The following is a 55,493-nucleotide window of genomic DNA, read 5'->3' as shown; positions in this document are numbered from 1 at the left end:
CCGCCGGCCGCCGTAGGTCAGGCGGGCCCCCCGCCCCACACGCCCGCCGTCGGCACGCCGCCGACCGTGAAGCCGATCGCCGACCCGCCCCCGGACCGCCGGTAGGCGAACGGGGCGCCGCCGTGGGACAGGGCCACCTCCCGCACGATGGACAGGCCGAGGCCGGAGCCGGGCAGGGAGCGGGCGTCGGCGGCGCGGTAGAAGCGGTCGAAGATGCGCATCAGGTCGGCGTCGGCGACGCCGGGGCCGCGGTCGAGGACCTCGATGCGGACGGGACCGACGGGGTCCTCCCCGCCGTAGCGGGGCCCGGTGCGCGGGAGAGCCGGGCCGGTGACGTCGATCTCGATGGGCCCGGCGCACTCGGGGTCGAACTTGGCCGCGTTCTCGACGAGGTTGGAGATCGCCCGGGTCAGCATGCCCGGCCGCCCGTCCGTGCCGGTGTCGCCGGCCGCCCGCACGACGATCTCCCGTCCGGTGCGCCGCCGGGCGAGCCCCGCGACGTCCTCGGCGAGGTCGGCCAGGTCGACGCGCTGCGGCGGCTCGGTGTCGGACTGGCCGGCCGCGAGGTCGACCAGCTCATTGACCAGGTCGGTCAGTTCGCGGGCCTCCTGGGACAGGTCGGCGACCAGGTCCTCGCGGGTGGCGGGCGGGAGTTCGTCGATCCGCCGGAGCAGCGAGATGTTCGTCCGCAGCGAGGTCAGCGGCGTGCGCAGCTCGTGCCCGGCGTCCTGGACCAGGCGCCGCTGGTCCTCCTCGGACTGGGCGAGCCGCCCCAGCATCCGGTCGAAGGCCCGGCCCAGGCGGCCGACCTCGTCGTACCCGGTGACCGGCACCTGGACGTCGAGCTGCCGGGTCCGCGCGACGTCCTCCGCGGCGGAGGTGAGCACGACGAGCCGGCGGGTGATGCGCCGGGCCAGCCACCAGCCGAACAGGCCCGCGGCCGTCACGATCGCGGCCATCAGGGTCAGCGTGCGCTGCTGCAGTGCCCGCAGCAGGTCCTCGGTGTCGCTGAACTCCTGCGCCACCTGCACCGCGCCCCGCCCCTGGCCGAGCGCGACGGTGGCGACGCGGTAGACGTCCGCGCCGACGTCGACGTCCCGGTGCTCGGCCAGCGCACCGGCGCGCGCCGCCGCGGCCACGTCGCGGTCCGCGGCGGTCACGGGCAGTCCCGGCCGGCCCGGGTCGACGACCGAGCCGTCCGGCCCGAGCACCTGCACGTCCGTGCGGGCGGGCCGTACCACGTCGTGGCCCGGCGCCGAGGAGAAGAAGTCCTCGGTGGTCAGCCGGTGCCTGCGCACCTCGTCCCGTACGTCCTGCACGACCTGGTCGAACACGGACTCCTGGTCGACGCGCACCAGCCGGGCGGCGGCGCTGTACGACAGGACGCCGACGAGGACGGTGACGGCGGCGGTGACGGCGGCGAACGACACCGCGAACGTGGTCCGCAGGGACACCAGCCCGGGCCGTCTGATCGCGGGCAGCCGCCCGAGGCGGCCCACTCAGTCCTCCCGCAGCACGTAACCCACGCCGCGCACCGTGTGGATCAGGGCGGGCGCGCCGGGCTCGTCGAGCTTGCGGCGCAGGTAGCCGACGTACACGGCGAGGTTCTTGGAGCCGGGCCCGAAGTCGTAGCCCCAGATGCGGTCGTAGATGGTGGAGTGGTCGAGGACGATCCCGGCGTTGCGCACCAGCAGTTCCAGCAGCTCGAACTCGGTGCGGGTGAGCTCCAGCTCGCGCTCGCCGCGCCAGGCGCGCCGGGCCTGTACGTCCATGCGCAGTCCGGCCGCCTCGATCTGCCGGTCGGGGACCGCCGGCTCCTTCGGCGCGCCGGACACAGCCGGGCCGGCCGTCGCGGAGCCGGCCGGACCGGGCCCGGGATCAGGGCTGGTGCGGCGCAGCAGCGCGCGCAGCCGGGCGAAGACCTCCTCCACGTCGAACGGCTTGACGACGTAGTCGTCGGCGCCCGCGTCCAGGCCCGCGATGCGGTCGGCGGTCTCGACGAGAGCGGTCAGCATCAGGATCGGCGTGCGGTCGCCCTCGGCGCGCAGCACCCGGCACACCTGGAGTCCGTCGATGCCGGGCATCATCACGTCCAGGACGAGCACGTCCGGTGGCGTCCTGTGGGCCTGGGCCAGTGCCTCGACGCCGTCGGCGACCGCGGTGACCCGGTAGCCCTCCAGGGTCAGGGCGCGCTCCAGGGCATGGCGGATGGCGCGGTCGTCTTCGGCGAGCAGCACGGTGTGGGACACGGCTTCAGTGTGCCAAGGCCCGCGGCGCCGCAGCGTGGGCGGGCCTGCCCGGGACCACCCTTTTACCGGTCTCTCACCGTTCCTGAAGACTGAGCGGGAGTGGGTCCTGTCGCCAGAACTCATGCTCAGCCGGATGCCCCGAGCGGTGTTGGGTGTCCTGGTCGCCCGCGTTCGCTCCGTGTCCGGCGCGTACGGATCGTGTCCGTGGTCCGGGGACGCGGGGGCGGGGTCCCTCACGCTCCGGGATGCCCGGTCGGGCCTGGACGGTCAGGCGGGGTCGACGGCGACGATGGTGATGCCGAGTTCGGCGGCCATGCTGACGAGCCGGGTGCGCAGCCTGGCGACGGGCATGCCGGAGACGAGGTTGCGGAATTTCCTGCGGCGGCCGTGTTTCTCGCGGGTCTTCTCCGCCTGGAAGTCGAGGTCTTCGACCGCGATCGCGAGGTGGTGCCGTGCGGCCCAGTGCAGCAGCCAGATCAGCGCGTGGCGGACCTGGGCCTCGCGGCGGCTGCTGGTGCCGGTCAGGTCGTAGCCGAAGCGGAGGGGTTCGCCGACGGGGTTGCCGTGGGTGTCCAGGCGCCAGGCGGCCAGGTGATCGGCGTTGGTGTCGACGCCGACCAGTCCGTTCGTGCGGGCCGCGGCCAGGGGCACGGTCTTGACCGGGGCAATCGTCCACGAGGCGGTGAGGTACCAGCGCCCGCGGGCGGTGTCTTCGTGGATGCGGTAGGCGACGGCCCGGTTCGCCTGGATACGGTCGGCCCACTGCTCGCCCCGGTGCGCGAACGCCACCCGGGAGGCGAGCACGTACCGGCCGTGCGGCGCGTTCGCCAGATACGCCAAAGGCGCGGGGAGCTTGAGGGAGACCTCGCCACCGGGAGTGACGCGGACGGTCTCGTTGCCGAACCGCTTCCCGGACTCGCCGTCGGCCTGGAGGAACCGGCGCCCGGCCTGCCACCGCATGCGCCACTGCTCCTCGGTGAGCTGCGCGGCATCCAGGTGGTGGCGGGTGTTCAGCAGCCGCTTCCCGCCCCGCACCACGTGCACGACTCCGGCCTCCCAGTCCGCCCGGACCGCTTTCAGCCGGCCGGCGAGCACGTGCAGACGGCGCGCCTTGGCATGCCACTCCCGCCTGCTGCGGTATCCGCCCGGAACCCGCCCGGCTCCCTTCTCCCCCACCGGCAGCGACAGCCGGTGCGCGATCATGGCCACACCGGCTTCCAGGCTCTGGAGGTGCGCGAGCTGCCCGCGCCGGGCCAGCGCCCACTGATCGTGGGTGGCCTTGGTGATTGACCCGGCCCAGCGGGAGGAAGACGCCTCCGTCACAGCCCGCTTGCGCGCGGCCCACTGCTCGCTGTCATGGTCCAGCCCGGCCGCGCACCGCGCCTTCAGGTCCCGCGAGGCGAGCGTGCCCAGATGGTCACCGACCAGACGAAGAACCCGCTCGTCCTCGGCGCTCAGGTGCTTGAGCCGGTCACGGACCGCCACACCCGACGGACCGGGGACGACGAACGGCGCCGCCAACTCCCGCAACCAACCCACCCCCGATCACCCCCATCCCCCCGCCGGCCAAAAGTCCGTCACCACGCTCAACGACCACCACCGGCAAAGGTCACACATGCGACCAGGGAACCCTCGTTCCCGTCCATGAGGTGCACGTGCCACAGCCCGGACACTCACTCATGCACGCCCGAGCACACCTGTGCGCAGTCAGCCACCAGCAGTCCACAACCCTCACGCCCGTGTCGTTCCCGGGTCGGGCGCGCCGGCGGGCGACAGCGCCGCGAGCTGCTGCTCGAACGGCACCACCCGCAGGCCGTCCCCGTTCGGCCGGGCTGCCGTCCGGGCGGCCGGCAGCCCGCGCGTCAGGGCCGCCAGTTCCCCGGCCGCCCGCTCGATCCGCCCCTCCAGGCCCTCCGCGCCCCAGTCCTCGGAGGCGGCGTACACGCCGGTCGGGACGACCACGGCGTGCAGGTAGGCGAAGAGGGGACGCAGGGCGTGTTCGAGGACCAGGGAGTGGCGGGCCGAGCCGCCGGTCGCCGCGATCAGCACCGGCGTGCCCGCGAGCGCGTCCCGGTCGAGGACGTCGAAGAAGGACTTGAACAGCCCGCTGTACGACGCCGAGAACACCGGCGTGACGGCGATCAGCGCGTCGGCCTCCGCGACCGCCTCCAGCGCGGCGGCCAGGTTCCGGCCGGGGAACCCGTTGGTGAGGTTGTGCGCGATCTCCACGGCGAGGTCGCGCAGTTCGACGAACCGGACCTCGGCCGGGGCCTGCCGGCCCACCGCGGCGGCCAGCCGGTCGGCCAGCAGCCGGGTGGACGAGGGCACGCTCAGCCCCGCCGAGACGACGACGAGCTTCATGCGAGGGACTCCTCCTTCTCCTGCTTCTCCTGAACCTGGTCCTTGCGGGCGGCGGCGAGCAGGGAGGCGTGGGTCGGCGCCTCGGGCACGTCGGCCGGGCGCCCCTTGGCGAACTCCTCGCGCAGCACCGGCACGACCTCCTCGCCCAGCAGGTCGAGCTGCTCCAGCACGGTCTTCAGCGGCAGCCCGGCGTGGTCCATCAGGAACAGCTGGCGCTGGTAGTCGCCGGCGTACTCGCGGAAGGCGAGCGTCTTCTCGATCACCTGCTGCGGGGATCCGACGGTCAGCGGGGTCTGCTCGGCGAAGTCCTCCAGCGACGGCCCGTGCCCGTACACCGGCGCGTTGTCGAAGTACGGCCGGAACTCGCGGACCGCGTCCTGGGAGTTGCGGCGCATGAACACCTGGCCGCCGAGTCCGACGATCGCCTGCTCGGGCGTGCCGTGCCCGTAGTGGGCGTAGCGCTCCCGGTACAGCTCGATCATCTGCTTGGTGTGGTCGGCGGGCCAGAAGATGTTGTTGTGGAAGAAGCCGTCGCCGTAGAAGGCGGCCTGCTCGGCGATCTCCGGGGAGCGGATGGAGCCGTGCCAGACGAACGGCGGTACGCCGTCCAGCGGGCGGGGCGTGGAGGTGAAGCCCTGCAGCGGCGTACGGAACTTCCCCTCCCAGTTGACGACGTCCTCGCGCCACAGGCGGCGCAGCAGGGCGTAGTTCTCGATGGCGAGGTTGATGCCCTGGCGGATGTCCTGCCCGAACCAGGGGTAGACCGGGCCGGTGTTGCCGCGGCCCATCATCAGGTCCACCCGCCCGTCGGCCAGGTGCTGGAGCATCGCGTAGTCCTCGGCGATCTTCACCGGGTCGTTGGTGGTGATCAGCGTGGTGGACGTGGAGAGGATCAGACGCTCCGTCTTCGCCGCGATGTAGCCGAGCATCGTGGTCGGGGAGGACGGCACGAACGGCGGGTTGTGGTGCTCGCCGGTCGCGAAGACGTCCAGGCCGACCTCCTCGGCCTTCAGCGCGATGGCGACCATGGCCTTGACGCGCTCGCGCTCGGTCGGCGTACGGCCCGTGGTCGGGTCCGGGGTGACGTCGCCGACGCTGAAGATGCCGAACTGCATGGTCGCTCAACCTCCAAGTTGTTGACCGTTCAACTATAACGCTCAACGACCGCCCGTCACCCCCTATTCCCTTCCTGAGAACCGGCGTCGATGTCAGTGCCCCGCCCTACCATCCCCGCATGGCCGCACCACGCCGTGACACCCGGGGCATCGTCGACGCCGCGGAACTCTTCGCGCGCGTGGACTTCCGCCGCCGTGAGCCCGCCGAACCGCTGCGCCCCTACCTGGAGCACTACTGGCTGATCGACTTCGACCTCGCCCAGCCGTACGCCTCGCACGTGGTCCCGCACCCGTCGGTCAACATCGTCTTCCAGCGCCTGGCGGGCCAGGAGCCGTTCGCCGAGGTGGCCGGCATCGGGCTGGACCTGTTCACGCAGAAGCTGGAGGGCAGCGGGCGGGTGTGCGGGATCCAGTTCCGGCCGGGCGGCTTCCGGCCGTTCTTCCCCGACCGGCCGGTGAGCGCGTGGACGGGCCGGCGCGTCCCGCTCCCGCACGCCGACACCGCGGCCGTCCTGGACCCGGACGACGAGGACGCCCGGGTCGCCGCCCTCGACGCCTTCCTGCTCGGCCTCGGCCCCCGCCCCGACCCCCAGGCCGACCTCGCGACGGCGCTCGCCGACCGCATCCGCACCGACCGCGCCATCCGCCGCGTCGGCGAATTCGCCCGCGCCGAGGGCCTGTCCGTACGGCTCCTGCAGCGCCTGTTCGCCGCGTACGTCGGCGTCGGCCCCAAGTGGGTCGTCCTGCGCTACCGCATCCACGAGGCCCTGGAACGCGCCGAGACCGACCGGGACGTGGACTGGGCCCGCCTGGCCGCCGACCTCGGCTACGCCGACCAGGCCCACCTGATCCGCGACTTCACGGCGACGGTGGGCGTGCCGCCGACGGTGTACGCGACACAGCGCGTGCGCTGACGGGCTCGCACCCGGCGCGTGCGCACCCGGATACCCCCCCTGTCCGCCGCCGCGCACACTGCCACCCCCTGTCCGCCCGCCGCGCGCTGCGGGCCCGGTCCGCGACGCCTGCGCCGACGGCCCCGTACCGCCCGCGGCGTCAGGGGATCAGCACCAGCCGCCCGCGGAGCCCGCCCTCCGCGAGCCGGGCGTGGGCCTCGGCGGCGTCCTCCAGGGCGTACGTCTCGGCCACCCGCAGCGTCAGCACGCCCCGGTCCACCAGCCCCGCCAGCTCCGCCAGCCGGGCTCCGTCGGCGCTCACCTCCACCGCGGCGGTCCGCACCCCGCGCACCGGGGCCGGGTGGGCCTGCGGGATGACGCCGACGTACGCGCCCCCGTCCCGCACCCACTCCAGGGCCGTCTCCCCCAGGACCGCCGCGTCCAGCACGGCGTCGAAGCCGGCCGGTTCGACAGCGCCGCTCACCACGTGCGCCGCCCCCAGGGACCGCAGCAGTTCCGCGTCGGACTCCCTGGCCAGCGCGGTCACCGACATCCCGCGGTGGGCGGCGAGCTGCACCGCGAACCCGCCGACCGCGCCCGCCGCGCCGGTCACCAGCAGCGACTGCCCGGGGGCCGGCCGCAGCAGGTCCAGGGCCTGTGCGGCGGTCAGCGCGTTCAGCGGGAGGGTCGCCGCGCGCACCGCGTCCACCGTGGCCGGCGCCAGCGCCACCGCGTCCGCGTCCACGACGACGTACTCGGCGTGCGCGGCCAGCGGCTTCACCATGCCGTAGTCCAGCGCCACCACCTCGTCGCCCGCCTCCCACGCGGTGGCCACCCCCGTCGCGTCCACCGTCCCGGCGATGTCCCAGCCGAGCCCGATCTGCTTGCCCGCGCCGCCGAAGCCGCCGGCCCGCACCCCCGCGTCCACCGGGTTCAGCGCGGTCGCGGCCACCTTGATCCGCACCTGCCGCGCGGCCGGCTCGGGCACCTCGGCGTCCACGATCCGCACGGCCTCGGGCCCGCCGAACTCGGTCACCACTGCAGCTCGCATGTCAACTCTCCCCGGTCGCCTGCCCCGCGGGCGGATCTTCCGCCCGCTGACGACAACAACCCTAGGAAGAGTTACTATCCATCAGGAAGTAGTTACCCGAAGGTGCCTACCTACCCGGGAGGGAAGCATGGCGACCATGACCGCGGCCCAGCGGCGCGAGCGGGCGCGTGTCGAGTACGACGCGTTCATCCGGGCCTGCCCCACCAACCAGCTCCTCGGCCGGCTCAGCGACAAGTGGGTCAGCCTGGTCGTCGCCGCGCTGTCCGCCGGACCCATGCGCTACAGCGACCTCAGCCGCAAGATCGCGGGCGTCAGCCCCAAGATGCTGACGCAGACGCTACGCACCCTGGAACGCGACGGCATCGTCTCGCGCGCCGTCACCCCGTCCGTCCCGGTCCGCGTCGACTACGCCCTCACCCCGCTCGGCGGCAGCCTGGCACTGCTGCTGACCGCGGTGAAGGACTGGGCGGAAACCCACATCGAGGAGGTCCACGAGGCCCGCGAGCGCTACGACGCCGAGAACGGCGCCGACGGGTAGCCCCCGGCCACCCCTCGGCGGGGCAGCCACCGGCCCCCTCGGCGGGATGGCCCCGGCTACGCCCCGCCCGCCCGCAGCCGGGCGACCTGCCGTGCGCTGAAGTCCGCGGTGCGCCTCATGTGCCCGACGATCACGGCGAGTTCCGCGTCGTCCAGCCCGGCGAACAGGGCGTACCAGCCGCCGCCCAGCCGGTCCCACATGCGGCGCCGTCCCCGCGCAGGCCCCAGGACCCGGCAGCGGACGTACGGATGTATCCCACGCCGGGCGGGCGGCAGGCGCCGTCCGACAGGTGACACCGCCTGTGGCACGCTGCGCGTCATGTCCGGCATGTCGATCCTCCGCTCCGCCGCCCTGTTCGTCGCCGCCGCCGTCCTCGAGATCGGGGGCGCCTGGCTGGTCTGGCAGGGCCTGCGGGAACACCGCGGCTGGCCGTGGATCACCGGCGGCGTCCTCGCCCTCGGCGCGTACGGCTTCGTCGCCACCTTCCAGACCGACGCCCACTTCGGCCGCGTCCTCGCCGCGTACGGCGGTGTCTTCGTCGCCGGCTCGATCCTGTGGGGCATGGCCGCCGACGGCTACCGCCCCGACCGCTGGGACGTCACCGGCGCGCTGGTCTGCCTGGCCGGCATGGCGGTGATCATGTGGGCGCCGCGGAACTGAGAGCCGGGCTCTATACCCTGTAGTCACCTGTAGTCAGCAACGATCGTCCGAAATGGCGCGTCCCGAGGAGCAGCCCATGGCCCCCGCCGTACCGTCCGCCGCCTCCCGCATCGCCGTCGTCACCGGCGCGAGCAGCGGTATCGGCGCCGCCACGGCCCGGCAGCTCGCCGCGGCCGGCTACCGGGTCGTGCTGACCGCCCGCCGCAAGGACCGCATCGAGGCGATCGCCGAGGAGATCGAGGCGGCCGGGCACGCGGCGACGGCGTACCCGCTGGACGTGACGGACCGCGCGGCGGTGGACGAGTTCGCCACCGCCTTCCGCACGGTCGGCGTGCTGGTCAACAACGCGGGCGGCGCGCTCGGCGCCGACCCCGTCGCCACCGGCGACCCGGCCCACTGGCGCACCATGTACGAGACGAACGTCCTCGGCACGCTGAACGTCACCCAGGCGCTGCTGCCGAAGCTGATCGCCGGCGGCGACGGCACCGTGGTGGTCGTCTCCTCCACCGCCGGCCACGGCACCTACGAGGGCGGCGCGGGCTACGTCGCCGCCAAGCACGGCGAGCACGTCCTCGCCGAGACCCTGCGCCTGGAGATCGTCGGGCAGCCGGTCCGGGTCATCGAGATCGCGCCCGGCATGGTCAAGACGGACGAGTTCGCGCTGACCCGCTTCGGCGGCGACGCGGCGAAGGCCGCCAGGGTCTACGAGGGCGTCGCCGAACCCCTGACGGCGGACGACGTCGCCGAGACCATCACGTGGGCGGTCACCCGCCCCAGCCACGTCAACGTCGACCTCCTGGTCCTGCGCCCGCGCGCCCAGGCGTCGAACACCAAAGTGCACCGGGAGCTGTGATGCCGACCGCCCACGACGCCGAGCAACGCCGCCTCGCCCTGGAGAAGAAGCGCGAGCGCTACGTCTGGTACTACCTCGGCTACTTCCTCTTCGGCATCCACGTCGTCGCCTTCGTCATGATCTTCGCGGTGATGCACGCGAAGTAGGCGCGCGGAGCAGTCGCGCGGCACAGGCGCGCGAAGCGGGCGCGCCGAGCAGACGGGGGCCGGCCGGGGCGGGCCGGGGCCGGCGGAGGGACGCGGTCCCGCCGCCGGTGGGCATGCGCCTCAGCCCTTGACGCAGACGACCTGCTTCAGCTTCGCCACGACCTCCACCAGGTCCCGCTGCTGGTCGATGACCTGCTCGATCGGCTTGTAGGCGGCCGGGATCTCGTCGACGACACCGGAGTCCTTGCGGCACTCCACACCCCGCGTCTGCTCCTCCAGGTCCTTCGCCGAGAAGCGGCGCTTGGCCGCGTTGCGGCTCATGCGCCGGCCGGCGCCGTGGGACGCCGAGTTGAACGCCTTCTCGTTGCCGAGTCCCTTCACGATGTAGGAACCCGTGCCCATCGAGCCGGGGATGATCCCGTACTCGCCGGAGCCCGCGCGGATCGCGCCCTTGCGGGTCACCAGCAGGTCCATGCCGTCGTAGCGCTCCTCGGCCACGTAGTTGTGGTGGGCGCTGATCTCGGGCTCGAAGACCGGCTTCGCCTTCCGGAACTCCTTGCGGATCACGTCCTTCAGGAGCGCCATCATGATCGAGCGGTTGTACTTCGCGTACTCCTGCGCCCAGAACAGATCGTTGCGGTAGGCCGCCATCTGCGGGGTGTCCGCGATGAAGACGGCGAGGTCGCGGTCGACCAGGCCCTGGTTGTGCGGGAGCTGCTGGGCCACGCCGATGTGGTGATCGGCGAGTTCCTTGCCGATGTTGCGCGAACCGGAGTGCAGCATCAACCAGACAGAACCGGTCGTATCGGTGCAAACCTCGACGAAATGATTGCCCGATCCGAGCGTCCCCATCTGCTTCCCGGCGCGTTCGTGACGGAACTTGACCGCCTCCGCCACCCCGCCGAACCGGTTCCAGAAGTCGTCCCATCCGGACGTCGCGAAGCCGTGCAGGCGGCTCGGGTCGACCGGGTCGTCGTGCATGCCGCGCCCGACCGGGATGGCGGCCTCGATCTTCGAGCGCAGCCGCGACAGGTCGCCGGGCAGGTCGTTCGCCGTCAGGGACGTCTTCACCGCGGACATGCCGCACCCGATGTCCACGCCCACCGCCGCGGGGCAGACGGCGCCCCGCATGGCGATGACGGAGCCGACCGTCGCGCCCTTGCCGTAGTGCACGTCCGGCATGACCGCCAGGCCCTTGATCCACGGCAGGGTCGCGACGTTGCGCAGCTGCTGCAGCGCCCCGTCCTCGACCGTCGCCGGGTCGGTCCACATGCGGATGGGAACCTTGGCCCCGGGTATCTCCACGTATGACATGACGCCCTCATTCCCCCGAAAATGAACAGAAGCCCGAAATCGCAAAACCGGTGCCAAGGTCGACGAAAGGGATGACGGACCGGCGTCCACGGCCATGCGTGCGATAGACATTGTGTTCTGCGAGCGCCCCCGTGCGGCAAGCGAATAACCAGCGGGGACACTGTGATCACCGGACACCACCCACCGTCGAGAGGGGCCTGACCGTGCAGCGGAAGGCGTACGTAACCGGCGTCGCCGCGCTCCTCGCGGCGCTGCTGACCGGCTGCACCGGCGGCTCGGGCGGCGACAGCCCGACCGACGACGCCAACCCCGGCGACGCGGGCACGGCGACGGCCGTGGCCCAGCCGGGCCGGTACCGCACGCTCCCGGAGCCGTGCGGCGCGGTCGGCCACGGCACCCTCGACTCGCTGCTGCCCGGGATCAAGGAGATCACGGACGAGGACCAGCGGGAGAAGGCGTACGCGGGCGAGGCGACGCTGACGTACGACACCGACCGCAAGGTCGGCTGCCGCTGGAAGGTGCAGTCGGCGTCCGCGACCGACCATCTCCTCGTCGACTTCGAGCGGGTGGTGTCGTACGACAACTCCGTGAGCGACGACAGCCAGGCACAGGACCTGTTCGCGGCCCTGCGGGCGGCGGCCGACCTCCCCGAGCCGACGGGTTCCGCCACCGCCGGCACACCGAAGGCCTCGCCGACCGGCACCTCCGAGGACACCTCCGACGGCGCTTCCAAGGGGAACTCGAAGGGCGCGTCCAAGGGCGCGTCCGCCGGGAGCGCCGGCGCCTCCGCCGCCCCGAGCGCCTCCTCCTCCGTCACCCCGGCCGACCTCCAGCCCCGGGTGCTGGACGGCCTGGGCGACGAGGCGTTCCTGGACGACGAACTGAACAGCTCCGGTTCGACGGCCCAGCAGCGCACGGTGACTGTGGCGTTCCGCACGTCGAACGTCATCGTCACCATCGAGTACGAGGAGCAGCCGGCGGCCGTCGGCGTCGTCCCGGACAGCAAGGAAATGCAGGACAAGGCCAGGAAACTGGCCGCCCAACTGGCCGACGCGCTGGCCGGTTAGCACCCTTCGCCCTCCCCCGCCCGCCCGTCCGCGAAGCGCGCGAAGCGGAAACGCACACCTGTCCCACCGCGTACCGTGGCCCCTCGGACCCGATCCGACCGCAGGAACCACGAGTGTCATGAGTGAAGGAACCATGCAGCGACCAGCACAGCGAGACCGGCGGAACGAGCGAGACCAGCGAGCGAGGGGCAGGGGCCGCATCCTGGTCTGCGCGGCGGCGGTGCCGGTGATGCTGATCGTCGCCGGCTGCTCCTCGGACTCCGGCTCCGACGACGGCGGCGGCAAGAACTCCGGCGGCGCGACGGCGTCCGCGTCCGCGAGCGCGTCGCCGACGGTGCCGGCGGCGGCGTACTCCAAGCTGCCGCAGTCGTGCGACGTGCTGTCGAAGAAGACGCTGACCTCGCTGGTGCCCAAGGGCGCGAAGTCGGGCAAGGAGGGCACGTCGGACGACACGGCGACGCGGGCCAGCTGCTCCTGGAACAGCCTGGACAACAACGGCGTGAAGGGTTCGCAGTTCCGCTGGCTCAACGTCTCGCTGCTGCGCTTCGACTCGGACGTCTCGCGCGGCGAGGGCGACAAGCAGGCGCACGCGTACTACGAGAAGCAGATACAGGACGCCCAGTCGGTGGCGGGCGCGAAGAACGCGAAGTCGCAGCCGGTCTCCGGGACGGGCGACGAGGCGACGTCGGTGCGCTACGACCTGAAGAAGAAGGAAGGGTCCTTCAAGCAGCAGACGGTCGTGACCCGGGTGGAGAACGTCGTCGTCACCGTCGACTACAACGGCGCGGGCCTGGCCGGCGACAAGACCCCGGACGCCGACACGCTGATGAAGCTCGCGGAGAAGGCGGCCAAGGAGACGGTGGCCGCGGTGGCGGCGGCCAACGGCGACGGCGGCGCGGGCTCCGGCGGCACGGATTCGGGCACGACGAGTCCCTCGCCCACGAAGTCGGCGTCGAAATCGGCGTCCGCGTCGCCGTCCAAGTCGGCGTCCGCGTCGGCGTCGAAGGCCGTGAAGGCGTCCTCGTCCGCTACAGCGTCGAAGAAGAGCTGACTGTCACACCCAGGTGCCCATGCCCAGCTCAGCCCCGCTTTCCGACGGAGCCCGGCCCCCCTCGCGGGCCGGGCTCCCGGCGTACCGGCACCATGTCCGCCGTACACATGTGCCACTCTGTTGCGCGCAACAACACGCAAGGGGAGGGGAGTACGGGTGGCCGCGCCACTGCAGCTGACTCGGATGCACCGCGTTCTCATCGGCGTGGTCGTGACCGGCGCCGTGATCATCGCCGGCATCGGCTTCGCCGGTTCCTACGCCGCCGTCCGCGAGTTGGCGCTGAAGAAGGGCTTCGGGAACTTCTCCTACGTCTTCCCGATCGGTATCGACGCGGGCATCTGCGTACTGCTCTCCCTCGACCTCCTGCTGACCTGGATCCGCATCCCGTTCCCGCTGCTGCGCCAGACGGCGTGGCTGCTGACGGCGGCGACGATCGCCTTCAACGGCGCGGCCGCCTGGCCGGACCCGCTGGGCGTCGGCATGCACGCGGTGATCCCGGTTCTGTTCGTGGTCTCGGTCGAAGCGGCCAGGCACGCCATCGGACGCATGGCCGACATCACGGCCGACAAGCACATGGAGGGCGTCCGCCTCACCCGGTGGCTGCTCTCGCCCGTCCCCACGTTCCTGCTGTGGCGCCGGATGAAGCTGTGGGAGCTGCGCTCCTACGAGCAGGTCATCAAGCTGGAGCAGGAACGGCTGGTGTACCAGGCGCGGCTGCGGTCGCGGTTCGGCCGGGCGTGGCGCAGGAAGGCCCCGGTGGAGTCGCTGATGCCGCTGCGGCTGGCCCGGTACGGGGTCCCGCTGGCCGAGACGGCCCCGTCGGGGCTGGCGGCGGCGGGCATCGAACCGGCGGTGCTGCCCCCGGCTCCCGCACCGGTGCAGGCGTCGGTGCCGGTGCCGGCAGCGGGGCCGCAGGCCGTCGCGCCCGTCGGCGTCCGCTCGGTGGAGGCGGCGCCCGCGCCGCAGCCGGAGCCCGACCCGGACGAGAGCCCCTGGCTGCACGCCCGGCACCCGCAGGAGATCGAGTACCACGGCGACTACGACCCCACGTACGACCCCGAGCAGTACGCCCAGTGGATCGCGGAGCAGCAGCAGGCCGAGCAGTACCAGGAGCAGTACGCCGAGGAGCCGTACGCGGAGGAGCCGTCCCCGGAGGAGACCGGCAGCTTCCCCATCCCGGTGAGCCCGGGCCGCACCCGGGAGCTGGGCGAGGGCGGCGGCCCCCCGGAGCCGAGCGAGGACGCGTACTACCAGGTCTTCCGTGAGTCGATAAAGAGCGGGAACGGAGCGCCCACTCCCCGCGGGTTCATCGCGGACGTGGAGGCGACGTACGGCATCGCGCTCCCCGAGGCGGACGCCAAGCGCATGGTGAACCGCTTCTCCAACCGCCTCAACGCGGAACTGACGGACGAGCACATCGCCTGACACCCATGAGGTGAGAGCGCCCGGGCGTACGGGCGCACGGAAAAGGGGCCCTCGCAGCGAGGGCCCCTTCCGTTTGCCGTCGGATTGCCGTCCGGCCGCCGGCTATTCGCCGAGCAGGCGCCGCACCCGCTCCTGGCCGACCGCCAGCAGCAGCGTGGGCAGCCGCGGGCCGGTGTCCCGGCCCACCAGCAGGTGGTACAGCAGCGCGAAGAACGACCGCTGGGCGGTCTTGATCTCCGGCGGCAGCTCCTTGGGCGTGGCGTCGGCGGCGAACCCGGCCTGCACCTTGGGCACGCCGTAGACCAGGTGCGTCAGGCCGTCCAGCGACCAGTGCGACTCCAGGCCGTCGAGCAGCAGACGCACGGACTGCTGGGAGGCCTCGTCGAGGGACTTCAGCAGCTCGGCGTCGGGCTCGTCGCGCACGATGGTCCGCTGGTCGGCGGGCACGTGCGTGTTGATCCAGGCCTCGGCCTTGTCGTAGCGCGGCCGTGCCTCGTCCAGGGAGGTGAGCGGGTTGTCCGGGTCGAGCTCGGACAGGATCCGCAGCGCCTGGTCCTGGTGGCCGGCGGTGATGTCGGCGACCGACGCCAGCGTCCGGTACGGCAACGGCCTCGGCGTCCTCGGCAGCTCACCGCTCGCCGTGCCGACCGCGCGGGCGTGCGCGGCCAGGTCCCCCGGCAGCGCGGAGCCGTCGGCGACCTTGGCGTCGAGCTTGTCCCACTCGTCGTAGAGGCGCTGGATCTCCTGGTCGAAGGCGATCTTGAAGGACTGGTTGGGGCGGCGCCGGGCGTACAGCCAGCGCAGCAGCTGCGGTTCCATGATCTTCAGGGCGTCGGCCGGGGTGGGCACCCCGCCGCGCGACGACGACATCTTGGCCATGCCGCTGATGCCGACGAAGGCGTACATGGGCCCGATGGGCTGCTTGCCGCCGAAGATGCCGACGATCTGGCCGCCCACCTGGAAGCTGGAGCCCGGGGAGGAGTGGTCGACGCCGCTCGGCTCGAAGATCACGCCCTCGTACGCCCACCGCATGGGCCAGTCGACCTTCCAGACCAGCTTGCCGCGGTTGAACTCATTGAGCCGGACGGTCTCGGAGAAGGCGCAGACGGTGCAGCTGTACGTCAGCTCGGTCGTTTCGTCGTCGTAGGACGTGACCGTCGTCAGGTCCTTCTCGCAGTTGCCGCAGAACGGCTTGTACGGGAAGTACCCGGCGGAGCCGGAGGAGCCGTCGTCCTCGGACGCGGCGCCCGAGCCCTCCTCGGCCTGCAGCTCGGCCTCGTCGACGGGCTTCTGCGTCTTCTTCGCGGGGGCCTTCTTGGTCCGGTACTGGTCCAGGATGGCGTCGATGTCCTGCCGGTGCCGCATGGCGTGCAGGATCTGCTCGCGGTAGGCGCCGGAGGTGTACTGCTCGGTCTGGCTGATGGCGTCGAACTCCACGCCCAGCTCGGCGAGCGAGTCGACCATGGCGGCCTTGAAGTGCTCGGCCCAGCTCGGGTGCGGCGAGCCCTTCGGCGCGGGCACGGACGTCAGCGGCTTGCCGATGTGCTCCGCCCAGGTCTCGTCGACGCCCGCGATCCCGGCCGGCACCTTGCGGAACCGGTCGTAGTCGTCCCAGGAGATCAGGTGCCGGACCTGGCGGCCGCGGCGGCGGATCTCGTCGGCGACCAGGTGCGGGGTCATGACCTCCCGGAGGTTGCCCAGGTGGATGGGGCCGGAGGGGGAGAGACCGGACGCGACGACGACCGGTTTGCCCGGGGCCCGACGCTCCGACTCCTCGATGACCTCATCCGCGAAACGGGAGACCCAGTCGGTGGTCTCGGTGCTCTGAGCCACGATCGGCACGTCCTTCTTTCTGAACGGGGTGACACCCCATTCTCACAGACCGGATCGCGCTCGGGAAAACCGCTTTACCCCCCATGGGATACTGGGTGTGTCTATCCATCCCCACGAGGAGAACGGCACCCCTTCCTATGGCCTCGGTCACGTCCCTCAGCGATTCCGTCCAGCAGCGCCTCGCGTCCGCCCTCTCGGCCACCCTGCCGGAGGCCGCCGACGCCGACCCGCTGCTGCGACGTAGCGACCGGGCGGACTTCCAGGCGAACGGCATCCTGGCGCTCGCCAAGAAGGCCAAGGCCAACCCGCGGGAGCTGGCGGCGCGGGTGGTGGAGCGGGTGGAGACCGGCGGCCTGTTCAAGGACGTCGAGGTCTCCGGGCCCGGCTTCCTCAACATCACGGTCACCGACGAGGCGATCACCCGGAACCTCGCCGCCCGGGCCGCCGACCCCGAGGGCCGGCTCGGCGTGCCGTACGCCGACGCCCCGGGCACCACGGTCATCGACTACGCCCAGCCGAACGTGGCGAAGGAGATGCACGTCGGCCACCTGCGTTCCGCGGTGATCGGCGACTCCGTCGTCAAGCTGCTGGAGTTCACCGGCGAGACGGTGGTCCGGCGTCACCACATCGGCGACTGGGGCACCCAGTTCGGCATGCTCATCCAGTACCTGGACGAGCACCCGCACGAGCTGGACCACAAGGCGTCCGAGGTCACCGGCGAGGAGGCGATGTCGAACCTCGACCGCCTCTACAAGGCCGCGCGGCAACTGTTCGACTCCGACGAGGAGTTCAAGACGCGCTCGCGGCGCCGGGTGGTGGACCTCCAGGCCGGCGACCCGCACACGCTCGCGGTGTGGCAGAAGTTCGTGGACGAGTCGAAGATCTACTTCTTCTCGGTCTTCGAGAAGCTGGACATGGAGATCCACGACGCGGACATCGTCGGCGAGTCGGGCTACAACGACATGCTCGCCGAGACCTGCCGCCTGCTGGAGGAGTCCGGCGTCGCGGTCCGCTCCGAGGGCGCGCTGTGCGTGTTCTTCGACGACATCAAGGGCCCGGACGGCAACCCGGTCCCGCTGATCGTGCAGAAGTCCGACGGCGGCTACGGCTACGCGGCCACGGACCTCTCCGCGATCCGCGACCGCGTCTTCAACCTGAAGGCGCACTCCCTGCTGTACGTGGTCGACGCCCGCCAGGCGCTGCACTTCCGGATGGTCTTCGAGACCGCCCGCCGGGCCGGCTGGCTGAACGACGACGTGGCGGCGGCGCAGCTCGCGTTCGGCACGGTCCTCGGCAAGGACGGCAAGCCGTTCAAGACCCGTGAGGGCGAGACGGTGCGGCTGGTCGACCTGCTCGACGAGGCGATCGAGCGGGCCAGCGCGGTGGTCCGGGAGAAGGCGCAGGACCTGTTGGAGGAGGAGATCGCCGAGCGCGGCGCCCAGGTGGGCATCGGCGCGGTGAAGTACGCGGACCTGTCGACGTCGGCGAGCCGTGACTACAAGTTCGACCTGGACCAGATGGTGTCGCTGAACGGCGACACGTCCGTGTACCTGCAGTACGCCTTCGCCCGGATCCGGTCGATCCTCCGCAAGGCCGGCGAGGCACGCCCGGCGGCCCACCCGGAGCTGGAACTGACCGCGCCGGAGCGGGCGTTGGGCCTGCACGTGGACCAGTTCGCGGACACGGTCGCGGAGGCCGCGCGGGAGTACGCCCCGCACAAGCTGACGGCGTACCTCTACCAGCTCGCGTCGCTGTACACGTCGTTCTACGACAAGTGCCCGGTCCTGAAGGCCGAGACGCCCGAGCAGGTCGAGAACCGCCTCTTCCTGTGCGACATCACGGCCCGCACCCTGCACGAGGGCATGGCCCTGCTGGGCATCAGGACACCCGAGCGCCTCTGACCGGGGCGCCTCCGACCGGGGCGCCTCCGACCGGGGCTCCGTCGCCGGGGCCGCATGCGTGGAGAAGCCCCCCGGGCCGCCGTGGATCCAACGGCGCCGGGGGGCTTCGTCAACGGTCAGGGGGCCTGCACGATCCGGTTCTGCGGCGGTGGCGAGAGAGGCGTGTGCGCGCCGAGGTAGTCGACCAGGGCGCTCAGGTCTTTGCCGTCGAGGGCGACCCGCGTGCCCTCGGTGAACACGGAGAATCCGTCCCGGCCGGCGGCGAGGAAGTCGCCCACGGTCACGCGCCACCACCGCCGGGACCCGGTACCGGGATGAATGTCAGTGGCTGCGCCTACAGTCACTGGCATGGCTACCCTTCCCAACCCGTTGCCCAGGCTGGCGACCGATCCGAGCGGGCGTGCGCTCGGGCTGGAGCTCCCGCCCGGGAGACTGATCGACGCCACGAGCGAGGGCGCGTGGCACGAGCCGTTGCTGTGGCACGCCGGGCGCTCGGCGTCCTCCGGCAACTGGGCGCGGCTCGCCGGGCCCGCCTCCCGGCTCGGGCTGCTGCCGGTGCTCGTGGACGTCGGCGACGGGGTGGGCGGCCCGGACCGGTGGGAGTTGCAGCCCTGGAAGATGTCCTACCCCGGTGACCATGACGCCGACGAGGTGCTGGCCGGCTTCTGGGAGGACTACGTGGCGGACATGTCCGGCGTCGAGGAGGACGACCCGGACCCGGAGGGGACCGTCGAGGCCCTCGACGAGACGCTCGCCCCCTTCGGCCCGGACTGGCCCGGCCTCGCCCCCGAGCGGACCCTGTCCGCCGACCCCGACGTCCGGGCGGCCGAGACGGCCGACCGCCTCCTGGAGGACGGCTCCTGGTTCGAGGACCCCCGCCTCGCGCTGGTCCCGGCCCGCCGCTCCGCCGACATACCGGCGGCCCTCGGCTGGCCCGGCCCGCTGAACCACGAGAACGACACGGCCGTGCTCTGCGCGGTCCTGCGCTCCTGGGAGGACCGTTTCGGCGTCCGCGTCGTCGCGCTCACCTACGACCAGCTGGTCCTGTCGGTCGCGGCGCCGCCCACCACCCGGGCCGAGGCCGAGGCGGTGGCCGCCGAGCACTTCGCGTTCTGCCCGGACAACATCGTCCAGGGACACCACGAGACGGTGCGCGCGTACGCCGAGCACGCGGTCCAGGACCAGCGGATGTGGTCGTTCTGGTGGGACTGAGGCTCTGAACCGAGCCACCCGGACTCAGCCCCGGCCGGGCTCAGCCCCGGCCGGGCTCAGCTCCGCCGACTCAGCTCTCGGACTCAGCACCCGGCCGGGCTGAGCTCTTGGACTCAGCCGGGCCGGGCTCAGCGCAGGGCCCTGCCCAGTCTGCGCAGCCCCTCCGTGATCTCCGCCGGCGTGTGCGTGACGAAGCACAGGCGCATCGTCGAGGTGTCCGGCGTGCCCGCGTGGAAGGGCGCGCCGGGCACGTACGCCACGTCGTGCCGCACCACGTCCGGCAGCAGGGCCGTGGTGTCGTACCCCTCCGGCAGTCGGGCCCACAGGAACATGCCGCCGGCGGGCCGGTTCCAGGCGGAGCCGTCGGGAAGGGCGTCGGCGAGCCCGGCGAGCATCGCGTCGCGGCGCTCGCGGTACGCCCCGGCCACCCGGGCGACGTGCCCGTCCAGGTCGCGGTCGGCCAGGTACCGTGCCGCGGCGAGCTGGTTGACGGTCGGGGTGTGCAGGTCCGCGGCCTGCTTGGCGATCGCGCAGGCCCGGCGCAGCGCGGCGGGCGCCCGCAGCCAGCCCAGCCGCAGGCCGGGCGCCATCACCTTGGAGAAGGAGCCGAGCAGGACGGTCCGGTCGCGGGCGTCGTCGAGTGAGGCGATCCAGGGCGCCCGCTCGCCCTCGAAGCGGAGTTCGCCGTAGGGGTCGTCCTCGACGATCCACAGCCCCCGGCGGGCGGCCACCGCGGCGACGGCGGCCCGGCGCCCGGCGGGCATGGTGCGGCCGGTCGGGTTCTGGAAGGTGGGCACGGTGTAGAGGAGCTTCGGCCGCTCGCTCACCACCAGCGCCTCCAGCGCCTCGGGGTCGATGCCGTCCGCGTCCGCCGGCACGGCCACGACGCGCGCGCCCGCGAGGCCGAAGGCCTGGAGGGCCGCCAGATAACAGGGGTCCTCGACGAGGACGGTGTCGCCGGGTTCGAGCAGGGCGGTGGCGAGGAGGGACAGCGCCTGCTGGGAGCCGGTGGTGACCAGGATGTCGTCGGCGTCGGTGGCGAGGCCGCGGGCGCTCGCGCGGGCGGCGAGCGCGGCGCGCAGCGTGGGCTCGCCCTCCGTCGTGGAGTACTGCAGCGCCCGTTCCGGCACCTCGGTGAGCACGGCGTGGAAGGTGGCGGCGACCCCGTCGGCGTCGAACAGCTCCGGAGCCGGCAGCCCGCCCGCGAAGTTGACGACCTCGGGGCGGGCGGTGACGGCGAGAATGTCCCGCACCGGCGACCCGCCGACCGTACGGGCCCGCGCCGCGAGCGGCGGCACGGGAGCGGAGACAGGGGCGGGCTCGGTGACGGTCATGACACGGCTCCTTCGGCTGCGGCGACGTCGTCTCCTGCCGCAGCCTAGGGAAGTACGTGCAACCTACAAGCGGCTTTCCGGGATGCGGACGGCCGTGCGCCACTGCCCGCCCGGGCGGTCACAGCTTGTTGCCGACGGCCGCGTAGACGTTGATGTCGGCGTCCGTGACGTCGTTGATGTCGGCGTACCGGACCCGGTCGATGGGGTCGAGGGCCGCCAGGTAGGCGGCGTCCGGCTGTTCGGGCACCGGGGCCGCGCCGTCGGGGCGCCAGCGGTGGACCGGGACCACACCGGGGTCGGCGGGCACCAGGGAGCTGTCGGTGAGGAAGCGCTCGACCTCCGCCCCGGTGCGCAGGACGAAGGTGAAGCCCCGCTCGGTGTAGGCGCGTTGGACGGCGCGGATGTTCTCCGGGTTGAGGTCCTCGGTGAGGTGGCTGAGGACCAGGCGGCTGCCGGACGGCAGCGCGTCGAGGAGGTCGCGCACGATCGGGTACGCATCCTCGTCCTCGACGAAGTGCAGGACGGCGATCAGGCACAGCGCGACCGGCTCGTCGAAGTCCAGCGTCCTGGCGGCCTGTTCGAGGATCTGCGCGGCGTTCCTGAAGTCGGCGTCGAGGTAGTCGGTGCGCCCCTCGGGCCGGGAGGTGAGCAGGGCGCGCGCGTGCGCCAGCACCACCGGGTCGTTGTCGACGTAGACCACGCGCGAGTCGGGGTTGATCCGCTGGGTGATCTGGTGGACGTTCTCCGCGGTGGGCAGGCCGGTGCCGATGTCGAGGAACTGGCGGATGCCGTCCTCCCTGGCCAGCGCGGTGACGGCACGGCGCATGAAGTCGCGGTTGTGCCGTACGTCGAGGTAGCCGCGCGGGTTGGCGGCGAGCGCGGCGGCGGCCGCGGCCCGGTCGGCGGGGTAGTTGTCCTTGCCGCCGAGGAAGACGTCGTAGACGCGGGCGGGGTGCGCCCTGGTGGTGTCGATCCTCCTTCTCAGCTCGGCGGGATCCTGGCTGAGGGCGTCACCGGGCACGGAAGTCTCCCTGGCGGATCGGGGCGGCGGTTCGACAGCAGACGACAGGTCGTCAACAACCTAGCCTTGAAAGCGACTTGCTGGTGCCCAAAGTCCACCTGAGACATGCGTGGGAGTGCTCAGGAACTTCGTTCAGCGGATGCCCCGGTCGGCTCGGCCCGGGTGTGTCGCTCGGCGGCGTCGAACGCGGGCGCGAGCGGGGCCAGCGCCGTGCGGAGCCGGTCGGGCAGTGACCCGGCGGGCACGACCAAGGCTCCGGCGGCGAGACTCTCGGCGGCCTCCGCGTTCCCGGCCGGCCGGAGCCAGCCTTCCAGCGCGATACGAACCGCCGCGGTCACGCTTGCCGCGAGGACGCGGGCTGTGGGCGCCTCGGCGTCGTCCAGGCGCTCGGCGATCACCGCCGTGAGGGGGCGCTCGATGCCGGCGGTGGTGTCGAGGAACGCGTCGCGCAGCGCGGTGCGGGTGGTGATCAGCAGCAGCACCTCGTGTTCGCGCTCGCCGGTGTTCATGTACTGCTCGACCACTGCCTCGGTGACGGCGTCAGCCAGCCGCACTCCTGCGGGCCGGGCCGCGACCGCCGCCGCGATCCGCGCCTCCCGGTCCGCGGTGACAGCAGAGACGATCGCCTGCTCGCGGCTGGCGAAGTAGTTGTTGTAGGTGCGCGGCGAGACCCCGGCCGCCTCGGCGATGTCCTCGACCCGCACCTGGTCCGGTCCGCGCTCCACGGCCAAGCGCAGGGCCGCCTCGCGCAGCGCCTCGCGCGTGGCCTGTTTCTTCCGCTCCCGCAGCCCTGGTGGTGTCGTCACGGTGTCAGCGTTCCACACAGGACTGCGCGCGCGCAAAATTGCGTGAGCGCAAACTTGCGCGCACGCACTTTTTCTGTCAGCCTCGGCCCGACCGAGACCGACCGAGGGGACCTCACCATGCGAGCAAGAGGAATGACGTACGACACCGGATTCGTCGTGCACGGCCAGATATCCCGTGAGCACCTCGCCCCCGCGGTGGTCCGGCGCGAGCTCGGCATCATCCGCGACGACCTGCACTGCAACGCGGTCCAGATCATCGGCGGCGACCCGGACCGACTGGAGCTGGCCGCCGGTGCCGCCGCCGAGCTCGGCCTGGAGGTGTGGTTCTCGCCCTACCCGCTGGAGCTGGATCCGGAGCAGATCCTCACCCTCTTCCGCGACTGCGCCGAGCGAGCGGAACGGCTCCGGCAGCAGGGGGCCACAGTCGTGTTCGTCGCAGGGGTCGAGCTGAGCGTGATGAACCGCGGTTTCCTGTCCGGGGAGAGCCCCGAGGAGCGGGTCGAGCAGCTGATGAGCCGACCCGAGCGGCGGGCCGAAGCGATGCGCGAACTCGGCGTGCGCATCAACCGGTTCCTCCGCGAGGCCGCGGCCACGGTCCGCGCATGCTTCCAGGGCAAGCTCACCTACGCGTCCATCCAGTTCGAGCAGGTCGACTGGAATCCCTTCGACATCGTGACGTACGAGCTGATCCGCTCCGCCGAGGTCGCCGACCGGTTCCGGGATGCGGTGCGCACCCTGGCCCGAGGCCCGAAGCCGCTCGCTGTCACCGGCTTCGGCACCGCGGCCTACCACGGCGCGGGAGACCGCGGCGGGCGGGTGCTGGACGTGGTCGATCACGACCCGGTGACCAAGGCCCCGGTACGACTGAACGGCATATACGAGCGTGACGAGGCCGGCCAGGCCGCGTATCTGAGCGAACTGCTGGAGATCTTCGAGACCGAGGGCGTGGACAGCGCGTTCGTGTTCCTGTTCGCCCTGCCCGGCTACCCGCATCGCCCGGACGGCGACCCCAGGGACGACTTGGACCGGGCCGGCCTGGGCATCGTCAAGCTGCTCGAAGGGCGCCGGGGCCAGACCTATCCCGACATGGACTGGGAACCCAAGGCCGCCTTCACGGCAGTGGCGCAGCGGTATCGAAGGTGACAGGCCCTACTGGGAAACGTCCGTCGTCCCCTCCGCGACCCACTGCGAGCCGCCGAGCGGGAACTCGTACGCCGGGCGGCCGTTGTTGCCGCTGGTGTGGAACGGGCGGCCGTGGTCGTCCAGGACCAGCGTCCCGTGCCGCGAACCGCTGGACCAGTCCAGCTCCAGGTACCAGCGCACGTCGTACGCCGAGGCGTCGGCCTTGACGTAGAAGACCTCCGGGTCGGACTCGCTCACCTTGAACGGGAAGTCCCGGTGCCCCGCCTCGGGCACCACGGCGGGCCGCGCGGCGTCGAGGGCCACCGTGAAGGACCGGGTCGGCACGTCGCCGCCGCAGCCGACGCCGGGATAGCCCATCGCGTAGTCGTTCCAGGCGAGCGGCGACCGCTTGCCGGCCGTGCGGACGGTCATCCGCTCCAGCACCACCGTCTCCCGGCCGGTGCCCTGCACGGTGAGCGTCACGTACTGCTCGCCGGAGGAGACGGCCCCCACCGCGGCCACCCACGCGGTGGCGTCGCCGTCGGTGGGCGGCGGAGGCACCTTCGCCGCCGGAAGGTTGATCAAGTACCGCTGGGAGCACGGGCTTTCCCAGGTGTACGGCTCCACCTTCACCGTCAGCGGCGGGGCGGCGGAGGTGTCGCCGGCGGGGCCCGCTCCGGCGTGCGCCGAGGCGGAGGGGGCGCCCGGCGTCTGCGCGGGCGTCTGCTGGTGCCGGGGCTTCGCCCCGGACTTCGAGGCATTCGAGGCTGAGGGCGAGGCGCCGGACGGCGACACCGACCCGCCCTTCCCGTCGCCGCCCGCCGCCCTCCGGCCCCCGTCGGCGGACGCGGCCCCGTCGGCCCGGCCGGCGTCACCGGCCCCACCGGACGGCAGTCCGACGGCGAACGCCACGGCGCCCAGCACGGCAGCGACCGCGGCCCCGGCGACGACGGCCGTACGGGTCCGCGGACGGCGTCCGCGCGGCGACTGCTCCTCGGCGGGCGACACGGAGGAAACGGGCGCGACCTCGGCGACAGGCACGGCGTCAGTGCCCGTCTTCGCGTCCGTGTCCTTGTCGGCACCCGTCACCCCGGCCGCCTCCGCAGCCACGGTCTCCGTCGGCGTCACGACGGCCGTGGGCGCCTTCCGTCTCCGGGTGGCGTCGGCCAGGACCCAGCGCCGGTGCAGTTCGACGAGGTCCTCGGGCGTCGCCTTGCACAGCCGGGCCAGCCGCTCGACGGGCGCGTAGTCGGTCGGTACGGCATCCCCGTTGCAGTACCGGTGCAGGGTCGACGTGCTCATGTGGAGCCGCTTGGCGAGCATGCCGTAGCTGAGCCCGGAGCGCTCCTTCAGCTCCCTCAGCAGCGCGGCGAAGTCGGCCGCGCCCCCGGGCGCCGTACCGCCGTCCGACACGTCTCCTCCATCCCCCGTGTCCCGTTCCCCCGTTCCAGGGGAGGGTTGTTTCCGCAGCTCAGGCCGCTGTTTTCGTTCCAGCGTCCCGGATCGTCCGTCGGCTGTGGCAGCCGGGACGGATCATCGCACAGGCTTCGGTTCATCCCAGCACGCCGCCGGGTCCGACCGGCCGCCCAGGAAAGAGATCCCGCCATGCGCACGTACCGCACCGCACGCTCCGCCCGCGTCTCCCGCACCTCCGGCCCCCGTGGGCGGCTGCTCGCCGCGGCGGGCGTGGCCCTCGCCGCCCTCGCCCTCACCGCGTGCGAGGACGGAACGGGAACGCGGGACGAGGGCGCGTCCCGGCCGGCCACGGCGTCTCCGTCGGCCGGCGAAAAGGGGCCTGGCAAGACCGGCGAGACGGACGACGCGGGCTCGACCGGTTCGACCGGTTCGATCGGTTCGATCGGTTCAACGGGTTCGAAGGGGTCGTCCGGCTCGACCGGTTCCTCCGCCACCACTGGGTCGACCGGCGCGACCGGCACCGGGAAGAACACCACCGGTAAGAACACGTCGACCGGTTCCGGATCCTCGCAGAGCCGCGTCCTCTGCAACGGCTCCAACACCACCGTCACGGCGCAGCCGGTGCCGCGCCCGCTGAACCACCTGCTGATCACGGTGAAGAACACCGGCTCGCGGACCTGCGACCTGACGTACTACCCGGTGCTGCGCTTCGACGAGATGCAGTGGGTGCCGCAGGCGATCGAGGCCAGCCACCCGCAGGCGGTGACGACCCTGGCGCCCGGCGAGTCCGGCTACGCGGGCGTACTGCTGTCGGCCGCCGACGGCAGCGGCGACGGCGGCGCCACCGGCCACAAGCTCACGGTCGGCTTCCAGGGCACCACCCCGAACAGCAGCGGGGGCGCCGCCGCGGTGCCCGCGCTGCCGGCCAAGGGCGTGTACTACGACAGCACGCTGTCGGTGACGTACTGGCAGCAGAGCATGGACGACGCCCTGGCCTACTGACTGCGGCCTACGGCCTACTGGCCTGCCGGCCTACTGAGCGCGCAGCTTCTGGGCCACCTCGGTGGCCCAGTAGGTGAGGATGTTCTGCGCGCCCGCCCGCCGGATGCCGGTCAGGGCCTCCAGGATGGCCCGGTCGCGGTCGATCCAGCCCTTCTCGGCGGCGGCCTCGATCATCGAGTACTCGCCGGAGATCTGGTACGCGGCGACCGGCACGTCCACGGCGTCGGCGACGCGCGCCAGGACGTCGAGGTAGGGGCCGGCCGGCTTGACCATCACCATGTCGGCGCCCTCCTCGAGGTCGAGGGCCAGCTCCCGCATCGACTCACGCAGATTGGCCGGGTCCTGCTGGTAGGTCTTGCGGTCGCCCCGGAGGGAGGAGCCGACGGCCTCGCGGAAGGGCCCGTAGAAGGCGGAGGCGTACTTCGCGGTGTAGGCGAGGATCGCGACGTCCTCCCGCCCGATCTGGTCGAGGGCGTCGCGGATGACGCCGATCTGCCCGTCCATCATCCCGCTGGGTCCGACGACGTGGGCGCCGGCGTCGGCCTGCACCTGGGCCATCTCGGCGTACCGCTCCAGGGTCGCGTCGTTGTCGACGCGCCCTTCCGCGTCCAGCACGCCGCAGTGCCCGTGGTCGGTGGTCTCGTCGAGGCACAGGTCGGACATGACGAGCAGGTCGTCGCCGACCTCGGCCCGCACGTCCCGGATGGCGACCTGGAGGATCCCGTCGGGGTCGGTCCCCGGCGTGCCGACGGCATCCTTCTTCTCCTCCTCCGGCACGCCGAACAGCATGATGCCGGAGATCCCGGCCGCCACCGCCTCGGCGGCGGCCTTCTTCAGGCTGTCCCGCGTGTGCTGCACGACGCCGGGCATCGAGCCGATCGGCACGGGCTCGCTGACGCCCTCGCGCACGAACGCCGGAAGGATGAAGTCCGCCGGGTGCAGCCGCGTCTCGGCGACCATGCGCCGCATGGCCGGGGTGGTGCGCAGCCGACGGGGACGCGTACCGGGAAAGGAACCGTACTTCGTCATACGCCCTACGCTACGCCCGCCCCGAGAGCGCCTTTGCCGACGGTGTGTCGGGGCCACGGCTCGGTAACGTTCGCTGCTGGTTCCGCCCCGGCCGGCCTCAGCCCACCGCCTTCTCGATGAGCTCGCTGATGCGCTGTTCGTCGGCCGCGGTCAGCTCCTTCAGGGCGTAGGCGGTCGGCCACATGGCGCCGTCGTCGAGTGCCGCCTGGTCGCTGAAGCCGAGGGTGGCATACCTCGTCTTGAACTTCTGCGCGCTCTGGAAGTGGCAGAGGACCTTGCCGTCCCTGGCGTAGGCGGGCATCCCGTACCAGAGCTTGGGGGTGAGGTCCGGAGCGACGGTCCTGACGATGTGGTGGATCCGCTCGGCGAGGACCCGGTCCGCCTCCGGCATCTCGGCGATCTTCGCGAGCACGTCCTGTTCCGCCGCCGCTTCCTTCTCCGCCCGGGACGCACCGCGCCGCGCTGCCGCCTTCTTCTGCTCCTGGGCGTGCTCCTTCATCGCCGCCCGCTCCTCGGCGGTGAATCCGTCGTACTGCTCGGCGGTCGTGCCGGAGTTGTCGGCGGACGACTTCGTGGACTTCATGGCAGGTTTCCTCTCGTACCGGGATGAGGCGGGGGCGGTCGGGGCGGGAGTGCGAGGCCGTGGGTCAGGACGGTGCGGGCGCCGTGGGCGGCGCGGGGGTGAGCGGGGCGGCGGCCTCCCAGACGAATCCGTCCGGGTCGGTGAAGGCGCCGGCGGTGCCGCCGAGGACGATGCGGTGCGAGCCGGTGCCGTCGGCGGGAACGCCGAGGTCCTTGGCCAGGGCGCGGCGCTTGTACAACGCCAGCTTCACGGGGCTGGACTCGCCGGAGGTGAACTCGGCGTACTTGCCGCCGAAGCTCCTGGCCACCGTCAGGCCCCGGCCGACGTAGAACTGCCTGGCGGCCTTCACGTCCTCGACGCCGAGCAGGAGGACCATCTCGTCGATCTCGCGGGTGGCCGGGCCGTCGTCCTTCTTCGCCGAGGTCGCGACCTTCCAGATCGTCCCGTCCGGGGCCTGGACGACGCCGCCGTAGCCCCACAGCGACTTCGCGGCGGGCTTCAGCACCGTGGCGCCGGCGTCCACGGCGGCGCCGAGGAAGCTGTCGACGGTGGCCGGCCGGGACACCGTGAGCGCCAGGGTGAAGCCGCGGAATCCGGTGGAGGGTGCCTCGGACGCCCTTAGGCGTACGCGGGTGTCCACTCCGAAGGCGGTGCAGAAGCGGTGGGCGGCATCGGGGTCGGCCACCTTGAGGGTGACGGATGCGATGGACGTGTCGGACGCGGTGGACGTCGTGGTTGCCATGACCATCACGCTAGGGGCCGCTCGGCGGCCGGGGCTTCTCGATTCCTGACCGGTCTTGTCACCTGCTTCGCCACACACGCCGGCATCCCCTCCAGCGTGATCGCAGGGCCCGCGTCGTGGGCCACGCTCCCGGCATCGGCGTGGTCGGCCGCCGCGTCCGCCGCATCCGCTGCCTCCGCCGCCTGGCGCCGGAAGGCCCCGGGCGGCATGCCGACCAGCTCGGTGAAGCGGGTGGTGAACGTGCCCAGCGACGCGCAGCCGACCGTGAAGCAGACCTCGGTGACGCTGAGGTCGCCCCGCCGCAGCAGGGCCGCCGCGCGCTCGATGCGGCGCGTCATCAGGTACGCGTACGGCGACTCGCCGTAGGCGGCCCGGAACTGCCGGCTGAGGTGCCCGGCGGACATGTTCACGTCGCGGGCGAGCGCCTCCACGTTCAGCGGCTGCGCGTACTCCCTGTCGATCCGGTCACGGACGCGGCGCAACCGCGCGAGATCGGCCAGGCGCTGCGCCTCGACGCGTGCGCGCCGCCACTCCTGCTGGCACATGAGAACGCTCCCCTTCTCTCCCGCGACATCGGCCCGCACGGCCGCACCAGCACCGGCACCCGCACGGCTCAGCGAAGCTCCTGGATGCGGACCAGGTTGCCCGCAGGGTCGCGGAAGGCGCAGTCGCGGATGCCGTACGGCTGCTCGGTCGGCTCCTGTACGACCTCGGTATCACCGGCCTGCACCTTCTCGAACGTGGCGTCGAGGTCCCGCGTGGCCAGAAGGATCCAGCCGTAGGTGCCCTTGGCCATCATCTCGGTGATGGTGCGGCGCTCGTCCTCGGTGATTCCCGGGTCGGCGGCGGGCGGCGCCAGCAGGATCGACGTGTCGGGCTGACCGGCCGGCCCGACCGTGATCCAGCGCATCCTGCCCTGCCCGACGTCGCTGCGGACCTCGAAGCCGAGGACGTCACGGTAGAAGGCGAGCGACGCGTCCGGGTCGTCGTGCGGAAGGGCGCAGGTGTGAATGGTGATGTCCATGACGGGCAGACTAGAGGCGGCTCCGTCACCGCGCTTCTCGAATCCTGATCGATCCGGACACGCGCGGACACGCTCGGACGCTCACGAGCACGTCACGCGGAGCGCGCACGCTCCCGTGGCGGTGCACCCGCCTCCCCGCCGAACGTCCGCCTTCTCGGCGAGTACTACCGGGACTCGTCTTCCGGATTCCAGTTGGTCTCCTCGATCTCCGCCAACAGCGCCCTGCGCTGCCGCCGGGAGAGTGAGTCCTCGCTGACGCTGTGCATGCCCCACGGGATGGGGCAGGGCCCCTCATGGTCCGGATCAGGGCACAGCACTTCGACCATGCGGTCCATCAGTTCCTCGTGCTGCGCCGCCGTGGCGACGAGCGCGATCGTCACCTGCCATAGCCTGGGCTGCTCGGCAGGTTCCCGCGCGGCGTCGGACATACGACGGACTCTAATGCGGCGTCAGCCATCCCTCGGCCGGACGCCGGGCCGCCTGCACGACCGCTGAGGCACGGCCGCGGCGACGTGCCGACGGCCGAACCGGTCGGCCGTGCGGACCCGCCGGTGCCGGCCCCGGCTGCGGAAGTGACCGCCCCTCCTCCTGCGTCACTGCGGGAAGCTCGGCCACACGTGCAATCCCGTCACGGTGGCGGTGGTGACACCGGAAGGGCCGCCCGGGAGGAGCAGGCTGGTCGGCTCGTATTCGTCGTCGCCGATCACCAGGTCCGCGTCGCCGTCCCGGTCCGTGTCGCGCAGCCGGATGTTCATCCCGAACCTCTGGTATTTCCGGGGGTCGCCCGGTACGCCGGCGGTGGCGCGGGTGAACCACTGCGAACCGGCGCCGGTCAGGCCCTTCGTACCGCCGCGCAGGATGTGGACGCCGCCCGCCGACGCGACCGAGCCGACCTTCTCCTCCTCCGAGCTCACCGCGAGGTCCGGGTAGCCGTCGCGGTTGGTGTCACCGGCGGAGAGCGCCCCGCCGAAGCCGTCGTTCTTGGTGGCGGCCGTGGCGACGCCTGAAGTGTCCTGGGTGAGGCGGTACTTGGTGGTGGGACCGGATGATCCGCCGCGCACGACGACGACCGAGCCGGCACCCTTGTTGTAGCGGGTGTCGCCGACAGCCAGGTCGCCGTAGCCGTTCTTGTCGAAGTCCGCGATAACGCCCGTGGGGCTGTAGTCGGGGGCCGTGCTGTTGATCGGCGTGACCTTGGCCGCGGGCTTGACGGTGGTGCCGCCGCGCAGGAACCAGGCGTCCAGGGTCATCTTGTCGTTGCGGTAGCCCTGGCCGAGCACGTACAGGTCGGTGGCCTTGTCCTTGGTGACCTTCCCGGCGACGAGTCCGGCGGGTTCGAGGATGTCGGGCGAGCCGGCTGGCAGGCGGTGCTTGGTGACCTTGCCGGTCGTCCCGGTCTTGGAGAAGCCGCCCCGGAAGACGTAGGCGGTGTCGATGGCGTCCACGACCGCCAGGTCCGGCTTGCCGTCGCCGTTGAAGTCACCGGTCTCGACGGCCTTGCCGAAGCCCCGGTCGGCGACGGCGCCGACCGGGAGCCGGGTGGCCTTGCTTCCGAGGCCGGACCTCGCGCCCCACATGATGGTGACCGCTCCCGAGTTGGCCTTGCCGCTCACCTTCTCGGTGAAGTCGGTGACCGCGAGGTCGGCGTAGCCGTCCTGGTTGAGGTCGGCGGCGGCCAGGTCCTCGCCGAAGGCGTCCACGTAGTCGCCGGCGTCCCCGGCGGTCCCGGGAATGCCCGCGCTGTTCTGCGTGAACGTCTTCGTCACGGTGCCGGGACCGGTCGCGGTCCCGTACGTCACGGTGAAGGAACCGCCGAGGGATGCCTGGGCGTAGTCCCGGTAGCCGTCGCCGTTGAAGTCGTCGGCGTACTTCGCGGGCGCGGCCGCGGCCGTCCCCGAGAGGGCCAGCAGGCCTCCGCCCGTGAGGGAGACGGCGGTGGCGGTCGCGAGAGCGAGCCGGAGCGGGCGGGACGTCCTGCGCGTGAACATGCGTCTCCTGCGTGCGCACGGGACCGGGCGGAGCCGGTCGCCGGTGATCTTGTGGTGGCGGGTTACAGGGGAGACCCATGACTGCGGAGGAGGGTTGTACACCGCTAGACCCAGGTCAGCTTGCCCGCACTGGGGACGAGGGAATCGAGTCGGCGGAAGACGTCCTCTGGCCCGTCGATCACGGTGGTGTTCGGTCTCTCCACGTACTCCCTCGCCCACTCATGGATCAGCAGCGAACGCATCAGGAACACCCGGCGGCCGTGCTCCAGGGCGAGACGGGCCTGCATCCGGGCGCCGCTGCGATAGGCGGCCTCGATCACGACCGTGGCCAGGCTGTAGCCGCTCATCACGCCGTTGCGCAGCGGAAAGGACGTCTTCGACGGCGGCGCGTCCGGCCAGAACGGGGAGAGCAGCAGTCCCCGCTCGGCGATCTCCCGCTGAAGCCGTGCGTTCTGCGCGGGATAGGCGCGACGCAGGCCCGTTCCGATGACCGCGACGGTACGCCCGCCGACAGCGAGGGCGGCACCGTGCGCCGCGGTGTCGATACCGGCGGCCAGCCCGCTGACGACAGTGACACCTCGCTCGGCGAGACCGCCCGCGATGTCTCGCGCATGCGCAATGCCGTCGGGGGTGGGAGTGCGGGTGCCGACGACGGCCACGCGCAGATCATGCTCGACGGACTCGCCCCGCAGGAACAGGAAGGGAGGCCGATGGTGCACCAACCTCAGACAGAGCGGGTAGTCCTCATCGAGGATCGTGACGAACCGCATCCCCTCCCGCTCCCAGGCGGCGATCTCGGCGGCGACACCGTCCAGATCCACCGGCGGGCCGGGATCGAACAGCGCGACCTGACCGGAAGCGTCGAGTGACTGCTCCAGGACGTCCCGGGCGCTGCCTACGGTCTCGATCTGGTCGGTGAGCTCGGACCAGGAACGATCGCCTCGCCGCAAGAGTGCGACGACGGCTGCCCGCTCCAGTTCTCGGTCCCTGGCGCGGATCACGCCGCACGGCCCGCGGAGAGCGCGGCCACATGCTCAGGCTGGCGATCGCGGCACTCGCGGCAGCGGCCGGGCTGGGGGGCGCGGAAGGCGCGTTCGCAGCCGTCGCAGTTCTGGAAGGGATGCGGACGCCGGCTCGTACGGTCGTCCGCCATAGGGGCTGGTGGCGCGCAACGCGCCGGGAGCGGGGCGGGCAGCGACTCGCGGAGGCGGTAGGCGACGACCGCGGCCGGGCTGCGCACGTCCGCGGGAAGGTCGACGGTCAGGGCGCGCCGGACGACGGCTGCCGGGACACCGCGGTCGAACCAGGCGATCACGGCGGGCGCGAGCCGGTTCACGTCCCGCTGGGAGAAGGTGAGGCGTTCGTCGACGCGGCGCAGCCCCGCGAGGAGGGCGACGGCCTTCCCGTGCCGCACGTCGCTGCCGGTGTCCTCCACCGCCGGAACCGAGGCTGCGGGCGGCTGGGGCTCGGCGGCAACGGGTGCAGCCTGCACGTCCGGGGACGTCGGCGAAGGCGCCCCTCGGTCGTCCTCCTGGGACGACGTACGCGGACCGTCCCCCGAGCCGTCGACAGCGGCGCTCCGGCCCCGAACCCGGCCCGTCGCGGCGGCCCGCCCCGGCGTGTGGTGCGCGTACGTCCGGGTGACCAGCCGTCCCGTCTCCGTGCGCTCCCGCACCCGCTCCAGGTAGCCGTGCGCCTCCAACTCCCGCAGGGCGAAGGCGATCCGGTCGCGCCCCTCGGGGAAGCGCTCGGCGAGGCTGCGGATGTCGACGGGCGCGCCCTCCGGCAGCGACATGATGTGCGTGGCCAGCCCGATCGCGGTCAGCGACAACTCGCGGTGCTGGGCGAGGTGGTTGCCCACCACGGTGTAGTGGCCCGACTGGTACGTGCGTACGTGCGTGACACCGGAGGGTGTGGTGCCGCGCCGAACACCCGGAATCGGACGCAGGGCGGCGCTAGGCTTCTTCTCAGCCATGGGGAAGGCTCCGACTTCCTCGTTGGTCAGGCCCTCGCACTGGGATGGCAGTCCCGGCGGGGGCCGACGTATGTCTGGGGCTCTCGAGTTGTGATCCCGCTGGCCCCGAGCCTGCCCGCCCCACCAGCCAACACGCCAGCCACACCGCCCGGTTTCACCCGCCCGGGTGACCTACGCGAGGTTTGGTTGGTTGGTTGGTTTTTTCCCCGGGTTATTTGGTCCTTTACCGCCCGCGCCACCGGCACACAGCCCGCCGGGCTCCCGTGTCTCCGGCCGCCCGAATTTCCGGGTTCCCATGCTCGGCACTCACGGGCGGATCGCGGTCACCAGCAGCGTGTCAGCGGCACGCGGTCCCTTCCCGGCGGGCAGTACGTCGACGCGGATCTCTGTGAAACCCGCCTGGTCGAGCAGCTTGGTCCACACGTGCTCCTGAAGAACCCAGCGCCGCATCGTGGTCGTCTCTCCCTCCGGAGTCATCGCGGAGATGACGGTGTGCCGGAGGTCGGGCTTTGCGGGTGCGCCGTTGAGGCAGTGGCCCAGGGTGGAGAACACCAGCCGGCCGCCGGGCCGCAGGGCTGCGGCCGCCGCCGTCAGCAGTTCACGCGGCTCGGTGAAGTCCACCGCGCCGAAGACGCTGTACAGCACGTCGTAGACGTCCTGCCGCGTCTGCAGGTGGCTCACCACGTCGGCCCGCAAGATATGGAGACGGGGCGCGAGGTGGCCGTACAGGTCGGTGGCCATGGCGTGTTGGGCGGGTGATCCGTCGACCGCGACGATCCGGGCGAGTGGGTGGTGGAGGGCCAGGTGAGCGGCGTGCCGGGCGGCCCCGGCACCAAGGTCACCGACGCACGCCCCGGTCAGTTCGCCGAGCGCTTCAGCCCCCGGACCACCGTCCTGGCCCCAGTTCCACCGGAAGTCGCCGGGCACAGTCTGGTCGGTGACGTGGCGGGTGCGGCCGTAGTGATGCCAGAGGTCTGCGCTTCCTGTGCTCACCCGCGCGATACTGCCGTGTCCGGCCGGCCCTCGGGTCGCTTCACCGGAACCTCACCCGATCGCCTCGGGCCCCCGACCATCGGTAGGGAGCCCGAAGCAACCGTCCGGGGCGGTCAGTGCGAGTCGTTGCCGGGGTGGCACGGGCCGCACTCGGCGGCGTCCGCCCACAGCGACAGGTCGACCTCCCAGCCGTCGGCCGCGATGCGTTGCGCTGTCTTCATCACGGAGCCGTCGTTCTTGAACTCGACCTCGGGCACGTGGTGCAGGAAGCGCCCCCCGTTGAAGCGATCGCACAGGTCGGCGTACGCCACAGTGTCCAGGATGATCGTGTGGACGCCGATGTCGACGAGCGTGCTCGGCGCGAGCCCGAGCGACTCGCCTCGATGCTCCATGGCGGTCAGGAGGTACGCGTACGCCTGTCCCAGTACGCGGGCTGCCATGATCGAGTCGTACGGGTAGTCCCGCATGAGGAGCCCGACCTGCTTCTCCCACAGGTCGGCCGGAACGACATCCCGCACGGAGCGGACCGGACGGCTCGTCGGGTCGGGGGTGAGCAGTGATGCAACAGTGCTGCTGGCTGCCATGGCGCCTCCAGGGACGGCGCCCCGCGGGTCGGGGCGATGCACCCAGCACACCGCGCCGGGCACGCTAAAGGAGGTCAACTTTCCTCCCGAGCAAGCCCGTTGCACATCGTGCAAGCCTTCTCGACGCCTCCGCGTGGCACCCGTACCGTAGGCCGCACCGATAGTGCGGCTTGGGAGGGTCCGGTGCCCGTCGACCCGCTCTGGAACAGCAGGAAAGCACGTGAGTTAGCCGCGCAGCGTCGCCCCGGCGCGCTGATCCGGCTCGGCCGCGAAAACCGTGCGTGGACACTGGCCGCGCTTGGCGAACGGCTCGGTTGCTCGTCGGCCACGATCTCACGGCTCGAACGGCGATCGCGCGTCGTCGACCTGACTCTGGTCCACAGGGCCGCATTCGAAGTCGGCGTTCCCCGACACCTCCTGGTGACTTCTCTGGCGCCACCCGCAGCAACCGCATCGGTGGCCACTAGAGTGACCGGCAGTCCGCGTGACGCCGAGGAGGACCCGATGCGCCGTCGCACGCTGCTGACCGCCACGGCCGCTGCCGGACCGGCCGCTCTGCTGATGGGCCTGGACGAAGCCTTGGCCGACACCCCACCGCCCCTGGGGGCCGGCCCATTGGACACCCGCCTGGCCGCCGCCCGCGGACTGTATGACAAGGGTGCCCACAGACGGCTTCTCACCGTGTTGCCGGGCCTCATCGCGGACGGGCACTCCGCCGCCGCGTCCCGCCGGGACCTCGACCAAGCCCGGCTCTCCTCCGTGTACAGCCTGGCCACTGCCGTGCTGAACAAGCTCGGCTCCTACGACCGCGCCCGCGTCACCGCAGAACGCGCGCGCACTTGGGCCGAGGTGTCCGGTTCCCCGCTCGCGTCGGCGGCAGCCGCCCGGGAATTGTCGATCGTGTTACGGCACCAGGACCGCAACGCCGACGCTCAGCGCATCATGACGTCAGCAGCCGCCGCCGTTGAGGCGACCGGGTTGCGCACCGACGCGTCGGCGGCCGCGTACGCGCAGATGCTCTGCACTCTGGCATACACGGCGGCTCGAGGCGGCCGGCGCACTGAGGCGCTGACGATGACCGAGGAAGCCCGCCGAGCCGCACGGCGGCTGCCGCCCATCGCCCCGGTCGGCCGCCTGTTTCCCATCAGCCCGGCCGCAGTCGACCTGTACGCGATGGGCGTTCACTGGGCACTCGGTGACGCGGGCGCCGCTTTGGAGGCCGGCAAGAACCTGCGCCTTGAGCAGTTTCCGACCGCTGAGCGAAAGGCCCGCATGAGCACGGACATGGCGCGTGCCTGGTGGGCCTGGAACCGGCCCGAGCAGACCGCCCGTGCCCTGCTGGACGCATATCGGGCCAGCCCCGGTGAGGTCCGGGACCGGCCCGCGATCCACAGCATCGTCACCGAACTGGCCGAACGGTACCCGCGTACCTCGGGCGTACGTGAACTGCACGTCGCCGTGACGCGAGCCGGGTGATTTTCGAGGTCGGGTGGGCGAGTCGGGCCGACTCACCGGCACGGAAGGGCAGCGCCGTCACCAAGCGAGGTCAATTTCCGCCCAGACGGTCTTCGACGGCACCGGCCCGCACCGCACGCCCCAGCGGTCCGCCAACTCCTCGACGAGCAGCAGGCCGTACCCCGACTCCGTGGGCGGGTCGACGGTCGCCCGGGGGCTGACGGGCAACCAGGGACCTGATCGGCGGCACCCACGCTCCTCTTCCCCGCACGGAAGAGTAGCTACAGCTCAGACGACGGGGCCACGAGCACTGGGCCACGAGCGACGAACAAGGGGAACACCATGGCAGTCGAGCAGACCGAGGCACCGGACAGCTCCGCGGTGCGGACCGCCCTCTGGCGGGCGTTACATGTCCAGGTCGACCCGCCGCCCCACGTGATCGAGGACGAGGTCGGCCTCCAACTGGCGGCCCCCGGCAGGGGCTGGCGCGACCGCCCGGACATGGACCCGCATGCCACCAGCGGGTTCCGGGCGGCCATCGCGGCCCGCGCCCGCTTCATCGAGGACCTCGTGACCGAGCAGGCCGGCCGCGGCATCGGCCAATACGTCATCCTGGGGGCGGGTCTGGACACCTTCGCCCAACGCAGGCCGGAGATCGCGTCCCGTCTGCGGATCTTCGAGGTGGACCAGCCCGGCCCCCAGGCATGGAAGCGCCGACGCCTGATCGAGCTCGGTCACGGCATCCCCGACTGGCTGCACCTCGTGCCGGTCGACTTCGAGGCCGGTGATCCCTGGTCCGAACGGCTGGCCGCCGCCGGGTTCGATTTCGGCCGGCCCTCGCTCATCGTCTCCACCGGTGTCACCATGTACCTCACCGAAGACGCCACCGCGGCCACCCTGCGCCAGATCGCCGGGCTCGCACCCGGCTCGACGCTCGCCATGACCTTCCTGCTGCCGATCGAACTCGTCGACCCGGCGGACCGCCCCGGCCTGCGGGCGAGCGCGGAAGGCGCACGAGCGTCCGGAACACCGTTCATCAGCTTCTACACGCCTCAGGAAATGCTTGCCCTGGCCCGGGAAACCGGCTTCGAAGACGCCCGGCACATCTCGGGAGCCTCGCTCGCCGAACGCTACTTCGCCGATCGCGAGGACGGCCTTCGCCCGTCAAGCGGAGAAGACCTGCTGCTGGCCACCACCTGACCGCCTCGGCGACGCCATCTGCTGCACGAGGCGGAGCGTTTCTGCAGGAACGCTCCGCCTCGCCACATCACGGTTCCCTCGCCGGACCGGCGACCGGCGACCGGATCAGGTCGTCGACCGCCGTCTCCGCGCCCCCGGTCGCCGCTCGCTGGGCCGGGTGACCGGGTCGCCGGCCTCCAGGGCCGCCGCGCGGCGGCGCCTGCCGAAGTCGGCCAGGGCCTCCGCCAGCTTGTGCACGGACGGCTCCGGAGCCATGACGTCCACCCGCAGGCCGTGCTCCTCGGCGGTCTTGGCGGTCGCCGGACCGATGCACGCGATCACCGTGACGTTGTGCGGCTTCCCGGCGATGCCCACCAGGTTCCGCACGGTCGAGGACGACGTGAAGAGAACGGCGTCGAAGCCACCGCCCTTGATCGCCTCCCGCGTCTCGGCCGGCGGCGGCGACGCGCGCACCGTCCGGTAGGCGGTGACGTCGTCGACCTCCCAGCCCAGTTCGATGAGTCCGGCGACCAGGGTCTCGGTCGCGATGTCGGCGCGCGGCAGGAAGACGCGGTCGATCGGGTCGAACACCGGGTCGTACGGCGGCCAGTCCTCCAGCAGGCCCGCGGCCGACTGCTCGCCGCTGGGCACCAGGTCCGGCTTCACGCCGAAGGCGATCAGCGCCTTCGCGGTCTGCTCGCCCACCGCCGCGACCTTGATGCCCGCGAAGGCACGCGCGTCGAGGCCGTATTCCTCGAACTTCTCCCGCACCGCCTTGACCGCGTTGACCGACGTGAACGCGATCCACTCGTAGCGGCCCGTCACCAGGCCCTTGACGGCACGTTCCATCTGCTGGGGCGTGCGCGGCGGCTCGACGGCGATGGTCGGGACCTCGTGCGGCACGGCCCCGTAGGAGCGCAGCTGGTCGGAGAGCGACGCCGCCTGCTCCTTGGTCCGCGGCACCAGCACCCGCCAGCCGAACAGCGGCTTGGACTCGAACCACGACAGCTGGTCGCGCTGGGCGGCGGAGGAACGCTCACCGACCACGGCTATCACCGGCCGGCCGCCCTCCGGCGACGGCAGCACCTTGGCCTGCTTCAGCGTCTGCGCGATCGTGCCGAGGGTGGCGGTCCAGGTGCGCTGGCGCGTGGTCGTGCCGGCGACCGTGACCGTCAGGGGGGTGTCGGGCTTGCGGCCCGCGGACACCAGTTCGCCCGCGGCGGCGGCGACGGAGTCGAGGGTGGTGGAGACGACCACCGTCCCGTCCGAGGCGCCCACCTCCGTCCAGCACCGGTCCGACGCCGTGCGGGCGTCCACGAACCGCACGTCCGCGCCCTGCGCGTCGCGCAGCGGGACACCGGCGTACGCGGGCACGCCGACGGCCGTGGCGACACCCGGCACGACCTCGAAGGGAACACCGGCGGCGGCGCAGGCGAGCATTTCGGCGGCGGCGTACGTATCGAGTCCCGGGTCCCCGGACACCGCACGTACGACCCGCCTGCCGCCCCGCGCGGCCTCCATGACAAGATGTGCGGCATCCCTTACCACGGGGACACCAGCGGTTGTTGACGTGCCGTCAACGACCGCCAGCTGAGGTGCGCCCGTGCCCGGTACCGGATCCGACGAGGGGTCCGGGTCGGTGTGCACTTCGGCGACGCCTTGCCTGGCGTGCTTGCGTACCACGTCGAGCACGTCGTGCTCGGCGACCAGAACGTCCGCGTTCGCCAGCGCCTCGACGGCGCGCAGAGTCAGCAGTCCCGGATCTCCGGGTCCGGCACCCAGGAAGGTGACGTGCCCGTGTACGAGGCCGGTGGGAAAGGTGGTGGGGCTCACTGTGCTCGCTCCCCCATCAGACCGGCCGCGCCCTGGGCAAGCATCTCGGCGGCGAGTGCGCGGCCGAGCTCCGTTGCCCGGTCGTGCGTCTGGGGCACGGGACCGGTGGTGGACAGCTGCACCGTGCTCGTGCCGTCGGTCGTGCCGACGACGCCGCGCAGGCGCATTTCCTTATCGTTCTGCCCGTCGGCCAGGAAGTCGGCCAGCGCGCCCACGGGGGCGCTGCAGCCGGCCTCCAGGGCGGCGAGCAGTGCGCGCTCGGCCGTCACGGCGGCCCGCGTGAACGGGTCGTCGAGCTCGCCGAGCGCGGCGATCAGCTCCGCGTGGTCCGCGGCGCATTCGACCGCCAGGGCCCCCTGGCCGGGGGCCGGCAGAATCGTGTCGACCGACAGGAAGTCGGTCACCTCGTCGAGGCGGCCGAGCCGGTTCAGCCCGGCGGCGGCCAGTACGACGGCGTCGAGCTCGCCGTCGCGCACGTATCCGATCCGGGTGTCGACGTTGCCCCGGATCGGGCGTATCTCGATGTCCAGCCCGTGGCTGCGCGCGTACGCGTTCAGCTGGGCCGTCCGGCGCGGGGAGCCGGTGCCGATCCGCGCCCCGCGGGGCAGGTCGGTGAACTTCAGCGCGTCCCGGGCGACGATGACGTCCCTCGGGTCCTCGCGCACCGGTATCGCGGCGAGGACCAGGTCCTCGGGCTGCGCGGTCGGCAGGTCCTTCAGCGAATGAACCGCGAAGTCGACCTCGCCGCGCAGCAGCGCCTCCCGCAGGGTGGCCACGAACACGCCCGTGCCGCCGATCTGCGCCAGGTGCTCGCGGGAGGTGTCGCCGTAGGTGGTGACCTCGACGAGTTCCACGGGCCGTCCGGTCACCTGGCTCACGGCGTCCGCAACCTGCCCGGACTGGGCCATGGCGAGCTTGCTCCGCCGTGTCCCGAGCCTCAGTGCCTTGTCTTTCATACCGGCCCTCGGTTCTTGCTGTTCTTTTCGGAGGTGTCGGAGTCGTCGGCGCGGGAGACGGCGGCCACCGTCTCCTGGTCGAGGTCGAAGAGGGTGCGCAGCGCGTCCGCGTACCCGGCGCCGTCGGGCTCGGCCGCGAGCTGCTTGACCCGTACGGTCGGCGCGTGCAGCAGCTTGTCGACGACGCGCTTGACCGTCTGGGTGATCTCGGCGCGGTGCTTGGCGTCGAGGCCGGGCAGCCGCCCCTCGAGCCGGGCGATCTCGCCCGCGACCACGTCGGCGGCCATGGTGCGCAGGGCGATCACGGTGGGCGTGATGTGCGCGGCCCGCTGCGCCGCGCCGAAGGCGGCGACCTCGTCGGCGACGATACGGCGGACCTGGTCGACGTCGGCGGCCATCGGCGCGTCGGCCGAGGCCTCGGCGAGCGACTCGATGTCCACCAGGCGCACCCCGCTCAGCCGGTGCACGGCCGCGTCGATGTCCCGGGGCATGGCCAGGTCCAGCAGGAACAGCACCGGCTCCGGCCGCTGCGGCTCGGCGACCGGCTCGGGTCTGCGGCGCTCGGGGATCCGGCCGACGGCTGCGGCGGTCGCGGCGAGCGCGGTGATCAGCTCGGTGTCGGCCTCCAGGCTGCGGCGCACGGCCTCCCGCCGGTCGGCGCTGCCGCCCGCGACCCAGGCGCCGTGCTGCTCCAGGGTCGCCGCGTCCATGCCGGCCACGGCGGCCTCGCCCATGACGGAGAAGCCGGTCTGCGCGGCGGACAGCTCGAGCGGCCGGCCCTCCTCGGTGTCACGGGGGGTGGGTGGCGTGGGCGGCAGGTCGCGCGGGACGCCGTCGCGTACGTCGGCCCGGACGTCCGCGGTAGCGGCCCGGCCGTCCGCCGGACCTGCCGGGCCGCTCTCGGGCGCCCGGGCCCCGGTCGCCGCGGCGACCGCCGCCGCGGTCAGTACCAGCCCGGTGGCGCCGGTGCAGGAGACGGCGACGTCGGCACGTGTCAGCTCGTCGGGCACGGACTGCATCGGCACCGCGCGGGCCGCCACGCCCGTGTCGGCGCCCTCGGTGAGTATCTGCGCCAGGCGCTCGGCGCGGTCCAGGGTGCGGTTGGCGACGACGACCTCGGCGACCCCGGCCCGCGCGAGCGTCGCCGCGGCCAGCGACGACATCGAGCCGGCGCCTATCACCAGGGCCCGCTTGCCACGCGCCCAGAGCTGCACCTCGCCGCCCGCGGCCAGCTGCTCCAGGCCGAAGGTGACCAGCGACTGGCCGGCCCGGTCGATGCCGGTCTCGGAGTGGGCCCGCTTGCCGACCCGGAGGGCCTGCTGGAACAGGTCGTTCAGCAGCTTCCCGGCGGTGTGCAGGTCCTGCGCCCTGGCCAGGGAGTCCTTGATCTGCCCGAGGATCTGCCCCTCGCCGACGACCATCGAGTCCAGCCCGCAGGCCACCGAGAACAGGTGGTGGACGGCCCGGTCCTCGTAGTGGACGTACAGGTAGGGCGTGAGCTCCTCCAGCCCGACGCCGCTGTGCCGGGCCAGCAGCGTGGACAGCTCGGCGACACCGGCGTGGAACTTGTCCACGTCGGCGTACAGCTCGATGCGGTTGCAGGTGGCCAGCACGGCGGCCTCGGTGGCCGGCTCGGCGGCGACGGTGTCGTGCAGCAGCTTGGTCTGGGCGTCCGAGGCCAGCGCGGCGCGCTCCAGGACGCTGACCGGGGCACTGCGGTGACTCAGGCCGACGACGAGGAGACTCATGCCGGCATCACGGCGGGGACGTCCCCGTCGGGTCCCTGGTCGGCGGGCTCGGTGCGGGCGGCGACCGGGACGCCGCCGTCGCCGGACGCGGCCTCCTCGCCGGCCTTGCGCTGCTCGTGGAAGGCGAGGATCTGCAGCTCGATGGAGAGGTCGACCTTGCGCACGTCGACGCCGTCGGGGACGTTCAGCACCGTCGGCGCGAAGTTCAGGATCGAGGTGACCCCGGCGGCCACCAGCCGGTCGCAGACCTGCTGGGCGGCGCCGGCGGGGGTCGCGATCACGCCGATGCTGACGCCGTTGTCCTGGATGATCGTCTCCAGGTGGTCGGTGTGCTGCACCGGGATCCCGGCGACGGGCTTCCCGGCCATCGCGGGATCGGCGTCGATGAGGGCGGCGACCCGGAAACCGCGGGAGGCGAACCCGCCGTAGTTGGCCAGCGCGGCGCCGAGGTTTCCGATGCCGACGATGACAACCGGCCAGTCCTGGGTCAGACCGAGTTCACGGGAGATCTGGTAGACGAGATACTCCACGTCGTACCCCACGCCCCGGGTCCCGTAGGAGCCGAGGTAGGAGAAGTCCTTGCGCAGCTTGGCGGAGTTGACGCCGGCCGCGGCCGCGAGCTCCTCGGAGGAGACCGTGGGCACCGAGCGCTCCGATAGTGCGGTGAGCGCCCGGAGGTACAGCGGAAGGCGGGCGACGGTGGCCTCGGGAATCCCTCGGCTACGGGTCGCCGGTCGGTGTGTTCGGCCAGTTGCCACGGTGCTCCTGCGGGTAGAGCGGGGCTGCAGGCGGTCGCACGTCCCCAGACCGCCCCGTCGAATGCAGGCTATGTCTTTGTGAACGCGTGCACAAAGATTGTGTCCGATTTGCCCGGCCAACGTGACCGGGGTCACGCGCGTCGCTGCTGGGGGCAAAACCGACTCACTCCTCGCGAAAATCCCGCCCCCGAGACCAGACCACCCTCGATCCTAAGCGACACCCACCGGACACTTGTACTACTCGGTCAGTTCTTTGCGGAGGCGATTTTCGTCCACCCGCCAGAAGGTGTGCTGCCTGCCGTCGACGAGCACCACGGGCACCTGCTCCCAGTACTCGTCGTGCAGTTCGGGGTCCTGGGTGATGTCCTTCTCCTCGAAGGGAACGCCGAGATCGCCGCAGACCTTCTCGACGACGAGCCGCGCGTCGTCGCACAGGTGGCAGCCGGGCTTGCCGATGAGGGTGACCAGCCGCTCCGCGGGAGCGGCCTTGCGCCGGAAGAGGGGACTCATGCCGGCCATTGTCGCGCGTGTCTTAACGACACGGCCGCGGAGAGTTCACAGCCTCCGAACCTCATGGCCGGGGAAGCGGCTCACGAAATGGCTATGCTCACGGACATGGCCGCTCTCGGATGGCTCACTCACCGTAGGCGCTCCGCCACGGCGCGGAGCGTGTTGGCAGGCGAGGCCTCGGCGGAGGCAGCGCGCAAGCACTCGCAGGAGGTGCCGGCGCCCGAGGAACCCGCGTTCCCGGTGCTCGGCGACGACAAGGCCGCCGCCTTCTTCGATCTGGACAACACCGTCATGCAGGGCGCCGCGCTGTTCCACTTCGGCCGCGGCCTGTACAAGCGGAAGTTCTTCGAGACGCGGGACCTGGCCAGGTTCGCCTGGCAGCAGGCGTGGTTCCGGCTGGCCGGGGTCGAGGACCCCGAGCACATGCAGGAGGCCCGCGACTCCGCCCTGTCCATCGTCAAGGGCCACCGGGTCGCCGAGCTGAAGTCGATCGGCGAGGAGATCTACGACGAGTACATGGCCGAGCGCATCTGGCCGGGCACCCGCGCCCTCGCGCAGGCCCACCTGGACGCCGGCCAGAAGGTGTGGCTGGTCACCGCGGCCCCGGTCGAGATCGCCCAGGTCATCGCCCGCCGCCTCGGCCTGACCGGCGCCCTGGGCACGGTCGCCGAGTCGGTCGACGGCGTGTACACCGGCAAACTCGTCGGCGAGCCGCTGCACGGCCCCGCCAAGGCGGAGGCGGTACGCGCGCTGGCCGCCGCGGAGGGCCTGGACCTCTCCCGCTGCGCCGCCTACAGCGACTCCCACAACGACATCCCGATGCTCTCCCTGGTCGGCCACCCCTACGCCATCAACCCGGACAGCAAACTGCGCAAACACGCCCGCGAACTGGACTGGCGGCTGCGCGACTACCGCACCGGCCGCAAGGCGGCCAAGGTCGGCATCCCGGCGGCGGCGGGCGTGGGCGCGGTGGCCGGCGGCACGGCGGCGGCACTCGCCCTGCACCGCCGCCGCCGGTTCAGCTGACCGGCCCACGCGGCCTGCCCGGGGGACCTGCCCACGCGGCCTGCCCGGGCGACCGGCCCACGCGGCCTGCCCGGGCGACCGGCCCGCGACCGGCCCCGGGATGTCCCCGACACCCGCTCCGCAGGGCCACGTTGGCTGCACACGGCCACAACATGCCCCGTACCGCGACGAACATGGGCGGATTCGATCAGCAAACGGTCATAGTGCGGCACCCGACCGGGCGTCAAACGGTTACGGAAGCGACGTAATCGGTGATTTGAGCAACTGGGTGTAGCAGCGCCTGCACGAAGCGTTATTCTCCTCAGACGCAATCCGGTTCCCCCCTGTCGCTACGACGGGTGAAAGGTTCCGCACTGCACGTGATGGAAGCTCTGCCTCTGGGAGTCCCGTGTACCCACACGTCGGGGTTGACGCCTCGGGCCTGGCTACGCTGCGCGCAACGGTCCAAGACCTGTTGCGCGGCTTCGTCCCCACCGCGTACGCCGTCCCCGCCCTCGCCGTGGCCGGCGCCCCCGTCGGCCCGTGCTACGCGCTCGCCGACGGCAGCGCCGCCGTCGGCAGACGAGGACGCACGACCGGCGCCACCGCCCGCCGCCCGGCCGCGGACAGCGACAGCGCCCGGATGATGGACCTCGTCGAACGCGCCCAGTCCGGCGAGGCCGAAGCCTTCGGCCGGCTCTACGACCAGTACAGCGACACCGTCTACCGCTACATCTACTACCGGGTGGGCGGCCGGGCCACCGCCGAGGACCTCACCAGCGAGACCTTTCTGCGCGCCCTGCGCCGGATCGGCACCTTCACCTGGCAGGGCCGCGACTTCGGGGCCTGGCTCGTCACCATCGCCCGCAACCTGGTCGCCGACCACTTCAAGTCCAGCCGCTTCCGCCTGGAGGTCACCACCGGCGAGATGCTCGACGCCAACGAGGTCGAGCGCTCCCCGGAGGACTCCGTGCTGGAGTCCCTCTCCAACGCCGCCCTGCTCGACGCGGTGCGCCGGCTCAACCCCCAGCAGCAGGAGTGCGTGACGCTCCGGTTCCTGCAGGGACTCTCCGTCGCCGAGACCGCCCGGGTGATGGGCAAGAACGAGGGGGCCATCAAGACCCTGCAGTACCGCGCCGTGCGCACCCTCGCCCGGCTGCTGCCGGACGACGCCCGCTGAGCCGCCACCCTCAGCGACGCCCAACTCACGCCCAGTGAAAGCCCGTTGACTCCCCGATGCGATCATCCGCAGTCCGTAACCCAAGTGCCGCGCCGCTCGTTGTGCGGGATGCAGGCTCCCTGTGGTGACTCCCTGACCGCCTCCGATCGTGCGATCGTGTGGATGCGGCCAGCGCGGGCAACCCTCAGGACCCCCTGGGGAGTCGACCGTCATGACGAGAGGAGGTGCCGCCAGTGATCGCGAACGTATCGGCGCACCGGCGGGCGAGCGCCTTCGCCCAGGCCCTGGAGGAGCAGTCCGACCGGGACACGGCGGCCGAGCAGTCCGAAGGATCGCCCCCGGCCCCGCCCGGCGCCGAGCGGACCGGGCAGGGCGAGCTGCTCGCCGTCGCCGCGGGCCTCGGCGCGCTGCCCAAGCCGGAGCTCGACCCCGAGGTCAAGGTCGTCCAGCGCGCCCGCCTGGTGGCCGCGTTCGAGGCCATGCTGCGGGAGGGCGCCGGCGACGAGGCGACGGACCCTTCGCTGCCCGGGCAGCGTGCCCACCGGACCCGGGGCGCTCACCGGGCGAGTCCGCTGGGGAAACTGCGACCGCGCTCGCGGCTCACCAAGGGCCTCGCGGCGGGCGGGCTGAGTGTCGGGGTGGCCGCGGGCGCCTTCGGCGGAGTCGCCGCTGCCAGCTCGGACGCCCTGCCCGGTGACTCGCTCTACGGCCTCAAGCGCGGCATCGAGGACTTCAAGGTCAACTACCTGACCGAGGGCGCCGACGAGCAGGGCAAGGCCTACCTCGACCTGGCCTCCACCCGGCTCAACGAGGCCCGCCGCCTGATGGACCGCGGCCGCGCCGGCCCCCTCGACCACGAGTCCATCGGCGAGGTCCGCCGCGCCCTGTCCGGCATGCAGCACGACGCGTCGGAAGGGCACCGGCTGCTGCACGAGGCGTACCAGCACGACCCCGGCTCCCTGGGCCCCATCCAGGCCCTCTCCACGTTCTCCCGCTCGCACCGCGAAGCCTGGGGCGCCCTGCGCGACAAGCTGCCCGTGCAGCTCGGCGACGTCAGCGAGCAGGTGTCGTCGGTGTTCGACGCCATAGACGAAGAGGTCGCCCCGCTGGAGTCCCTGCTCCCCGCACCCTCGGCCGGGGACGGCCGCACGGGCGAGCGGCAGGGCGCGGGCCCGTCGGCCACGGACCCGACCGGTTCCGGCCGGTCCGCGCCGCCGAGCACCGGCAGCCGCTCACCCGACGGCAGCCGCTCCAGCAGCCCCGACGGGTCGTCCACGTCCGGCACCGACGGCGGCCTGCTCGACAGCAGCACCGGCGGCCTGCTCGATCCGCCCCAGGCGAGCGGCAGCGCCTCCCCGTCCGCCGGCAAGTCGCCCACCAGCGACCCCGACGTGACGATCCCGCCGCTGCTCCCGGGCCTGCTGCCCGGCCTGGGCATCGACAGCGACAACGCGAACTGACGAAGACGTACGACGGCGGGGGGGGCCCCCCCCGGGGGGGGGGCCCCCCCCCCCCCCCCCCCCCCCCCCCCCCCCCCCCCCCCCCCCCCGCGCCTGCTAGAAGAACACCGACCGGCGCTGCACCAGCAGCTTGTACAGGGTGTGCTGGATCTGCTCCCGGACCTGGTCGGTCAGGTTGAACGTCAGCATCGGGTCCTCGGCCGCCTCCGGCGGATAGCCGTCCGTGGGGATCGGCTCGCCGAACTGGATGGTCCACTTCGTCGGCAGCGGGATCGCGCCCAGCGGACCCAGCCACGGGAAGGTCGGCGTGAGCGGGAAGTACGGGAACCCCAGCAGCCGCGCGAGGGTCTTCGCGTTGCCGATCATCGGGTAGATCTCCTCCGCGCCCACGACCGAGCACGGGATGATCGGGGCGCCCGCGCGCAGCGCCGTGGACACGAAGCCGCCCCGGCCGAAGCGCTGGAGCTTGTAACGGTCGCTGAAGGGCTTGCCGAGCCCCTTGAAGCCCTCCGGCATCACCCCGACCAGCTCGCCCTGGTCCAGCAGCCGGGCCGCGTCCTCCGCGCAGGCCAGGGTGTGGCCCAGCTTGCGCGCCAGTTCGTTGACCACCGGCAGCACGAAGACCAGGTCGGCGGCGAGCAGGCGCAGATGGCGGCCGGCGGGATGGTTGTCGTGCACGGCGACCTGCATCATCAGGCCGTCCATCGGCAGCGTGCCGGAGTGGTTGGCGACGATCAGCGCGCCGCCCTCGGCCGGGATGTTCTCGACGCCCTTCACCTCGACCCGGAAGTACTTCTCGTACACCGGGCGCAGCAGCGACATCAGGACCTGGTCGGTCAGCTCCTCGTCGTAGCCGAAGTCGTCGACCTCGTAGTCGCCCGTCAGGCGGCGGCGCAGGAAGGACAGGCCGCTCGCGATGCGGCGCTCCAGACCGCCGTCGTCCAGCGGCTGCCGCGGCGGCTCGTCGGCACTGCTCACGGGGGCGTCCTCCGGCTCGAGCGGTCCGCCGGGCAGGGGCTGCACCTCGCGCACCGGCGCGGGCTGCTCCGTGGTCTTGCGCCGGCTCCCCGCGCCGCGGCGCCGCGCCGGCCGCTGAACGGCGCTCGCGCGGGACCGGTCGTCGTCGAACGGAATGACCTTGGCGTCCGCCATCGTTGATGCGCTCCTCAGTTGGCGCTCTGCGTCGGGAGGGGGCCGCTGCCCGGCGCGGCCAGCGCGGCGACCCGGTCGACGGCCTTCGCGACGGCTTCCGGCGGCAGGAGGCCGGGGCCGCGGCTGGTGGCGAAGTCCGCGAAGGTCTGTGCCGTCGTGTACTTCGGTCCAAAACCCAGCGTCTCACGCATCTGGTCGGTCGCCACGACCCGACCGTGCGTCAGCAGGCGGATCTGCTCGGGCGAGAAGTCCGTCATGCCCAGCGTACGTACCAGGGAGCCCGCCCAGGTGACCGCGGGAAGCAGCAGCGGCACGGTGGGCCGTCCGAGCCTCCTGGAGCACTGGGAGAGCAGCAGGACGCCGTCACCGGCGATGTTGAAGGTGCCGCTGTTGAGGGTGCCCCGTTCCGGTTCGTGCGAGCCGATCCGCAGCACCTCGATCACGTCGTCCTCGTGGACGAACTGCAGCCGCGGGTCGTAGCCGAACACGGTCGGCAGGACCGGCAGCGAGAAGTACGACGCTAGCGGCGTGTCCGCCGTCGGCCCCAGGATGTTGGCGAACCGCAGCACGCACACCGCCACGTCGGGGCGGCGCCGCGCGAAGCCGCGCACATAGCCCTCGACCTCGACGATGTCCTTGGCGAAGCCGCCGCTGGGCAGCGACTTCGGCGGGGTGGTCTCGGTGAAGACGGCCGGGTCGCGGGGCGCGGACCCGTAGACGTTCGTGCTGGACTTCACCACCAGCCGCTTCACCGCGGGCGACTTCTGGCACGCGCCGAGCAGTTGCATCGTGCCGATGACGTTGGTCTCCTTCAGGGACGCGCGGCTGCCGCTGCCCAGCGGCGTGCCGGTCACGTCCAGGTGCACGACCGTGTCGGCGCCCGTCTCGGCGAGCACCCGCGCGACGGTGGGCTGCCGGATGTCGGTCTGGATGAACTCGGCGCCGCCCAGGTGGTGCTCGGGGGGTACCGCGTCCACGCCGACGACCCTGTCCACGCGCGGGTCACGCTGGATCCGTCGGACGAACCGGCCCCCCAGCGTGCGGGCCACTCCGGTCACGAGCACGACCTTGCCCACGATCAGCGCCTTCCTTCCAGCCCTCGTAACCCGGCGGGTTCCCCCGTGCGGCCAACTTAGCGGGTTGTTGTTGCGCTGTGATGACCGCGCGACGCATGACGCCACCGCGTCCACAGCCGGACGAACGGACCGAGCCATGTGAAGGACGCGGGAACGCGCGTGGCCCCCCACCGATTGCGGTGGGGGGCCACGATCACGCTCCTGCTGCGTCGCTCACTTCTTGTTGCGACGCTGGACGCGCGTGCGCTTGAGCAGCTTGCGGTGCTTCTTCTTGGCCATCCGCTTGCGCCGCTTCTTGATAACAGAGCCCACGACTACCCTCGCTCACTTCTCATCACTCGGTGTTTGGGCGCCATGGGCCCACACGACCTACGAGGGGCTAGCCTACCCGCCCGAGCGCTGAGGTCGTAATCGAGGTGTCGGGGGGATCCTGAAGTGCCCTGAGGATCCCCTCGGACCTGCGTCGTCAGGCGGTTTCCACCCCCACGTAGCTCTCGCGAAGGTATTCGTGAACCGCTTGCTCCGGGACACGGAACGAACGTCCCACCCGGATCGCGGGCAGATGACCGCTGTGCACCAGCCGGTACACGGTCATCTTCGACACTCGCATCACCGAGGCGACTTCCGCCACGGTAAGGAACTGAACCTCGTTCAGAGGCCTCTCGCCAGCTGCAGCCATGACACACCTGAACCTTCCGCACTCGACGGCCACCGGCTTCCCCTTCCGGTGACTCTTCGTCGCTGCGTGCTCACTCCCCAATGTAGGGGCGGGTGATGCGAGTGGGGAAGAGGTGCACCCATCGGCGGCCTACTGTGACAGACACGCTCGATTGAGTACGTAGCGGGTAAGCGGCCGGTAGTAACCGGGCCGCACGCCGTCATCAAGTGGAACGACGACGGACACGGACCCCTCCGCCTCCCCGACGAACAGCGCGGGGTCGTCGGTGTCCGCCGGCCCCATGACCTCGAACCCCAGCTGACCTGCCCCGCAGACCCATCCGTGGTCTCCCACGACCAGCTCCGGCAGGGGGCCGCCGGCCTCGGCCGCCGCCGCCAGCACGGTACGAACCGGCAGCGGTGAATGCGTGTGCGCGCCGGTCGCACGACCGGAGCGGGACGCGTCGTGTTCTCGCACGAGCGCGACTCCTCGTACGTAGTCGAGGTTGTACGAGCGTAGGCCGAACCGGGTCGTTATGTCGATACAGCGACCCTGCGCCGGTGTGAGGACGGTACATCCCGCCGCCGACAGAGCGTCCGCGAGAGCGGCGTAGAAGCCGAGCAGACGGTGCGGGTGTCCGGTGCCGAACAGCACCGGGGCGCCGCGCCGGGCGGCCGCCGCGAGCCGGTCCGCGAAGGCGTCCAGCGCGGCCAGGGTCCGGTCCGGGTCGATCACGTCCTGGCCCGAGACGTGCAGCGGATCGGCCGAGACCCCGCACCTGTCCGCCATCAGCTCGATCACGTCCCGCTCCCGCCACGCCCCTTCGGGATCGATCCCGATCAGCACCCGCGGGTCGCGGGCGGCGAACAGCCGGTAGCTGCGCAGGCTCGTCTCGCGCGAGGTGGCCACCGTCCCGGCGAGACGGGCGGCCAGGAGGTGGTCGCGCAGGGCTCCGGCGGTCAGCACGTCAGCGATGGTGACGCAGCACGGCGCCGTCGGCGACCCGAACGGCCGGACACCGCACGGTCGGCGTAACGCCGTGCGGCGTGACGGGGTGACGCCGTGCGGCGTGACGGGGTGACGACGGCCATGGGTGGCCGGGTGCGGCTACGGCAGCAGTCCCCGGAGGGGGAACACCGCCCGCCGCGTCGCCAGCACCGCCTGGTCGAGCCGGTCCGCCGGGTCGTACCCCATCTCCCACTCGCCCCAGGAGACCGGCCGGCGCCCGTCCGTCATCCGCAGCGGCGCCGACTGCCGGGTGCGCGCGTACACCTCCTGCCGCCACGCCTCCGGGATCATCGTCTCCGGGTCCACCGGACGCCCGGCCGCGATCCCCACCAGGTGCGTCCACGACCGCGGCACGACCTCGACCACCGCGTAACCGCCGCCGCCCAGCGCGACCCAGCGCCCGTCGGAGTAGGTGTGCGCCAGCTCGTGGCAGGCCACCTGGACGGCCCGCTGCGCGTCCAGCGACACGGCCAGGTGGGCCAGCGGATCCTCGAAGTGCGTGTCGGTGCCGTGCTGCGTCACCAGCACCTGCGGCCGGAAGTCGGCGATCAGCTCCGGCACCACGGCGTGGAACGCGCGCAGCCAGCCCGCGTCCCCGGTCCCGGCCGGCAGCGCGAGGTTCACGGCCGACCCCTCCGCGGCGCTCGCGCCGGTCTCCTCCGGCCACCCGGTCTGCGGGAACAGGGTCCGCGGATGCTCGTGCAGCGAGATCGTCAGGACCCGCGGATCCTCCCAGAACGCCGCCTGCACCCCGTCCCCGTGATGCACGTCCACGTCGACGTAGGCGACCCGCTCGGCTCCCAGCTCCAGCAGCCGCGCGATGGCCAGCGAGGCGTCGTTGTAGATGCAGAACCCGGAGGCGCCCCCGGGCATCGCGTGGTGCAGCCCGCCGGTGAAGTTCACGGCGTGCAGCACGTCGCCGTTCCACACGGCCTCCGCGGCCCCCACCGACTGCCCCGCGATCAGCGCCGACACCTCGTGCATCCCGGCGAACGCCGGATCGTCCTCCGTGCCGAGCCCGTAGGACCCGTCGGCCCCCTCGGGACGCGCCGAGGCCGCCTTCACGGCCTCGATGTAGTCCTCCCGGTGGACCAGCCGCAGCGTCGACTCGCCGGCCGGTTTGGCCGTGACGACCTCCACCTCCCGGTGCAGCCCGAGGGCTTCGACGAGACTCCAGGTCAGGGCCAGCCGGACCGGATCCATCGGGTGGTCCGGACCGAAGTCATACCCCGTTACTGCCTCGTCCCACATCAGCTGTGCGCGGCCGCTCATACCGGCCACCGTATCGGTCCTCGCGGGGTGCGAACGAGCGGGCGTGGACCAGCGTCACCAGCACCAGGACCATCGGCACCAGCATCGCCCCGCGGTAGCTCCACGCGTCGCCCAGCGCTCCCACCAGAGGGGAGCCGACGAGGAACCCGACGTAGTTGAAGATGTTGAGCCGCGCGACGGCCGCGTCGGAGACGCCCGGGAACAGCCGTCCGGCCGCCGCGAAGGTCTGCGGCACCAGCACGCACAGCCCCAGGCCCACCAGCGTGAACCCGAGCATCCCGGTCCACGCCCCCGGCGCGACGGCCACCACGGCGAACCCGAGCGCCGCCACCAGCGCGCCCAGCCGCACGACCGCCACGGCCCCGAACCGCCGCACCCCGAAGTCGCCGAGGGACCGGCCCAGCAGGGTCGTGACCATGTAGACGTTGTACGGCACGGTCGCCAGCTGCTCGGAACTCCCCAGCACGTCCTGGAGGTACTTGGCGCTCCAGTTGGAGACCGTCGAGTCCCCGATGTACGCGAAGCTCATCACCAGGCACAGCGGCAACAGCAGCCTGAAGACCAGCGCTTGCCCCTGACCGTGCCCCTGGCCCTGGCTCTCGGCCTCTCCCTCGCCCTTCCCCGCCTCCGGTGCGGGCGCGGCGGCGTCCCCGTCGACGTACCAGCGGCTGCCGGCCAGCGCGGCCGGCAGCAGCACCGCCACGACCGGCAGGTACGACACCCACAGCGCGAGATGCCAGTGCGCCCCGGCCCAGGCCAGCGAGGCCCCCACGATCCCGCCCAGGCTGTAGGCGGCGTGGAAGCTGAGCATGATGCTGCGCCGGTAGGCCCGCTGCAGGCTCACCCCGAGCATGTTCATCGAGGCGTCCAGCGCGCCCACGGCGAGCCCGAACGCGGCCAGCGCTACGGCCAGTTCGGCCATCCGCCCGCCCGCTCCGACGCCGACCAGGGCGAGCAGCACCACCGGCTGGGACCAGCGCAGCAGCACGCTCGGCCGGACCCGCTTCACCAGGTGCTCGGTCGTCACGCTGCCGACGCCGGCCAGGACGGGCACGGCGGCCAGGAAGGCCGGCAGCAGCGCGTCGGAGACGCCGTACCGGTCCTGGATGGCCGGAATCCGGGTCACCAGCAGAGCAAAGGCGGCGCCCTGCGCGAAGAAGCTGAACGCCAGCGAGGCCCTGCCGCGCCGCAGCACATCTGTCATGGCGGCGAGCGTAGGGCCCCGGAGTACCGGTGGGTAGATCACGCCAAAGATGAATTCCCCTCATCTTTGCCTGGCGTGCCGGACTCAGGCGGCGAAGGCGACCTCGGGCACCGCCCGCCCGGCCTTCGAGGCGGCGGCCTCCGACGCGGCACTCTCGGCCCGGACGGTCTCGGCCCGGACGGTCTCGGCCCGGACGGTCTCGGCCTGGGCGGTCTCCGTCTCGGTGGCGACGAGGCGCTCGATCGGCCGGGCGGCCAGGCGGCCGCTGATCACGAAGGTGACCGCCATGACCCCGGCCATGATCACCGACCCCAGCCACACCATGGTGTCCACGGGGACGGTGTACGCCCCGACGATCCGCGCGACGCACTCACCGAGCAGCGCCGCACCCCACACCAGCGAGAACAGCCGCTCCTTGCGCCGGAAGGCGGCCGACCCGGCGGCCGCGCCCGCCGCCAGCCGCTGCCAGGCGGCCTCCCGCGCCGCGTCACCCTTCACCACGAAGGGCTTCACGGCGGCCGTCATCATCGGCCGGCCGAGCGCCACGGAGACCAGGATCCCGATCCCGATCACGCTGCTGACCCCGCTGTCCTTGGCGAGCATCAGCCGCGGGTCACCGGAGACGAAGCCGAGCACCAGCGAGACGACGTTCACCAGGAGGATCAGCGCGGCGAGCGGGTTGGTCCTGCGCTCCCTGACCGTGCTCCATCCGGTCCGCACGGCCGGCACCAGGCTGCTCCAGGCGAGCGCCGCGAAGGTGCTCGCCCCGAACGCGTCCTTGAGGAGGTAGTACGACCCCAGCGGCACCGCCACGTCCACCAGCAGCGGCCTGAAGGCGCTCGCCCTGCCCGTCTCGCCCGCCTTGCTCATGTGACCGGTATTGCCCGTGCTGCTCGTCTTCGTCGTCATGCCCTCAGCTTCGCGGCTGCGGGGGGTTCCCCAGTAGAAACGATCGTCCGGACCTCCGCATGACAAATGTCAGACGAGGAGGTCGGGCAACTCCCCCATGTCGGAGAAGAGTTTCCCGGCGCCCACGAGCTTCTCCGCCGGCGTCATCGCGGTGAACCCGAGGACGTCCATCCCCGCCGCCACGGCCGCCTGCACGCCCAGCGGGCTGTCCTCGACGACCACGCACCGCTCCGGAGCCGCGCCCATCCGCTCGGCCGCGTACAGGAACAGGTCCGGCGCCGGCTTGCCCCGCCCCACGTCCTGCGAGCTGAAGATCCGCTCTTCCTCGAACCACCGGTCCAGCCCGGTCGTCCGGTGGCCCACCCGGATCCGCTCGTGGCTCCCGGACGACGCCACGCAGAACGGCACCCCGTCCGCCGACAGCCGCTCCAGTACGCCGGCGACACCCGCCACGGGCTTCAGTTCGCGCTCGAAGGCGGCGAACACCCGTGCATGGAAGACGTCGTCGAAGTCGTCCGGCAGCCGCCGCCCGGTCCGCTCCAGGACCAGCTCGTGGATCCGGTGCATCGCGGACCCCATGTAGTCCCGGATCGATTCCTCGTACGACGTCGGATGGCCGAGTTCGGTGAGATGGGCGGCGAGGAGCCGGTTGGATATGGGCTCGCTGTCGACGAGGACGCCGTCGTTGTCGAATATCACCAGGTCATAGCGCATGCTGCCGACCCTAGACCCGGCCTTCCCGGTCCGGGGAGCCGGAACGCAGAAAACCCCGTACCGGAACCGGTACGGGGTTTTCTCAAGATTTGTTCGGCGGCGTCCTACTCTCCCACAGGGTCCCCCCT

Annotated in this window: 55 protein-coding genes and 2 pseudogenes; 17 read left to right on the top strand and 40 right to left on the bottom strand. The window is 72.1% G+C overall.

Annotation, left to right across the window (positions count from 1 at the left end):
• Positions 1-17: 17 nt before the first annotated feature.
• From ACZ5GT_RS24885 to ACZ5GT_RS24865, 5 genes and pseudogenes are all read right to left on the bottom strand, one after another.
• A complete protein-coding gene (locus ACZ5GT_RS24885; protein ID WP_469030082.1) occupies positions 18-1,499 on the bottom strand; it encodes a HAMP domain-containing sensor histidine kinase in 1,482 nt (493 codons plus the stop codon).
• Positions 1,500-2,237, bottom strand: coding sequence for a response regulator transcription factor (locus ACZ5GT_RS24880; RefSeq protein WP_469030274.1), 738 nt, complete (start codon positions 2,235-2,237; stop codon positions 1,500-1,502).
• A gap of 85 nt (positions 2,238-2,322) precedes the next feature.
• Positions 2,323-3,788, bottom strand: a pseudogene (locus tag ACZ5GT_RS24875) (nuclease/transposase family protein).
• A gap of 192 nt (positions 3,789-3,980) precedes the next feature.
• Positions 3,981-4,610 carry a CE1759 family FMN reductase gene (locus ACZ5GT_RS24870; RefSeq protein ID WP_469030079.1) on the bottom strand — a complete coding sequence of 210 codons (630 nt, stop codon included), beginning with the start codon at positions 4,608-4,610 and terminating at the stop codon, positions 3,981-3,983.
• Positions 4,607-5,725: an LLM class flavin-dependent oxidoreductase gene (locus tag ACZ5GT_RS24865; RefSeq protein WP_469030075.1), complete on the bottom strand. Its 1,119-nt coding sequence runs from the start codon at positions 5,723-5,725 to the stop codon at positions 4,607-4,609. Before ACZ5GT_RS24865 ends, ACZ5GT_RS24870 begins: the two co-directional genes overlap by 4 nt.
• A 119-nt stretch (positions 5,726-5,844) precedes the next feature.
• On the opposite strand from ACZ5GT_RS24865, the gene ACZ5GT_RS24860 reads away from it, so the two are divergent.
• A complete protein-coding gene (locus ACZ5GT_RS24860) occupies positions 5,845-6,639 on the top strand; it encodes a DUF6597 domain-containing transcriptional factor (RefSeq protein ID WP_469030069.1) in 795 nt (264 codons plus the stop codon).
• A gap of 139 nt (positions 6,640-6,778) precedes the next feature.
• Here the strand turns inward: ACZ5GT_RS24860 and ACZ5GT_RS24855 are convergent, their stop codons facing one another.
• A complete protein-coding gene (locus tag ACZ5GT_RS24855; protein ID WP_469030065.1) occupies positions 6,779-7,669 on the bottom strand; it encodes an NADP-dependent oxidoreductase in 891 nt (296 codons plus the stop codon).
• A gap of 127 nt (positions 7,670-7,796) precedes the next feature.
• Between ACZ5GT_RS24855 and ACZ5GT_RS24850 the strand changes: the two genes are divergently transcribed.
• Positions 7,797-8,207 (top strand): winged helix-turn-helix transcriptional regulator, encoded by a 411-nt coding sequence (locus tag ACZ5GT_RS24850; RefSeq protein WP_469030061.1) that lies wholly within the window; start codon positions 7,797-7,799, stop codon positions 8,205-8,207.
• A 56-nt stretch (positions 8,208-8,263) separates the two neighbouring features.
• On the opposite strand, the gene ACZ5GT_RS24845 is transcribed toward ACZ5GT_RS24850, so the two are convergent.
• The gene (locus ACZ5GT_RS24845; protein WP_469030056.1) at positions 8,264-8,407 is read right to left on the bottom strand and encodes a hypothetical protein; all 144 of its coding nucleotides are present in this window, start codon (positions 8,405-8,407) and stop codon (positions 8,264-8,266) included.
• Positions 8,408-8,534: 127 nt separating this feature from the next.
• On the opposite strand from ACZ5GT_RS24845, the gene ACZ5GT_RS24840 reads away from it, so the two are divergent.
• From ACZ5GT_RS24840 to ACZ5GT_RS24830, 3 genes are all read left to right on the top strand, one after another.
• Positions 8,535-8,867 (top strand): YnfA family protein, encoded by a 333-nt coding sequence (locus ACZ5GT_RS24840; protein ID WP_469030271.1) that lies wholly within the window; start codon positions 8,535-8,537, stop codon positions 8,865-8,867.
• 76 nt (positions 8,868-8,943) lie between these two features.
• On the top strand, positions 8,944-9,720 hold the full coding sequence (locus ACZ5GT_RS24835) for an SDR family NAD(P)-dependent oxidoreductase (protein WP_469030052.1): 777 nt from the start codon (positions 8,944-8,946) through the stop codon (positions 9,718-9,720).
• Positions 9,720-9,866, top strand: a complete 147-nt coding sequence (locus ACZ5GT_RS24830) for a hypothetical protein (RefSeq protein ID WP_469030285.1) — start codon at positions 9,720-9,722, stop codon at positions 9,864-9,866. The genes ACZ5GT_RS24835 and ACZ5GT_RS24830 overlap by 1 nt, the downstream gene beginning before the upstream one ends.
• Positions 9,867-9,986: 120 nt before the next feature.
• Here ACZ5GT_RS24830 and ACZ5GT_RS24825 read toward each other — a convergent pair whose 3' ends face one another.
• Complete coding sequence (locus ACZ5GT_RS24825) at positions 9,987-11,180, bottom strand: RtcB family protein (protein ID WP_469030048.1); 1,194 nt, start codon at positions 11,178-11,180, stop codon at positions 9,987-9,989.
• Positions 11,181-11,383: 203 nt separating this feature from the next.
• On the opposite strand from ACZ5GT_RS24825, the gene ACZ5GT_RS24820 reads away from it, so the two are divergent.
• The 3 genes from ACZ5GT_RS24820 to ACZ5GT_RS24810 all read left to right on the top strand — a co-directional run bounded on the left by ACZ5GT_RS24820 (position 11,384) and on the right by ACZ5GT_RS24810 (position 14,723).
• Complete coding sequence (locus ACZ5GT_RS24820) at positions 11,384-12,247, top strand: DUF3558 domain-containing protein (protein WP_469030044.1); 864 nt, start codon at positions 11,384-11,386, stop codon at positions 12,245-12,247.
• Positions 12,248-12,380: 133 nt separating this feature from the next.
• The gene (locus tag ACZ5GT_RS24815; RefSeq protein ID WP_469030041.1) at positions 12,381-13,298 is read left to right on the top strand and encodes a DUF3558 family protein; all 918 of its coding nucleotides are present in this window, start codon (positions 12,381-12,383) and stop codon (positions 13,296-13,298) included.
• A 156-nt stretch (positions 13,299-13,454) separates the two neighbouring features.
• The gene (locus ACZ5GT_RS24810; protein ID WP_469030037.1) at positions 13,455-14,723 is read left to right on the top strand and encodes a DUF2637 domain-containing protein; all 1,269 of its coding nucleotides are present in this window, start codon (positions 13,455-13,457) and stop codon (positions 14,721-14,723) included.
• 102 nt (positions 14,724-14,825) lie between these two features.
• On the opposite strand, the gene lysS is transcribed toward ACZ5GT_RS24810, so the two are convergent.
• Positions 14,826-16,565: a lysine--tRNA ligase gene (gene lysS, locus ACZ5GT_RS24805; RefSeq protein ID WP_469030034.1), complete on the bottom strand. Its 1,740-nt coding sequence runs from the start codon at positions 16,563-16,565 to the stop codon at positions 14,826-14,828.
• Positions 16,566-16,693: 128 nt separating this feature from the next.
• Between lysS and argS the strand changes: the two genes are divergently transcribed.
• Complete coding sequence (argS, locus tag ACZ5GT_RS24800; RefSeq protein ID WP_469030030.1) at positions 16,694-18,457, top strand: arginine--tRNA ligase; 1,764 nt, start codon at positions 16,694-16,696, stop codon at positions 18,455-18,457.
• Between the two features lie 116 nt (positions 18,458-18,573).
• Here argS and ACZ5GT_RS24795 read toward each other — a convergent pair whose 3' ends face one another.
• Positions 18,574-18,741, bottom strand: coding sequence for a hypothetical protein (locus ACZ5GT_RS24795; protein ID WP_469030026.1), 168 nt, complete (start codon positions 18,739-18,741; stop codon positions 18,574-18,576).
• Between the two features lie 64 nt (positions 18,742-18,805).
• Between ACZ5GT_RS24795 and ACZ5GT_RS24790 the strand changes: the two genes are divergently transcribed.
• Positions 18,806-19,669: a DUF4253 domain-containing protein gene (locus tag ACZ5GT_RS24790; protein ID WP_469030023.1), complete on the top strand. Its 864-nt coding sequence runs from the start codon at positions 18,806-18,808 to the stop codon at positions 19,667-19,669.
• A gap of 128 nt (positions 19,670-19,797) precedes the next feature.
• Here ACZ5GT_RS24790 and ACZ5GT_RS24785 read toward each other — a convergent pair whose 3' ends face one another.
• The 3 genes from ACZ5GT_RS24785 to ACZ5GT_RS24775 all read right to left on the bottom strand — a co-directional run bounded on the left by ACZ5GT_RS24785 (position 19,798) and on the right by ACZ5GT_RS24775 (position 22,830).
• Positions 19,798-21,003 (bottom strand): aminotransferase-like domain-containing protein, encoded by a 1,206-nt coding sequence (locus tag ACZ5GT_RS24785; protein ID WP_469030017.1) that lies wholly within the window; start codon positions 21,001-21,003, stop codon positions 19,798-19,800.
• A 118-nt stretch (positions 21,004-21,121) separates the two neighbouring features.
• Positions 21,122-22,024 carry an SAM-dependent methyltransferase gene (locus ACZ5GT_RS24780; protein ID WP_469030012.1) on the bottom strand — a complete coding sequence of 301 codons (903 nt, stop codon included), beginning with the start codon at positions 22,022-22,024 and terminating at the stop codon, positions 21,122-21,124.
• A gap of 119 nt (positions 22,025-22,143) precedes the next feature.
• The gene (locus ACZ5GT_RS24775) at positions 22,144-22,830 is read right to left on the bottom strand and encodes a TetR/AcrR family transcriptional regulator (RefSeq protein ID WP_469030009.1); all 687 of its coding nucleotides are present in this window, start codon (positions 22,828-22,830) and stop codon (positions 22,144-22,146) included.
• 132 nt (positions 22,831-22,962) lie between these two features.
• Between ACZ5GT_RS24775 and ACZ5GT_RS24770 the strand changes: the two genes are divergently transcribed.
• Entirely contained in the window at positions 22,963-23,973 is a 1,011-nt protein-coding gene (locus ACZ5GT_RS24770; RefSeq protein WP_469030006.1) for a hypothetical protein, read from the top strand.
• Between the two features lie 6 nt (positions 23,974-23,979).
• Here the strand turns inward: ACZ5GT_RS24770 and ACZ5GT_RS24765 are convergent, their stop codons facing one another.
• A complete protein-coding gene (locus ACZ5GT_RS24765) occupies positions 23,980-25,365 on the bottom strand; it encodes a helix-turn-helix domain-containing protein (protein WP_469030002.1) in 1,386 nt (461 codons plus the stop codon).
• A 192-nt stretch (positions 25,366-25,557) separates the two neighbouring features.
• Here ACZ5GT_RS24765 and ACZ5GT_RS24760 point away from each other — a divergent pair, with 192 nt between their 5' ends.
• Entirely contained in the window at positions 25,558-26,370 is an 813-nt protein-coding gene (locus ACZ5GT_RS24760) for a DUF4232 domain-containing protein (RefSeq protein WP_469029996.1), read from the top strand.
• A 30-nt stretch (positions 26,371-26,400) separates the two neighbouring features.
• Here the strand turns inward: ACZ5GT_RS24760 and hemB are convergent, their stop codons facing one another.
• The 11 genes from hemB to ACZ5GT_RS24705 all read right to left on the bottom strand — a co-directional run bounded on the left by hemB (position 26,401) and on the right by ACZ5GT_RS24705 (position 35,288).
• The gene (gene hemB, locus ACZ5GT_RS24755; protein ID WP_469029993.1) at positions 26,401-27,399 is read right to left on the bottom strand and encodes a porphobilinogen synthase; all 999 of its coding nucleotides are present in this window, start codon (positions 27,397-27,399) and stop codon (positions 26,401-26,403) included.
• 97 nt (positions 27,400-27,496) lie between these two features.
• A complete protein-coding gene (locus ACZ5GT_RS24750; protein WP_469029990.1) occupies positions 27,497-27,982 on the bottom strand; it encodes an iron chaperone in 486 nt (161 codons plus the stop codon).
• A 64-nt stretch (positions 27,983-28,046) separates the two neighbouring features.
• Positions 28,047-28,730 carry a glyoxalase gene (locus ACZ5GT_RS24745; RefSeq protein ID WP_469029987.1) on the bottom strand — a complete coding sequence of 228 codons (684 nt, stop codon included), beginning with the start codon at positions 28,728-28,730 and terminating at the stop codon, positions 28,047-28,049.
• Positions 28,730-29,269, bottom strand: a complete 540-nt coding sequence (locus ACZ5GT_RS24740) for a helix-turn-helix transcriptional regulator (RefSeq protein ID WP_469029982.1) — start codon at positions 29,267-29,269, stop codon at positions 28,730-28,732. The genes ACZ5GT_RS24745 and ACZ5GT_RS24740 overlap by 1 nt, the downstream gene beginning before the upstream one ends.
• A 68-nt stretch (positions 29,270-29,337) precedes the next feature.
• Positions 29,338-29,748, bottom strand: coding sequence for a VOC family protein (locus ACZ5GT_RS24735; protein WP_469029979.1), 411 nt, complete (start codon positions 29,746-29,748; stop codon positions 29,338-29,340).
• A gap of 164 nt (positions 29,749-29,912) precedes the next feature.
• Complete coding sequence (locus tag ACZ5GT_RS24730) at positions 29,913-30,128, bottom strand: hypothetical protein (RefSeq protein ID WP_469029973.1); 216 nt, start codon at positions 30,126-30,128, stop codon at positions 29,913-29,915.
• A 213-nt stretch (positions 30,129-30,341) separates the two neighbouring features.
• On the bottom strand, positions 30,342-31,736 hold the full coding sequence (locus tag ACZ5GT_RS24725; protein ID WP_469029968.1) for an FG-GAP repeat domain-containing protein: 1,395 nt from the start codon (positions 31,734-31,736) through the stop codon (positions 30,342-30,344).
• Positions 31,737-31,840: 104 nt separating this feature from the next.
• Positions 31,841-32,686: a DNA-processing protein DprA gene (locus ACZ5GT_RS24720; protein ID WP_469029963.1), complete on the bottom strand. Its 846-nt coding sequence runs from the start codon at positions 32,684-32,686 to the stop codon at positions 31,841-31,843.
• A gap of 47 nt (positions 32,687-32,733) precedes the next feature.
• On the bottom strand, positions 32,734-33,711 hold the full coding sequence (locus tag ACZ5GT_RS24715) for a helix-turn-helix domain-containing protein (protein WP_469029958.1): 978 nt from the start codon (positions 33,709-33,711) through the stop codon (positions 32,734-32,736).
• Positions 33,712-34,017: 306 nt separating this feature from the next.
• A complete protein-coding gene (locus tag ACZ5GT_RS24710) occupies positions 34,018-34,704 on the bottom strand; it encodes a class I SAM-dependent methyltransferase (protein WP_469029953.1) in 687 nt (228 codons plus the stop codon).
• 113 nt (positions 34,705-34,817) lie between these two features.
• Positions 34,818-35,288 carry a glycine-rich domain-containing protein gene (locus tag ACZ5GT_RS24705; RefSeq protein WP_469029946.1) on the bottom strand — a complete coding sequence of 157 codons (471 nt, stop codon included), beginning with the start codon at positions 35,286-35,288 and terminating at the stop codon, positions 34,818-34,820.
• Positions 35,289-35,471: 183 nt separating this feature from the next.
• Here ACZ5GT_RS24705 and ACZ5GT_RS24700 point away from each other — a divergent pair, with 183 nt between their 5' ends.
• Positions 35,472-36,764 carry a helix-turn-helix domain-containing protein gene (locus tag ACZ5GT_RS24700; protein WP_469029942.1) on the top strand — a complete coding sequence of 431 codons (1,293 nt, stop codon included), beginning with the start codon at positions 35,472-35,474 and terminating at the stop codon, positions 36,762-36,764.
• A 57-nt stretch (positions 36,765-36,821) separates the two neighbouring features.
• On the opposite strand, the pseudogene ACZ5GT_RS24695 reads toward ACZ5GT_RS24700, so the two are convergent.
• Positions 36,822-36,980: pseudogene (locus tag ACZ5GT_RS24695) on the bottom strand (ATP-binding protein); the annotation flags it as partial.
• A 105-nt stretch (positions 36,981-37,085) separates the two neighbouring features.
• On the opposite strand from ACZ5GT_RS24695, the gene ACZ5GT_RS24690 reads away from it, so the two are divergent.
• On the top strand, positions 37,086-37,943 hold the full coding sequence (locus ACZ5GT_RS24690; protein ID WP_469029939.1) for a class I SAM-dependent methyltransferase: 858 nt from the start codon (positions 37,086-37,088) through the stop codon (positions 37,941-37,943).
• Positions 37,944-38,048: 105 nt separating this feature from the next.
• On the opposite strand, the gene ACZ5GT_RS24685 is transcribed toward ACZ5GT_RS24690, so the two are convergent.
• From ACZ5GT_RS24685 to ACZ5GT_RS24665, 5 genes are all read right to left on the bottom strand, one after another.
• Positions 38,049-39,755, bottom strand: a complete 1,707-nt coding sequence (locus ACZ5GT_RS24685) for a bifunctional uroporphyrinogen-III C-methyltransferase/uroporphyrinogen-III synthase (RefSeq protein WP_469029936.1) — start codon at positions 39,753-39,755, stop codon at positions 38,049-38,051.
• Positions 39,752-40,711 (bottom strand): hydroxymethylbilane synthase, encoded by a 960-nt coding sequence (gene hemC / locus ACZ5GT_RS24680; protein ID WP_469029933.1) that lies wholly within the window; start codon positions 40,709-40,711, stop codon positions 39,752-39,754. Before hemC ends, ACZ5GT_RS24685 begins: the two co-directional genes overlap by 4 nt.
• Positions 40,708-42,459, bottom strand: coding sequence for a glutamyl-tRNA reductase (locus ACZ5GT_RS24675; protein WP_469029926.1), 1,752 nt, complete (start codon positions 42,457-42,459; stop codon positions 40,708-40,710). The genes hemC and ACZ5GT_RS24675 overlap by 4 nt, the downstream gene beginning before the upstream one ends.
• On the bottom strand, positions 42,456-43,217 hold the full coding sequence (locus ACZ5GT_RS24670; protein ID WP_469029921.1) for a redox-sensing transcriptional repressor Rex: 762 nt from the start codon (positions 43,215-43,217) through the stop codon (positions 42,456-42,458). The genes ACZ5GT_RS24675 and ACZ5GT_RS24670 overlap by 4 nt, the downstream gene beginning before the upstream one ends.
• Positions 43,218-43,454: 237 nt before the next feature.
• A complete protein-coding gene (locus tag ACZ5GT_RS24665) occupies positions 43,455-43,736 on the bottom strand; it encodes a glutaredoxin family protein (protein ID WP_469029916.1) in 282 nt (93 codons plus the stop codon).
• A gap of 96 nt (positions 43,737-43,832) precedes the next feature.
• On the opposite strand from ACZ5GT_RS24665, the gene ACZ5GT_RS24660 reads away from it, so the two are divergent.
• The 3 genes from ACZ5GT_RS24660 (at position 43,833) to ACZ5GT_RS24650 (ending at position 47,372) form a co-directional block, all read left to right on the top strand.
• Positions 43,833-44,753, top strand: a complete 921-nt coding sequence (locus ACZ5GT_RS24660; RefSeq protein ID WP_324786490.1) for an HAD family hydrolase — start codon at positions 43,833-43,835, stop codon at positions 44,751-44,753.
• Positions 44,754-45,141: 388 nt separating this feature from the next.
• On the top strand, positions 45,142-45,912 hold the full coding sequence (locus ACZ5GT_RS24655) for an ECF subfamily RNA polymerase sigma factor, BldN family (RefSeq protein ID WP_469029908.1): 771 nt from the start codon (positions 45,142-45,144) through the stop codon (positions 45,910-45,912).
• A 233-nt stretch (positions 45,913-46,145) separates the two neighbouring features.
• Entirely contained in the window at positions 46,146-47,372 is a 1,227-nt protein-coding gene (locus ACZ5GT_RS24650) for a DUF5667 domain-containing protein (protein ID WP_469029904.1), read from the top strand.
• Positions 47,373-47,468: 96 nt separating this feature from the next.
• On the opposite strand, the gene ACZ5GT_RS24645 is transcribed toward ACZ5GT_RS24650, so the two are convergent.
• From ACZ5GT_RS24645 to ACZ5GT_RS24605, 9 genes are all read right to left on the bottom strand, one after another.
• Entirely contained in the window at positions 47,469-48,524 is a 1,056-nt protein-coding gene (locus ACZ5GT_RS24645) for a lysophospholipid acyltransferase family protein (RefSeq protein WP_469029899.1), read from the bottom strand.
• Between the two features lie 14 nt (positions 48,525-48,538).
• The gene (locus ACZ5GT_RS24640) at positions 48,539-49,600 is read right to left on the bottom strand and encodes an NAD-dependent epimerase/dehydratase family protein (protein WP_469029896.1); all 1,062 of its coding nucleotides are present in this window, start codon (positions 49,598-49,600) and stop codon (positions 48,539-48,541) included.
• A 213-nt stretch (positions 49,601-49,813) separates the two neighbouring features.
• Entirely contained in the window at positions 49,814-49,912 is a 99-nt protein-coding gene (locus ACZ5GT_RS24635; protein ID WP_003948845.1) for a 30S ribosomal protein bS22, read from the bottom strand.
• 154 nt (positions 49,913-50,066) lie between these two features.
• Complete coding sequence (locus ACZ5GT_RS24630) at positions 50,067-50,279, bottom strand: helix-turn-helix domain-containing protein (RefSeq protein WP_004984898.1); 213 nt, start codon at positions 50,277-50,279, stop codon at positions 50,067-50,069.
• 129 nt (positions 50,280-50,408) lie between these two features.
• Complete coding sequence (locus ACZ5GT_RS24625) at positions 50,409-51,224, bottom strand: phosphatase (RefSeq protein ID WP_469029891.1); 816 nt, start codon at positions 51,222-51,224, stop codon at positions 50,409-50,411.
• Positions 51,225-51,365: 141 nt separating this feature from the next.
• Complete coding sequence (locus ACZ5GT_RS24620) at positions 51,366-52,538, bottom strand: acetoin utilization protein AcuC (RefSeq protein WP_469029884.1); 1,173 nt, start codon at positions 52,536-52,538, stop codon at positions 51,366-51,368.
• A complete protein-coding gene (locus ACZ5GT_RS24615) occupies positions 52,489-53,742 on the bottom strand; it encodes an MFS transporter (RefSeq protein ID WP_469029877.1) in 1,254 nt (417 codons plus the stop codon). Before ACZ5GT_RS24615 ends, ACZ5GT_RS24620 begins: the two co-directional genes overlap by 50 nt.
• A gap of 84 nt (positions 53,743-53,826) precedes the next feature.
• Complete coding sequence (locus ACZ5GT_RS24610) at positions 53,827-54,651, bottom strand: VC0807 family protein (RefSeq protein WP_469029871.1); 825 nt, start codon at positions 54,649-54,651, stop codon at positions 53,827-53,829.
• A 69-nt stretch (positions 54,652-54,720) separates the two neighbouring features.
• Positions 54,721-55,365 carry an HAD family hydrolase gene (locus tag ACZ5GT_RS24605; RefSeq protein WP_469029866.1) on the bottom strand — a complete coding sequence of 215 codons (645 nt, stop codon included), beginning with the start codon at positions 55,363-55,365 and terminating at the stop codon, positions 54,721-54,723.
• Positions 55,366-55,493 lie beyond the last annotated feature (128 nt).

This window comes from Streptomyces sp. NPDC031340, assembly GCF_055569945.1.
Note: the sequence above shows the minus strand (reverse complement) of the source record. Positions and strands in the feature narration are given on the sequence as shown.

Coding starts and splice junctions, on each gene's coding strand:
- ACZ5GT_RS24870 (WP_469030079.1), bottom strand. CDS start 4,610: ATGAAGCTCGTCGTCGTCTCGGCGGGGCTGAGCGTGCCCTCGTCCACC.
- ACZ5GT_RS24865 (WP_469030075.1), bottom strand. CDS start 5,725: ATGCAGTTCGGCATCTTCAGCGTCGGCGACGTCACCCCGGACCCGACC.
- ACZ5GT_RS24860 (WP_469030069.1), top strand. CDS start 5,845: ATGGCCGCACCACGCCGTGACACCCGGGGCATCGTCGACGCCGCGGAA.
- ACZ5GT_RS24855 (WP_469030065.1), bottom strand. CDS start 7,669: ATGCGAGCTGCAGTGGTGACCGAGTTCGGCGGGCCCGAGGCCGTGCGG.
- ACZ5GT_RS24850 (WP_469030061.1), top strand. CDS start 7,797: ATGGCGACCATGACCGCGGCCCAGCGGCGCGAGCGGGCGCGTGTCGAG.
- ACZ5GT_RS24845 (WP_469030056.1), bottom strand. CDS start 8,407: ATGTGGGACCGGCTGGGCGGCGGCTGGTACGCCCTGTTCGCCGGGCTG.
- ACZ5GT_RS24840 (WP_469030271.1), top strand. CDS start 8,535: ATGTCGATCCTCCGCTCCGCCGCCCTGTTCGTCGCCGCCGCCGTCCTC.
- ACZ5GT_RS24835 (WP_469030052.1), top strand. CDS start 8,944: ATGGCCCCCGCCGTACCGTCCGCCGCCTCCCGCATCGCCGTCGTCACC.
- ACZ5GT_RS24830 (WP_469030285.1), top strand. CDS start 9,720: ATGCCGACCGCCCACGACGCCGAGCAACGCCGCCTCGCCCTGGAGAAG.
- ACZ5GT_RS24825 (WP_469030048.1), bottom strand. CDS start 11,180: ATGTCATACGTGGAGATACCCGGGGCCAAGGTTCCCATCCGCATGTGG.
- ACZ5GT_RS24815 (WP_469030041.1), top strand. CDS start 12,381: ATGCAGCGACCAGCACAGCGAGACCGGCGGAACGAGCGAGACCAGCGA.
- argS (WP_469030030.1), top strand. CDS start 16,694: ATGGCCTCGGTCACGTCCCTCAGCGATTCCGTCCAGCAGCGCCTCGCG.
- ACZ5GT_RS24790 (WP_469030023.1), top strand. CDS start 18,806: ATGGCTACCCTTCCCAACCCGTTGCCCAGGCTGGCGACCGATCCGAGC.
- ACZ5GT_RS24785 (WP_469030017.1), bottom strand. CDS start 21,003: ATGACCGTCACCGAGCCCGCCCCTGTCTCCGCTCCCGTGCCGCCGCTC.
- ACZ5GT_RS24770 (WP_469030006.1), top strand. CDS start 22,963: ATGACGTACGACACCGGATTCGTCGTGCACGGCCAGATATCCCGTGAG.
- ACZ5GT_RS24760 (WP_469029996.1), top strand. CDS start 25,558: ATGCGCACGTACCGCACCGCACGCTCCGCCCGCGTCTCCCGCACCTCC.
- hemB (WP_469029993.1), bottom strand. CDS start 27,399: ATGACGAAGTACGGTTCCTTTCCCGGTACGCGTCCCCGTCGGCTGCGC.
- ACZ5GT_RS24750 (WP_469029990.1), bottom strand. CDS start 27,982: ATGAAGTCCACGAAGTCGTCCGCCGACAACTCCGGCACGACCGCCGAG.
- ACZ5GT_RS24745 (WP_469029987.1), bottom strand. CDS start 28,730: ATGGTCATGGCAACCACGACGTCCACCGCGTCCGACACGTCCATCGCA.
- ACZ5GT_RS24740 (WP_469029982.1), bottom strand. CDS start 29,269: ATGTGCCAGCAGGAGTGGCGGCGCGCACGCGTCGAGGCGCAGCGCCTG.
- ACZ5GT_RS24735 (WP_469029979.1), bottom strand. CDS start 29,748: ATGGACATCACCATTCACACCTGCGCCCTTCCGCACGACGACCCGGAC.
- ACZ5GT_RS24725 (WP_469029968.1), bottom strand. CDS start 31,736: ATGTTCACGCGCAGGACGTCCCGCCCGCTCCGGCTCGCTCTCGCGACC.
- ACZ5GT_RS24715 (WP_469029958.1), bottom strand. CDS start 33,711: ATGGCTGAGAAGAAGCCTAGCGCCGCCCTGCGTCCGATTCCGGGTGTT.
- ACZ5GT_RS24705 (WP_469029946.1), bottom strand. CDS start 35,288: ATGGCAGCCAGCAGCACTGTTGCATCACTGCTCACCCCCGACCCGACG.
- ACZ5GT_RS24690 (WP_469029939.1), top strand. CDS start 37,086: ATGGCAGTCGAGCAGACCGAGGCACCGGACAGCTCCGCGGTGCGGACC.
- hemC (WP_469029933.1), bottom strand. CDS start 40,711: ATGAAAGACAAGGCACTGAGGCTCGGGACACGGCGGAGCAAGCTCGCC.
- ACZ5GT_RS24675 (WP_469029926.1), bottom strand. CDS start 42,459: ATGAGTCTCCTCGTCGTCGGCCTGAGTCACCGCAGTGCCCCGGTCAGC.
- ACZ5GT_RS24665 (WP_469029916.1), bottom strand. CDS start 43,736: ATGGCCGGCATGAGTCCCCTCTTCCGGCGCAAGGCCGCTCCCGCGGAG.
- ACZ5GT_RS24660 (WP_324786490.1), top strand. CDS start 43,833: ATGGCCGCTCTCGGATGGCTCACTCACCGTAGGCGCTCCGCCACGGCG.
- ACZ5GT_RS24645 (WP_469029899.1), bottom strand. CDS start 48,524: ATGGCGGACGCCAAGGTCATTCCGTTCGACGACGACCGGTCCCGCGCG.
- ACZ5GT_RS24630 (WP_004984898.1), bottom strand. CDS start 50,279: ATGGCTGCAGCTGGCGAGAGGCCTCTGAACGAGGTTCAGTTCCTTACC.
- ACZ5GT_RS24620 (WP_469029884.1), bottom strand. CDS start 52,538: ATGAGCGGCCGCGCACAGCTGATGTGGGACGAGGCAGTAACGGGGTAT.
- ACZ5GT_RS24615 (WP_469029877.1), bottom strand. CDS start 53,742: ATGACAGATGTGCTGCGGCGCGGCAGGGCCTCGCTGGCGTTCAGCTTC.
- ACZ5GT_RS24610 (WP_469029871.1), bottom strand. CDS start 54,651: ATGACGACGAAGACGAGCAGCACGGGCAATACCGGTCACATGAGCAAG.
- ACZ5GT_RS24605 (WP_469029866.1), bottom strand. CDS start 55,365: ATGCGCTATGACCTGGTGATATTCGACAACGACGGCGTCCTCGTCGAC.